Origin of the sequence: Acinetobacter uliginosus (genome assembly GCF_044130295.1) — a bacterium.
In the GTDB taxonomy this organism is placed as follows: domain Bacteria; phylum Pseudomonadota; class Gammaproteobacteria; order Pseudomonadales; family Moraxellaceae; genus Acinetobacter.
In genome coordinates, this window is record NZ_JBIQOC010000014.1 from 1 (window position 1) to 56,079 (window position 56,079).

The 56,079-nt window shown below is 43.5% G+C and carries 64 protein-coding genes, 4 tRNA genes and 1 pseudogene (1 of these 69 only partly in view); 51 read left to right on the top strand and 18 right to left on the bottom strand.

From position 1 onward, the window contains the following. A partial coding sequence (locus tag ACE01T_RS04310; RefSeq protein WP_395518826.1) for an IS3 family transposase occupies positions 1-166 on the top strand: 166 nt, incomplete at its 5' end. A 191-nt stretch (positions 167-357) separates the two neighbouring features. Here ACE01T_RS04310 and ACE01T_RS04315 read toward each other — a convergent pair. Beyond that, on the bottom strand, positions 358-1,371 hold the full coding sequence (locus ACE01T_RS04315) for a CorA family divalent cation transporter (protein ID WP_086195789.1): 1,014 nt from the start codon (positions 1,369-1,371) through the stop codon (positions 358-360). A gap of 149 nt (positions 1,372-1,520) precedes the next feature. Between ACE01T_RS04315 and ACE01T_RS04320 the strand changes: the two genes are divergently transcribed. Together ACE01T_RS04320 and ACE01T_RS04325 are read left to right on the top strand one after the other, a co-directional pair. After that, a complete protein-coding gene (locus ACE01T_RS04320; protein WP_166168693.1) occupies positions 1,521-2,120 on the top strand; it encodes an LOG family protein in 600 nt (199 codons plus the stop codon). Next, entirely contained in the window at positions 2,117-2,524 is a 408-nt protein-coding gene (locus tag ACE01T_RS04325; RefSeq protein WP_180080504.1) for an NUDIX hydrolase, read from the top strand. The genes ACE01T_RS04320 and ACE01T_RS04325 overlap by 4 nt, the downstream gene beginning before the upstream one ends. A gap of 82 nt (positions 2,525-2,606) precedes the next feature. Here the strand turns inward: ACE01T_RS04325 and ACE01T_RS04330 are convergent, their stop codons facing one another. Together ACE01T_RS04330 and recG are read right to left on the bottom strand one after the other, a co-directional pair. Then, positions 2,607-3,239 carry a ComF family protein gene (locus ACE01T_RS04330; protein WP_180080501.1) on the bottom strand — a complete coding sequence of 211 codons (633 nt, stop codon included), beginning with the start codon at positions 3,237-3,239 and terminating at the stop codon, positions 2,607-2,609. A gap of 134 nt (positions 3,240-3,373) precedes the next feature. Beyond that, entirely contained in the window at positions 3,374-5,419 is a 2,046-nt protein-coding gene (recG, locus tag ACE01T_RS04335; protein ID WP_180080498.1) for an ATP-dependent DNA helicase RecG, read from the bottom strand. A gap of 35 nt (positions 5,420-5,454) precedes the next feature. Here recG and ACE01T_RS04340 point away from each other — a divergent pair, with 35 nt between their 5' ends. Then, positions 5,455-6,261 carry an NAD-dependent epimerase/dehydratase family protein gene (locus tag ACE01T_RS04340; RefSeq protein WP_395518816.1) on the top strand — a complete coding sequence of 269 codons (807 nt, stop codon included), beginning with the start codon at positions 5,455-5,457 and terminating at the stop codon, positions 6,259-6,261. Between the two features lie 168 nt (positions 6,262-6,429). Here ACE01T_RS04340 and plsB read toward each other — a convergent pair whose 3' ends face one another. Then, on the bottom strand, positions 6,430-9,006 hold the full coding sequence (plsB, locus tag ACE01T_RS04345) for a glycerol-3-phosphate 1-O-acyltransferase PlsB (RefSeq protein ID WP_395518817.1): 2,577 nt from the start codon (positions 9,004-9,006) through the stop codon (positions 6,430-6,432). Positions 9,007-9,297: 291 nt separating this feature from the next. On the opposite strand from plsB, the gene ACE01T_RS04350 reads away from it, so the two are divergent. Together ACE01T_RS04350 and ACE01T_RS04355 are read left to right on the top strand one after the other, a co-directional pair. Then, positions 9,298-10,170, top strand: coding sequence for an acyl-CoA thioesterase (locus ACE01T_RS04350; RefSeq protein ID WP_086195783.1), 873 nt, complete (start codon positions 9,298-9,300; stop codon positions 10,168-10,170). Between the two features lie 389 nt (positions 10,171-10,559). Then, the gene (locus tag ACE01T_RS04355; RefSeq protein ID WP_180080478.1) at positions 10,560-11,795 is read left to right on the top strand and encodes a dicarboxylate/amino acid:cation symporter; all 1,236 of its coding nucleotides are present in this window, start codon (positions 10,560-10,562) and stop codon (positions 11,793-11,795) included. Here the strand turns inward: ACE01T_RS04355 and ACE01T_RS04360 are convergent. The 5 genes from ACE01T_RS04360 to ACE01T_RS04380 form a co-directional block, all read right to left on the bottom strand. Next, positions 11,792-12,211 carry a VOC family protein gene (locus ACE01T_RS04360; protein WP_180080475.1) on the bottom strand — a complete coding sequence of 140 codons (420 nt, stop codon included), beginning with the start codon at positions 12,209-12,211 and terminating at the stop codon, positions 11,792-11,794. The two genes, ACE01T_RS04355 and ACE01T_RS04360, sit on opposite strands and share 4 nt — an antisense overlap. Before the next feature lie 341 nt (positions 12,212-12,552). After that, a complete protein-coding gene (yihA, locus tag ACE01T_RS04365) occupies positions 12,553-13,416 on the bottom strand; it encodes a ribosome biogenesis GTP-binding protein YihA/YsxC (RefSeq protein WP_086195780.1) in 864 nt (287 codons plus the stop codon). 80 nt (positions 13,417-13,496) lie between these two features. Continuing rightward, positions 13,497-13,940 carry an RrF2 family transcriptional regulator gene (locus ACE01T_RS04370; RefSeq protein WP_180080472.1) on the bottom strand — a complete coding sequence of 148 codons (444 nt, stop codon included), beginning with the start codon at positions 13,938-13,940 and terminating at the stop codon, positions 13,497-13,499. A gap of 92 nt (positions 13,941-14,032) precedes the next feature. Next, complete coding sequence (gene hmpA, locus ACE01T_RS04375; protein ID WP_180080469.1) at positions 14,033-15,241, bottom strand: NO-inducible flavohemoprotein; 1,209 nt, start codon at positions 15,239-15,241, stop codon at positions 14,033-14,035. Positions 15,242-15,987: 746 nt separating this feature from the next. Further along, on the bottom strand, positions 15,988-17,193 hold the full coding sequence (locus ACE01T_RS04380) for a PLP-dependent transferase (RefSeq protein WP_180080466.1): 1,206 nt from the start codon (positions 17,191-17,193) through the stop codon (positions 15,988-15,990). Positions 17,194-17,352: 159 nt separating this feature from the next. On the opposite strand from ACE01T_RS04380, the gene ACE01T_RS04385 reads away from it, so the two are divergent. From ACE01T_RS04385 to ACE01T_RS04530, 30 genes and pseudogenes are all read left to right on the top strand, one after another. Further along, complete coding sequence (locus tag ACE01T_RS04385) at positions 17,353-18,090, top strand: type 1 glutamine amidotransferase (RefSeq protein WP_180080462.1); 738 nt, start codon at positions 17,353-17,355, stop codon at positions 18,088-18,090. 270 nt (positions 18,091-18,360) lie between these two features. Then, positions 18,361-18,672, top strand: a complete 312-nt coding sequence (rpsJ, locus tag ACE01T_RS04390) for a 30S ribosomal protein S10 (RefSeq protein WP_000070912.1) — start codon at positions 18,361-18,363, stop codon at positions 18,670-18,672. A 59-nt stretch (positions 18,673-18,731) separates the two neighbouring features. Continuing rightward, positions 18,732-19,370 (top strand): 50S ribosomal protein L3, encoded by a 639-nt coding sequence (gene rplC / locus ACE01T_RS04395; RefSeq protein WP_086195775.1) that lies wholly within the window; start codon positions 18,732-18,734, stop codon positions 19,368-19,370. Positions 19,371-19,381: 11 nt separating this feature from the next. Next, positions 19,382-19,984 carry a 50S ribosomal protein L4 gene (gene rplD, locus ACE01T_RS04400; protein ID WP_086195774.1) on the top strand — a complete coding sequence of 201 codons (603 nt, stop codon included), beginning with the start codon at positions 19,382-19,384 and terminating at the stop codon, positions 19,982-19,984. Continuing rightward, complete coding sequence (gene rplW, locus ACE01T_RS04405) at positions 19,981-20,301, top strand: 50S ribosomal protein L23 (RefSeq protein ID WP_086195773.1); 321 nt, start codon at positions 19,981-19,983, stop codon at positions 20,299-20,301. The genes rplD and rplW overlap by 4 nt, the downstream gene beginning before the upstream one ends. A gap of 11 nt (positions 20,302-20,312) precedes the next feature. Further along, positions 20,313-21,137 carry a 50S ribosomal protein L2 gene (gene rplB / locus ACE01T_RS04410; RefSeq protein ID WP_086195772.1) on the top strand — a complete coding sequence of 275 codons (825 nt, stop codon included), beginning with the start codon at positions 20,313-20,315 and terminating at the stop codon, positions 21,135-21,137. Positions 21,138-21,156: 19 nt separating this feature from the next. Continuing rightward, positions 21,157-21,432 (top strand): 30S ribosomal protein S19, encoded by a 276-nt coding sequence (gene rpsS / locus ACE01T_RS04415; RefSeq protein ID WP_004869548.1) that lies wholly within the window; start codon positions 21,157-21,159, stop codon positions 21,430-21,432. A 9-nt stretch (positions 21,433-21,441) separates the two neighbouring features. Then, positions 21,442-21,771 carry a 50S ribosomal protein L22 gene (gene rplV, locus ACE01T_RS04420; protein WP_086195771.1) on the top strand — a complete coding sequence of 110 codons (330 nt, stop codon included), beginning with the start codon at positions 21,442-21,444 and terminating at the stop codon, positions 21,769-21,771. A 1-nt stretch (position 21,772) separates the two neighbouring features. Beyond that, positions 21,773-22,589, top strand: a pseudogene (rpsC, locus tag ACE01T_RS04425) (30S ribosomal protein S3). Then, positions 22,529-22,942 (top strand): 50S ribosomal protein L16, encoded by a 414-nt coding sequence (gene rplP, locus ACE01T_RS04430; RefSeq protein WP_067669331.1) that lies wholly within the window; start codon positions 22,529-22,531, stop codon positions 22,940-22,942. The pseudogene rpsC and the gene rplP overlap by 61 nt, the downstream one beginning before the upstream one ends. Continuing rightward, positions 22,942-23,139 carry a 50S ribosomal protein L29 gene (gene rpmC, locus ACE01T_RS04435; RefSeq protein WP_004650482.1) on the top strand — a complete coding sequence of 66 codons (198 nt, stop codon included), beginning with the start codon at positions 22,942-22,944 and terminating at the stop codon, positions 23,137-23,139. Before rplP ends, rpmC begins: the two co-directional genes overlap by 1 nt. Further along, the gene (gene rpsQ / locus ACE01T_RS04440) at positions 23,136-23,393 is read left to right on the top strand and encodes a 30S ribosomal protein S17 (protein ID WP_086195769.1); all 258 of its coding nucleotides are present in this window, start codon (positions 23,136-23,138) and stop codon (positions 23,391-23,393) included. Before rpmC ends, rpsQ begins: the two co-directional genes overlap by 4 nt. Before the next feature lie 91 nt (positions 23,394-23,484). Further along, a complete protein-coding gene (gene rplN, locus ACE01T_RS04445; protein ID WP_004657680.1) occupies positions 23,485-23,853 on the top strand; it encodes a 50S ribosomal protein L14 in 369 nt (122 codons plus the stop codon). 9 nt (positions 23,854-23,862) lie between these two features. Then, a complete protein-coding gene (gene rplX / locus ACE01T_RS04450) occupies positions 23,863-24,180 on the top strand; it encodes a 50S ribosomal protein L24 (RefSeq protein ID WP_086195768.1) in 318 nt (105 codons plus the stop codon). Between the two features lie 16 nt (positions 24,181-24,196). Next, on the top strand, positions 24,197-24,733 hold the full coding sequence (rplE, locus tag ACE01T_RS04455) for a 50S ribosomal protein L5 (protein WP_086195767.1): 537 nt from the start codon (positions 24,197-24,199) through the stop codon (positions 24,731-24,733). Positions 24,734-24,742: 9 nt separating this feature from the next. Then, positions 24,743-25,048, top strand: coding sequence for a 30S ribosomal protein S14 (gene rpsN / locus ACE01T_RS04460; RefSeq protein ID WP_086174452.1), 306 nt, complete (start codon positions 24,743-24,745; stop codon positions 25,046-25,048). Positions 25,049-25,060: 12 nt separating this feature from the next. Beyond that, positions 25,061-25,456, top strand: a complete 396-nt coding sequence (gene rpsH / locus ACE01T_RS04465) for a 30S ribosomal protein S8 (RefSeq protein ID WP_086195766.1) — start codon at positions 25,061-25,063, stop codon at positions 25,454-25,456. Positions 25,457-25,469: 13 nt separating this feature from the next. Continuing rightward, the gene (gene rplF / locus ACE01T_RS04470; protein WP_086195765.1) at positions 25,470-26,003 is read left to right on the top strand and encodes a 50S ribosomal protein L6; all 534 of its coding nucleotides are present in this window, start codon (positions 25,470-25,472) and stop codon (positions 26,001-26,003) included. Positions 26,004-26,017: 14 nt separating this feature from the next. Continuing rightward, positions 26,018-26,368: a 50S ribosomal protein L18 gene (gene rplR / locus ACE01T_RS04475; RefSeq protein WP_086195764.1), complete on the top strand. Its 351-nt coding sequence runs from the start codon at positions 26,018-26,020 to the stop codon at positions 26,366-26,368. Positions 26,369-26,370: 2 nt separating this feature from the next. Beyond that, positions 26,371-26,868 (top strand): 30S ribosomal protein S5, encoded by a 498-nt coding sequence (gene rpsE, locus ACE01T_RS04480; RefSeq protein WP_086195763.1) that lies wholly within the window; start codon positions 26,371-26,373, stop codon positions 26,866-26,868. A gap of 6 nt (positions 26,869-26,874) precedes the next feature. Next, on the top strand, positions 26,875-27,051 hold the full coding sequence (gene rpmD, locus ACE01T_RS04485) for a 50S ribosomal protein L30 (protein WP_067762901.1): 177 nt from the start codon (positions 26,875-26,877) through the stop codon (positions 27,049-27,051). A 3-nt stretch (positions 27,052-27,054) separates the two neighbouring features. Next, positions 27,055-27,495, top strand: a complete 441-nt coding sequence (gene rplO, locus ACE01T_RS04490; protein WP_086195762.1) for a 50S ribosomal protein L15 — start codon at positions 27,055-27,057, stop codon at positions 27,493-27,495. Positions 27,496-27,540: 45 nt separating this feature from the next. Continuing rightward, positions 27,541-28,860 (top strand): preprotein translocase subunit SecY, encoded by a 1,320-nt coding sequence (gene secY / locus ACE01T_RS04495; RefSeq protein WP_171263179.1) that lies wholly within the window; start codon positions 27,541-27,543, stop codon positions 28,858-28,860. Positions 28,861-28,879: 19 nt separating this feature from the next. Next, entirely contained in the window at positions 28,880-28,996 is a 117-nt protein-coding gene (rpmJ, locus tag ACE01T_RS04500; RefSeq protein WP_000867907.1) for a 50S ribosomal protein L36, read from the top strand. A 106-nt stretch (positions 28,997-29,102) separates the two neighbouring features. Beyond that, entirely contained in the window at positions 29,103-29,459 is a 357-nt protein-coding gene (gene rpsM / locus ACE01T_RS04505; RefSeq protein WP_086174447.1) for a 30S ribosomal protein S13, read from the top strand. Between the two features lie 19 nt (positions 29,460-29,478). Continuing rightward, complete coding sequence (gene rpsK, locus ACE01T_RS04510; protein WP_001040166.1) at positions 29,479-29,865, top strand: 30S ribosomal protein S11; 387 nt, start codon at positions 29,479-29,481, stop codon at positions 29,863-29,865. A gap of 12 nt (positions 29,866-29,877) precedes the next feature. Beyond that, positions 29,878-30,504: a 30S ribosomal protein S4 gene (rpsD, locus tag ACE01T_RS04515; protein ID WP_086195760.1), complete on the top strand. Its 627-nt coding sequence runs from the start codon at positions 29,878-29,880 to the stop codon at positions 30,502-30,504. Between the two features lie 17 nt (positions 30,505-30,521). Beyond that, a complete protein-coding gene (locus ACE01T_RS04520; protein WP_004869497.1) occupies positions 30,522-31,529 on the top strand; it encodes a DNA-directed RNA polymerase subunit alpha in 1,008 nt (335 codons plus the stop codon). A gap of 18 nt (positions 31,530-31,547) precedes the next feature. Further along, on the top strand, positions 31,548-31,913 hold the full coding sequence (gene rplQ, locus ACE01T_RS04525) for a 50S ribosomal protein L17 (protein WP_004281488.1): 366 nt from the start codon (positions 31,548-31,550) through the stop codon (positions 31,911-31,913). A 203-nt stretch (positions 31,914-32,116) separates the two neighbouring features. Further along, on the top strand, positions 32,117-33,613 hold the full coding sequence (locus ACE01T_RS04530; protein ID WP_395518818.1) for a flavin-containing monooxygenase: 1,497 nt from the start codon (positions 32,117-32,119) through the stop codon (positions 33,611-33,613). A gap of 149 nt (positions 33,614-33,762) precedes the next feature. On the opposite strand, the gene ACE01T_RS04535 is transcribed toward ACE01T_RS04530, so the two are convergent. Beyond that, the gene (locus ACE01T_RS04535; protein ID WP_395518819.1) at positions 33,763-34,935 is read right to left on the bottom strand and encodes an acyl-CoA dehydrogenase family protein; all 1,173 of its coding nucleotides are present in this window, start codon (positions 34,933-34,935) and stop codon (positions 33,763-33,765) included. A 189-nt stretch (positions 34,936-35,124) separates the two neighbouring features. Here ACE01T_RS04535 and ACE01T_RS04540 point away from each other — a divergent pair, with 189 nt between their 5' ends. From ACE01T_RS04540 to ACE01T_RS04560, 5 genes are all read left to right on the top strand, one after another. Next, positions 35,125-35,382, top strand: coding sequence for an FAD assembly factor SdhE (locus ACE01T_RS04540; protein ID WP_086195757.1), 258 nt, complete (start codon positions 35,125-35,127; stop codon positions 35,380-35,382). Then, the gene (locus ACE01T_RS04545; RefSeq protein WP_200223226.1) at positions 35,375-35,761 is read left to right on the top strand and encodes a hypothetical protein; all 387 of its coding nucleotides are present in this window, start codon (positions 35,375-35,377) and stop codon (positions 35,759-35,761) included. Before ACE01T_RS04540 ends, ACE01T_RS04545 begins: the two co-directional genes overlap by 8 nt. 516 nt (positions 35,762-36,277) lie before the next feature. Then, a complete protein-coding gene (locus ACE01T_RS04550) occupies positions 36,278-37,333 on the top strand; it encodes a hypothetical protein (protein WP_395518820.1) in 1,056 nt (351 codons plus the stop codon). A gap of 90 nt (positions 37,334-37,423) precedes the next feature. After that, positions 37,424-37,993 (top strand): rhombosortase, encoded by a 570-nt coding sequence (rrtA, locus tag ACE01T_RS04555; protein ID WP_086195754.1) that lies wholly within the window; start codon positions 37,424-37,426, stop codon positions 37,991-37,993. A 184-nt stretch (positions 37,994-38,177) separates the two neighbouring features. Then, positions 38,178-40,376, top strand: a complete 2,199-nt coding sequence (locus ACE01T_RS04560) for a TRAP transporter large permease subunit (protein ID WP_200223224.1) — start codon at positions 38,178-38,180, stop codon at positions 40,374-40,376. Positions 40,377-40,440: 64 nt separating this feature from the next. On the opposite strand, the gene ACE01T_RS04565 is transcribed toward ACE01T_RS04560, so the two are convergent. The 5 genes from ACE01T_RS04565 to rnr all read right to left on the bottom strand — a co-directional run bounded on the left by ACE01T_RS04565 (position 40,441) and on the right by rnr (position 46,650). Further along, a complete protein-coding gene (locus ACE01T_RS04565; protein WP_200223223.1) occupies positions 40,441-41,313 on the bottom strand; it encodes a DMT family transporter in 873 nt (290 codons plus the stop codon). Positions 41,314-41,369: 56 nt separating this feature from the next. Next, complete coding sequence (locus tag ACE01T_RS04570) at positions 41,370-41,777, bottom strand: hypothetical protein (protein ID WP_180042089.1); 408 nt, start codon at positions 41,775-41,777, stop codon at positions 41,370-41,372. A 13-nt stretch (positions 41,778-41,790) separates the two neighbouring features. Next, complete coding sequence (locus ACE01T_RS04575) at positions 41,791-42,000, bottom strand: YheV family putative zinc ribbon protein (protein WP_171263178.1); 210 nt, start codon at positions 41,998-42,000, stop codon at positions 41,791-41,793. Between the two features lie 41 nt (positions 42,001-42,041). After that, positions 42,042-44,081 (bottom strand): M3 family metallopeptidase, encoded by a 2,040-nt coding sequence (locus ACE01T_RS04580; RefSeq protein ID WP_200223222.1) that lies wholly within the window; start codon positions 44,079-44,081, stop codon positions 42,042-42,044. A gap of 148 nt (positions 44,082-44,229) precedes the next feature. Beyond that, complete coding sequence (gene rnr, locus ACE01T_RS04585) at positions 44,230-46,650, bottom strand: ribonuclease R (protein ID WP_200224880.1); 2,421 nt, start codon at positions 46,648-46,650, stop codon at positions 44,230-44,232. A 264-nt stretch (positions 46,651-46,914) separates the two neighbouring features. On the opposite strand from rnr, the gene ACE01T_RS04590 reads away from it, so the two are divergent. From ACE01T_RS04590 to ACE01T_RS04615, 6 genes are all read left to right on the top strand, one after another. Then, positions 46,915-47,006: transfer RNA gene (locus tag ACE01T_RS04590), tRNA-Ser, on the top strand. A 15-nt stretch (positions 47,007-47,021) separates the two neighbouring features. Then, positions 47,022-47,098, top strand: a tRNA-Arg gene (locus ACE01T_RS04595). 48 nt (positions 47,099-47,146) lie between these two features. Then, positions 47,147-47,223 (top strand) — tRNA-Arg (locus tag ACE01T_RS04600). A gap of 361 nt (positions 47,224-47,584) precedes the next feature. Next, positions 47,585-47,661: transfer RNA gene (locus ACE01T_RS04605), tRNA-Arg, on the top strand. A gap of 360 nt (positions 47,662-48,021) precedes the next feature. Next, positions 48,022-48,519: a YcxB family protein gene (locus ACE01T_RS04610; RefSeq protein ID WP_200223221.1), complete on the top strand. Its 498-nt coding sequence runs from the start codon at positions 48,022-48,024 to the stop codon at positions 48,517-48,519. Positions 48,520-48,557: 38 nt separating this feature from the next. Further along, complete coding sequence (locus ACE01T_RS04615) at positions 48,558-49,196, top strand: fumarylacetoacetate hydrolase family protein (RefSeq protein WP_200223219.1); 639 nt, start codon at positions 48,558-48,560, stop codon at positions 49,194-49,196. A 459-nt stretch (positions 49,197-49,655) separates the two neighbouring features. Here ACE01T_RS04615 and ACE01T_RS04620 read toward each other — a convergent pair whose 3' ends face one another. Further along, entirely contained in the window at positions 49,656-50,903 is a 1,248-nt protein-coding gene (locus ACE01T_RS04620; protein WP_200223218.1) for a YihY family inner membrane protein, read from the bottom strand. Between the two features lie 114 nt (positions 50,904-51,017). Between ACE01T_RS04620 and wrbA the strand changes: the two genes are divergently transcribed. Further along, positions 51,018-51,614 carry an NAD(P)H:quinone oxidoreductase gene (wrbA, locus tag ACE01T_RS04625; RefSeq protein WP_200223217.1) on the top strand — a complete coding sequence of 199 codons (597 nt, stop codon included), beginning with the start codon at positions 51,018-51,020 and terminating at the stop codon, positions 51,612-51,614. A 109-nt stretch (positions 51,615-51,723) separates the two neighbouring features. On the opposite strand, the gene ACE01T_RS04630 is transcribed toward wrbA, so the two are convergent. Continuing rightward, the gene (locus tag ACE01T_RS04630; RefSeq protein ID WP_086195743.1) at positions 51,724-52,083 is read right to left on the bottom strand and encodes a hypothetical protein; all 360 of its coding nucleotides are present in this window, start codon (positions 52,081-52,083) and stop codon (positions 51,724-51,726) included. A gap of 1,067 nt (positions 52,084-53,150) precedes the next feature. Here ACE01T_RS04630 and ACE01T_RS04635 point away from each other — a divergent pair. From ACE01T_RS04635 to ACE01T_RS04645, 3 genes are all read left to right on the top strand, one after another. Continuing rightward, a complete protein-coding gene (locus ACE01T_RS04635; RefSeq protein WP_086195913.1) occupies positions 53,151-53,531 on the top strand; it encodes a hypothetical protein in 381 nt (126 codons plus the stop codon). Beyond that, entirely contained in the window at positions 53,525-54,700 is a 1,176-nt protein-coding gene (locus ACE01T_RS04640) for a CsgG/HfaB family protein (RefSeq protein WP_395518821.1), read from the top strand. Before ACE01T_RS04635 ends, ACE01T_RS04640 begins: the two co-directional genes overlap by 7 nt. Positions 54,701-54,786: 86 nt before the next feature. Further along, a complete protein-coding gene (locus tag ACE01T_RS04645) occupies positions 54,787-55,398 on the top strand; it encodes a hypothetical protein (protein ID WP_200223215.1) in 612 nt (203 codons plus the stop codon). A 397-nt stretch (positions 55,399-55,795) separates the two neighbouring features. Here ACE01T_RS04645 and ACE01T_RS04650 read toward each other — a convergent pair whose 3' ends face one another. Next, positions 55,796-56,079, bottom strand: partial view of a xanthine phosphoribosyltransferase gene (locus ACE01T_RS04650; protein WP_086195739.1) — the 3' end only. It continues 292 nt past the right edge of the window; the window shows 284 of its 576 coding nt (coding positions 293-576); the start codon falls outside the window, past its right edge; its stop codon occupies positions 55,796-55,798.

Consider the following 56,079-nt stretch of genomic DNA (forward strand, 5'->3'; position numbering starts at 1 on the left):
TGTGTTTGCCACTCGAAAAGAGGCTAATGCTATATTGTTTGACTATATTGAGATTTATTACAATCGGGTCAGAAGGCATTCTGCAAACGGCTGGTTAAGTCCAGAAGCCTTTGAGCAGAAATATTGTAAGAATTTAGAGGGACTTGTTGTCCACGATACTGTCTAGGATCAAGATGAATATTGAGCAGTCCTCTCTCCCTCAGGGAGAGAGTTAGAGAGAGGGGATAAAATTAGAATTCTAGATTTCTTCCTGTAGCTAGATTGGCGAGTAAAGCAGCTTAGATAAGTAATGAAATTGATGGGATTTAAAATACCTCCCTCTAACTCCCTCCTAAAAGGAGGGAGAATATAAACCCATCAAATCCATTTCTTCCAGCGGAAATAGGCCAGCGGTCCAATAAAGAAAGCCGCTAAAATAATACTGACCATAATGAAGCTGGTGGTTCCTCGTGCAAAGGGCAGTACATCAGTATTCATGCCATACACACTGGCAACCAGCATGGGTGGTGCGAGCATGCTTGGCAAGATCGAGAAGCGACGGATGGTATCGTTCTGTTCGGTATTAATGAATCCCGAGGTGGTGTCCAGCAAGAACCGAACCTTCTGGAACAGGAAGGCATCATGTTCGACCAGAGATCGAACATCTTCGCTCAGTTCCCGAATATCGGCATCATAAATATGACTGCCCAACGCACGTGGACGGGACAAGAAAGTCAGGACACGGCGCAAATCGATTAAACACAATTGTGCTTTTCCAAGTATGTCTTCCAATTGTGCCAGACGGGTAATCATGTCATCCAGATCGAGAATCTGTTCACGATGACGGTTGTTGAGCACTTCGGTAGAGTACTTTTCCAGATCCTTGTGGATATCTTCCAGGATATCCGCAAGTTCATCCAGTTTGGCTTCCAGCAAGCCAAGCAAGACCCAGGTCGGGTCTTTATAGTCAATCTCATAGTCATTGCGGCGGGCACGGGCACGGAAAGCGCGAAAGGCCACCAGTTTTTCACCGCGCAGGGTAAACAGGTGTTGTTTATGCAAAATAAAGGCTACCGTTTGCACGGTTGCCAAAATACTCGAGTTGTCATCAGTTTCGCCATCGACCTGAAAATTTTTATTTTTTGTCAAAAAGTAGGTGCTGATATGTAAAATACCATCATCATCACGGTAAAATCGTGCCGATGAAGAAATATCTTCCAAGGATTTTAGCGTCGGTAAATTTTGCTCATAAGCATCTAAGACCCATTGTTGTTCTTCTTGTGATGGGGCAATGAGATCGATCCACACTAAATCCGGGTGGAGATCAAAACCACCATTGATGGTGGCATCTTCCAAACTACCGCGCTCTGTGGCGTAAAAGGCTTCAAGCATGCTGTCTTTTCCCTGCGCAGTATAGGTGAATTGATGGGTGTATTTTAGACAAGGAATTGAATAAAAACACTGATTCAATCGCTTTTTTATTAAAAAATCTCCTGAAAATTTACTTTATTAATATGACATCTGCAAAACAGGCTGAAACAATGACGAAATCGATCGCAATTTTTTGTGGCTCAGCTTTAGGTACCGATTCGATTTTTTTAGATACTGCACAAAAAGTGGGACAAACCCTTGCCCGGCAAGGTAAAACGCTGGTCTATGGCGGTGGCCGTTCTGGCTTGATGGGTATGGTGGCCGATAGTGCTTTACAGGCAGGCGGCAAAGTCATTGGGGTAATTCCAAGGGTGTTGGTGGATCATGAGCTGGCTCATCCGCATTTAACCGAATTGCATGTGGTGGCCAATATGCATGAACGTAAAACCAGGATGTCGGAACTTTCTGATGCCTTTATTGCCTTGCCGGGTGGTGCAGGTACGCTGGAAGAGATTTTTGAGCAATGGACCTGGTCACAGCTCGGTATTCATTTAAAGCCCTGTGCATTTTTAAATGTGGCCGGATTTTACGATGATTTGCTGAAATTTATTCAGTTGACCACAGTAAAAGGTTTTACCCAGCCACGTTTTTCAGACAGTATGATTGCTTCGGATTCCATTGAAGAGATTTTGCAACAATTTGATGCTTTTCGAGCGCCACAACCGAAATGGGGTATGGCTGATCAAGAAATTTTGGTGAAACATGCATGAATATCATTACTGTGGCGGCGGCCATTATTTTAAATGATCAACAGCAACTGTTAGTGGTGCGTAAACGTAACACGTCCTGCTTTATGCAGGTGGGTGGCAAGCTTGAACCCCATGAGCCACCCGAAATCACAATGCTGCGTGAAATTCAGGAAGAAATAGGCTGTCGGGCCTCGATTGAGCAATTCATCGGTCGTTTTGAAACTGCCACTGCCAACGAGCCGGATCATCAGCTGGTGAGTTATTTGTATTATGTGACTTTAGATCACGCACCGAAAATTGCCGCAGAAATTGCCGAAATGAAGTGGGTCGATCTGGAGGCTCAAACTACCCCATTAGCACCTTTAACCCGTGAAATTGTCATGCCGTGGGTGAAGCGGTTTTTAACAGAAAGCATGATGTCCTGACTGGTAAAAGGATTTTTCCCTCAAGGATGAGCCGACACTTCTCAAGGAGATAAGGGGGAAATCAGTATGTCCTTTCCAAAGATTAAATCTCTGCACTGGCAATACAGGCTGCATAAACTTTTTGACAGCCTAATGCTTCAAGTTTCTGTTTTAAAGCATGTAGCGAACTGCCGGTCGTGACTACATCATCCAGCATCAGCACTTTGCGGTAACGCACACGGGTCTTTGTGGCAATCACAAACTGCTGGTCAATCTGATCCAGCCGTTCGATCCGGCTCAAGCCTTTTTGCGAATGTTGGGCCAGTCGTGCAACCGGTTGCCAGACTGGAATATTCAGCTGTTTTGCCAGGAGTTTCGCAAGCACCAAAGACTGGTTATACCCCCGTTCTGCCAAACGCTGATGGGAAATGGGCATCGGGACAATGGCTTGGATTTTGGGAAGTTTGAGACCGATAAGTGAGCCAGTAAGCAGATTTTGAAAGTGCAGCTGTTGTTCATATTTGAATTTTTGAATAATACGGTCCATCGGATAGGCATAATGACAGGCCACCTGAATCTCCATTTCCTGTCGTCGGATGGTCTGTTTCAACCAGGGCAATTGTTGCCAGCAATCTGTACAGACTGAATGATGACGTTGCTGGTCTATGCCACAAAGTACACAGGGGAAAAGGCTCTGCATGGCTTTGTGCAGTAAGGGGTGAATCAATTGCAGCATGTTTTCTTCTTCTTTTTATTTAACTTTATTTTGCACAGTTTATTGGTGGTTTCAAGATCGGCAGCATCCATGCCACTTATACGATAATAAATAACCGATTCAGCCGGTTATTTTATAGGTGTCTTACATTATTTTTATACATAGGCATAGCGAGGGGCTTCAGGTAACCAGCGTTTTAACAGGGCTTCTGCATTGTCTGGATAGTCTTTTAAGATTTGCTGCGCGACATAATGTGCCTGATTCAGCAAATGATCATCACGTTCTAACTTGGCGACCCGAAAGCCCATGTCCCCGGTTTGTTTTGTGCCGAGCAATTCACCCGGCCCGCGAATTTCCAGATCCTTTTCGGCAATGATAAAACCGTCATTGGTTTCACGCATAATGCGCAGCCGTTCCTGTCCATTTTGCGAAAGCGGATTTTTATATAGCAAGGCACAGAAACTGGCAGTCGCACCACGACCGACCCGACCGCGTAACTGATGTAACTGTGAAAGTCCCAAACGTTCGGCATTTTCAATTACCATGATGGAGGCGTTTGGTACATCCACGCCAACCTCAATGACCGTAGTGGCAATCAAGAGTTGCAGCTGATTGTCTTTAAACTGTTGCATTACGGATTGTTTTTCATCGGCTTTCATTTTGCCATGCACCAGACCAATGTTGAGCTGAGGAAAACGTTCCTTAATTTCCTGATAAGTCGCTTCAGCAGCCTGTGCATCCAGCGTTTCCGACTGTTCTACCAACGTGCAGACCCAGTAAGCCTGTTTGCCTTCAGCACAATTGCTAGCAATACGCTGTAGCACTTCTTCACGGCGGTCTAAAGGAATGGTGACGGTCTGAATCGGGGTACGGCCGGGCGGCAGTTCGTCAATCACCGAGGTATCCAGGTCACCATAAGCAGACATGGCGAGTGTGCGGGGAATCGGGGTGGCGGTCATCACCAGTTGATGCGGGGTTGTATTGTTGACGCCTTTATTACGAAGAGCCAGTCGCTGATCGACCCCAAAGCGATGCTGCTCATCAATAATTACCAGGCCGAGTTTGGCAAATTCGACATTTTCCTGAAACAGGGCATGAGTACCTACCACCAGATTGGCCGTGCCTTGTTTAATGGTTTGCTCAGCTGCTGCACGAGCTTTGCCTTTCTGTTTGCCTGAAAGCCAGGATACATTCAGACCTAAAGGCTCAAACCATTTTTTAAAGTTCAGATAATGCTGTTCCGCCAGGATTTCCGTTGGTGCCATCAGTGCCACTTGCCAGCCTTCTTCCAGCGCATGACAGGCAGCAACGCCAGCCACCAGTGTTTTACCAGCACCCACATCACCCTGAACCAGACGTAGCATCGGCTTGTTTTGTTTTAAGTCCTGCATAATTTCTTTGGAGACCCGTTTTTGTGCACCGGTCATTTCAAAAGGCAAGCCAGCCAATAACTGCTTGGCAAAATTTTTACTTGGGCTAAAAGAGGGGGCGGCAATCTGCTGGATATAGGCACGCCGTGAGAGCAGACTGATCTGATGGGCCACCAGCTCTTCAAAAATCAGCCGCTGCTGGGCCGGATGAGAACCTTGCGCCAGCTGTAGCATATTGGCATCCAGTGGCGGTTCATGAATATATTGCAGTGCCTGTTTTAGCGCATAACCATTGGTGAATTTTTCCGGCAATAATTCGGGCAGCTCATCACTATGCTGTTTTAGTGCCTGTTTAACATATTCACGCAGCTTGGGCTGGGTTAAACCTTCTGTTGCTGGATAAATGGCAGTAAGCTGGGTTTTCGGTAGGGGCGTATGTTCGGTAATCAGCTGAATTTCAGGATGATACAGTTCCAGACCACGTGCACCGACACGAACTTCACCAAAAATGCGCAAGCGGTTGCCGACTTTGGCCCGATCGGTCAGGGCTTTATAGACATGGTAAAAACGCAAGGTGACTTTGCCAAAGTCATCCTGGAGCTGTATGGCCATGGATTTACGTTTTCCGGGTGGAAAATCAACCCCTTTCACAATACCTTCCAGCAAATAACTGCGCCCCACGACCAATTGGTTCATGGAGATGATCGTGCTACGATCTTCATAATCACGCGGTAGATGAAACAGCAAATCATCTGTCGTAAAAATATTCAGTTTTTCCAGTAGTGCAGCAGAGGCAGTTCCTACCCCTTGCAATTGATGGACTGCAGCCATTCGCCCTCAACTTGAGTTAAATCATCAGGTGCTTAATGCATATATTATTTATAGGTTATGGTCAAACATCTACCCGGGTTGCTAAACAATTATTTCAGCAAGGGCACCAAATTACCACAATCAGCCAAAGTCCGAAAACTGATGTTTATGCAAATCATCTAATTCAGGATGTGCATCAGCTTGATTTGACTCATCTTGAACCTGTGGATTGGGTCTATGTTTTATTGTCGCCGTCACAAAGTTCTGTGGAAGGCTATCAGCAGACTTATGTCGATTCAGTGGCTCCGATTGTTCAAGCCTTAAAGTCCCATCCAGTGCAAAAAATTGTGGTGGTGTCGTCAACTCGGGTTTATGGTGAAAATGCGGGCGAGCGGATTGATGATGAATCTGCTCTTCAGCCTGTGGATGAGCAGGGCAAGTTACTCTGGAAAATGGAGCAACTCTATCAACAGGCATTCACTGAACGCTGTGTGGTGATCCGTCCTACAGGAATTTATGGCACGTCCGTGGCAAGGATGATCAAGCTGGCTGCAACGACCCAAAACTATCCTCAAATTCACTGGTCTAACCGGATTCATATCGATGATCTGGCGCGATTCCTGGCGCAACTGATTCACGTGGAACATCCAGAACCGTCCTATATTGTCACCAATAATCAGCCTGTACCTTTACATGAAGTGATTCAGTGGTTTCAATGGCAATTGGATTTAGCTGAACTGGCCTTAGAAAGTCAAAAAGAAACGGGGAAACGGATTTATGCGATGCGCATGGTGGAAACTGGATTTCAGCTAGAGCATGAGGATTGTTTTGGGGATTATGCAGAATTATTAAAGACGGAGTGAATGTCACCTTGATATTTGAAATTCCTCCTCCCTATGGGAGGAGTTTAGGAGGAGTGTTCTTTAATTAACCTCTCCCTAGCCCTCACTTACGCTTTATAATAGCTTAGAAGTGTATTAATAGACCTCTCCCTAACCCTCTCCTTTCAGGAGAGGGAATACTTAAGACTCTTATTTCTTCTTCCGTTTCAAACGGCGTTTCGCTTGCTGCGCCGCAACGGCATCCAAAGCTTCTTTTAACTCTTCATCGCTGAAGGCAGTAATGTGCTGAAGCATCTGCAAGGTCACATCATCCAGTACCAGATTGGCGTACTGAGCCACGTTTTGGAAGTTCTCGTCAAACACAATGGCGTTATCTTCATTGTTACGGATATAGCCCTGCTGAGTCAGCACTTTAATGAAACTCTGGAACAGCGATTTATCAAAGAACTCCGGTGAGTTGAATTCATACAATACCGACAGACGTTGACCAACCAGATGACTGAGCTCTTCCACCTGACGGGTAGAGATGTTGCCTGAACCACGCTGGGTGATTAAAGTCAGGGTCATATAGTAACGCTCCAGACTTTGCATCACAGGTGCAGCAAGCACTACCAGCTGATTGTGATCTTCTGAATTTGGTGCAGGGGAAAGCAGGTTGCCCTCGCTATCTTCAGCAATCAGTTTCGCCTGAATCAGCGCTTCTGCATAAGCACAGATCTGATCTTTCAGCTCTTCATCTTGCCATTTCAGGAACAGTTCCGCTTTTAGGAATGGATAAAGGGTGCGGATGACATTGATCAAATCGCCACGGCGAATCGAACCATTATGTTCAACCAGCGCAGCAATCAGTGACGGCAACACGAAGGCATGCAGAATGTTGTTACGGAAATAAGTCAGCAATACTGCCTGATTGTCTTCAATGGCAATGATATCACCTAGGACATGCTTCACACGTTTAATCAGTTTCAATTTTAAACCGTATGCAATAATTTCCTTGCCTGAAAGCGGTGTTACCTGAGTACGTGCATCATAAGGCAATGCAGTCAATAGCTTACGGTAGGCATCCAGTTGCTTGATGCAGATTTCTTCATCCAGCGTATGTTTAGGCGTAGCCAATAGAATTAGCGAAAGCAGCGATACCGGATTGATCACCACAGCACGGTTAATGTTTTCCAGAATCGCATGCGCAGCACTGTTTACTGTATCAGACACTTCTTGCGGAATCGGATCATCATTCTTGGCAATTTTAATATTTTCCGCACCATGCTGTTTCAGCATGTCATCGAGGAATACCGGCTCACCAAAGTTCACATGCACCTGGCCAAAGATACGTTCGATTTTGCGCAGGGTTTTTAAAATGCCCATGATTGATTCGGATTCTTTGTCTTTACCATTCATTTCGCCGACATAGGTGGTACCTTCCATCAGGCGTTCGTAGCCAATATAGGTCGGTACAAACACGATCGGTTTGGAACGGCCACGCAAATGCCCGTGAACCGTCATGGCCAGCATACCGGTTTTTGCTGGCAGCAAACGTCCCGTGCGTGAACGACCGCCTTCAATAAAGTATTCCAGTGGGGTGTTACGGGAAAGAATGTTGAATAGATATTCTTTAAATACTGTGGTGTACAGACCATTACCACGGAAAGTACGGCGAATAAAGAAGGCACCGCCACCACGCAATAATTGTCCGACAAAAGGCATGTTCAAGTTATCGCCGGCAGCAATGTAGGGCACCATCATGCCGCGTTTATAAATCACATAAGACAGTAATAAATAGTCAATATGACTGCGGTGACAAGGGGTATAAATAATCTCGTAGTCTTTGGCCAGTTCCCGCACGGTACTGAAATTATGCACTTCAACGCCATCATAGAGCTGGGTCCATAAACGGGTTAGCGCCATATCGGCAAAACGTACGGCCGAATGTGAATAGTCCGATACAATCTCGTTTAAATAGCCAATAGCACGACGTTCAGCTTCAATCATGCTGATTTTGCCACGGATGCTTTCACGACGGATGGCATCCTGCACATCAGTAGATTTGATCAGTGAATGCATCACATTGCGGCGATCTGAAAGATCCGGGCCGAGCACGACTTCACGCTGACCATCTAAATAGTTGTTTAGTTTGTTAAGAATATACGTTGCAGGTGACAGGTTTGGATGGGTCTGTTTGGCAAATTCGATCAGCTGGCGTAAAGACTGGCCCTGATGGAATTCCAGATAGGATTGGCGACCATGCAGGCCAATATTCACCAGCTGTTTAACGGTACCTGGTGTTGCCCAGGTGTCGGTAAATAGCAGTTTCAGCCAGGAATCTTCTTTGTCTGGTGAACGTCCCCATAATACGGTAACCGGAATCAGTTCAATATCAACCTGAGGATGATGTTCCAGAATGTCGATCAGGCGCAATAAGCGTGGCGGAAAGGCATGCAGTGGCGGATTGAGTAAATTGTTTTCATCATGATGCTGCAAGAACAGTACTGATGCTTTTTCTTTATGATCACCCACCACCAGCGGATCTAATGCCGGTGACAGTTTCAGACGGCGGGTTTCGCCATCGACAATCAGTGCATTGCTACGTGAATAATTTTGTAATACATAGCACACCACTTTTTGTTGAACGGGTTGCTCTGTCCGGGAATTTACTTCTGTAGTTGTCGGTTCAGTAGGAACCTCACCAAGAACATGTGGGGTTACCACCAGGTCAAGCAGCTTACTGGAAAGCTGACGATAGATTTGACCAAAGCCACTCTTGGACATACATACTCCTACTTAAATGACCGAAACCACAGATTTCTGAGGGGAAATAGTTTTGTAGTATTGTAATTGAAAACAATATGTCATTTTCTGACAAAATGCATATTGAGTGTTAAATTTTATCGTTAAAAATCGTATTTTTAGCGAATATTCAGCACAAATCGCGTGACAGACCAGTCAGTTGAACTGTAGGGCTTTAGTCGGGATTTGTGGCAGAATAGCAATTATAGCTTAGCTGATTGATTGAAATTTTTCGCCTAGATTTTAGGTATCCCACATTAAAACAGGTTGCTTATGAATGCCTTAACCCAAGAGCTGGTTGAATTACTAAGTCTTGAAAAAATTGAAGAAAATATTTACCGGGGGCAAAGCCGTAATCTGGTCGGTAAGCGGGTCTTTGGTGGGCAGGTGTTGGGGCAGGCCTTACGCGCGGCATCCTATACCGCAGATCGTCCGGCACATTCATTACATGCCTATTTTTTATATGGCGGAGATGTCAACGCACCGATTATTTATGAAGTGGACCGATTGCGTGATGGCAAGAGTTTTGTCAGTCGTCAGGTGCGTGCCATTCAGCATGGGCGGACGATTTTTACCGCCATGATTTCATTTGCCAGCCCGGAAGAAGGCTTGAATTATCAAATCTCCGAGCCGGAATATCCTGCGGTTGAAGACCTGAAAAGTGAAGCAGAGCTCAAAGCACAGCTGGTCGAATTTGTGCCGGAAAATGTGCGTGCCAGTTTTATGCGTGACCGTCATGTGGACATTCGTCCGGTCAATCCACAAAATCCATTCCAGCCACAGCCTGAAGCCCCATCATACGCTCACTATATCCGCACCCATGGTCAGATTTCCCAGAAGGTCGATGAAATTTCATTGCATCAGGCTATTGCGGCTTTCTACTCGGACTTTACCTTAATGACTACGGCTTTACGTCCACATGGTTTAAGTTATATTTCTCCGAGTCTGCAATGTGCCAGCATTGACCATGCCATGTACTTCCATAAGCCATTTCGTGTTGATGAGTGGATGCTCTATGATATGGAGGCCACCATTAGTGCCAGTTCGCGCGGACTGAATTTTGGCCGTATGTGGCAAAATGGCGAGCTAGTGTGCAGCACCACTCAGGAAGGTTTGATCCGCTTGCGTGAAATTGAAACCCAATAAGGCTCAAAATGGCATAAAAAACCGGAGCTGCTGTCCGGTTTTTTATGCTTGTCTTGATCATTGTGATTTAGTGGCAGCGAGGGATATCCTCGGAGATGTCTTTATGGCAGCCATGGTTTGGATGGGCAAATGCCAAGGGAATATGCAGAAGTAGCACGGTCATAAGCATGATTTTTTTCATATTGATTCTCTTTTAATTATTGGCTGAATGCGTATTTATTCATAAGCAGATTTTATGCCATCAGTTTAACGAAGTGTTGATGATTCAGACTAAGTGAGCCGCTGGCTTTTATTCATTTATGCTGAGCTTGTGACAAAAAATTCCTCGATTCTAAAAATAGGCCATGGCATAGTGCCTGACAGGACTTAATGATAAAAAGCATGTCGTGATGAGCTTAAATACACAAATATTGATTGCTGCGATTTTAGGGGTGGCATTCGGGTTTCTGTTAAACCTGTTTCCAAATACCCAGTTTTTCGATATCAGTCTCTATGGTTTGGGGCTGGCCAGCAGCATTTTTATTGGTTTATTAAAAATGCTGCTGATTCCCCTGATTTTCAGTTCGATTGTGGTCGGCGTTTCGAACTTGCAGGCCGGTGGACAGTTGGGGCGAGTCTGGAAAATCACTCTACTGTGCTGTGTGACCACCACCACCTTGGCGCTCATTTTAGGCTTAAGCTGTGCCCATTTGTTTAATGTGGGCAAGGGTGTGGATATCGTGATGTTTCAGGATGCCATGAACAGTCATCAAACGCCCGATACCTTAACGCCATCGTCCTTCTTCACCAATTTTATTCAAAATACCCTGATTAATCCCTTTAAAGCCTTTGCTGAAGGCAATGTGCTGGCGGTAGTAGTATTTGCCCTGTTTATTGGCGTGGCTCTGGTCAAAGGCGGAGATAATTTCCGCAGTGTACGCAAGTTAAGCCTGCAATTTTTTGACATCATGATGCTGATGATTAGCTGGGTGATGAAGCTGGCACCGCTTGGTATTTTTGCCTTACTGGCAAAACTGATTTCAACTGAAGACATTTCCGTATTAAGCCGTCTGGCCGAGTTTGCTGCCGTGGTGACCGGAACGACCATTTTCCATGGTGCAGTAGTATTGCCTTTGTTGCTATGGATTTTTGGCAAGATGAGTCCGATCACTTTCTTTAAAGGTACACGCGCTGCGCTGATTACCGCATTTGCCACCAGTTCCAGTTCGGCTACCATGCCACTGTCGATGAAATGCGCGCAGGAAAATTTAAAGGTACGTCCACAAACCGCAGGCTTTGTCATTCCTTTGGGCACTCAGCTGAACATGGATGGCACGGCGCTGTATGAAGCTGCGGCAGCACTTTTTATTGCCAACCTGATGGGGCTGGACTTAAGTTTGGGCCAGCAACTGGTGGTCTGTGCAACCGCCATGATTGCCTCGCTGGGTGCGCCGGGTATTCCAAGTGCCGGTATGGTGACCATGATTATGGTGCTGCAATCAGTCGGTTTACCGGCAGAAGCCATTGCCATCTTACTGCCGATTGACCGTTTGCTGGATACCGTGCGTACCGTGGTCAATGTTCAGGGCGACATGATGATCAGTGTCGTGGTCGATCGTTATAGCCGTGAAGCGCAAGTTGATTAGTCTAGTTCCAAGCTGGGATTAAATACAATTTCCCAGACATGACCATCGGGATCTTGGAAATAACCCGCATAGCCGCCGTAAAAGGTAGCTTGTGCGGGTTTAATGATTCTGGCACCGGCATGTGCTGCTTGAGCCATGACCTGATCAACTTCCAGTGGGCTATAGACATTTTGCCCTAAGGTCATTTGCGTGGCACACATCGGCGTCAGTTCCAGTCCGGTATCCTGTTGAATGCTGCTTTGTGGCCATAAAGCGAGTTTCAGGCCTGACTGTAGTTCAATAAAGGCCACCGCACCATATTCAAATTCCTGACCCGTGATTCCTTCACAGTGTAGACCCAAACCTTCACGATAAAACTGTAATGATTTTTCCAGATCGCGTACCCCAAGAGTAATGACTGAAATCCGTGCTTGCATAGGGTTGTCCTTATTGTTGTTTTCCTGGACTTTTATCTTAGAACAAATCAAAAGCAGGACATAAAGCCCGACTGTGTGGAAATTGTATACAGAAATTTTAGTGTTATATGGATGATAAAAAGGACTAGGTCACTTTGGGCAGATGAATAGGATTGCTCATGAATCAGCTGAGTTTGATGTTCCTTAAACGGGAGAGAAGTTTCATCATACTGTCCTTATTATTTTTCTGTGCAGTACTGTACTTGAGCTTAAGGTCAGTATGAAAAAATGTCCCGCATTGTGATGAGCAATACAGGACACTGCAATATCAATGGATGAGGATTTTTGTCAGACAGACCCGATCAATCCGCTTGTCGGCTCTGATCAGTGGCATCTTCGGCAATTTCAGTCTCGCATTCTTCCTCTGCCAGTTCTAAAGATTCGAGTGGTTCATCCAGATCATCAAGACTGGCTGCAGGGATGCTGTCTAGATCAAATTGGCTTGATTGCTCAAGGGTGAAGTTCAAACGGCCACCCATCACACTGGCCAGCTCTTCGAGGCCTTGCTTGTTGAGAGATGAAAACAATTGAATGGAGAAATCCAGCTTCATTTTTTTCAATGCCGCTTTCACTTCTTGCAATGCTTTGGATGCCGGTCCACGATTCAGTTTGTCTGATTTGGTCAGCAAGACATGCACGAACAATTTACGTGAGTAGGCCCATTCCAGCATCATCACGTCAAAATGTTGCAGCGGATGACGGATATCCATCAGCAGCACCAGACCTTGCAAACTCTGACGATGAATCAGGTAGTTTTCCAATTCTTTTTGCCAGACAATTTTCATTGCTTCAGGTACAGCTGCATAGCCATAACCCGGCAAATCGACCAGACGCTGCTCTGGATTGCCAAGGCTGAAGAAGTTAATCATTTGGGTACGGCCCGGCTTTTTAGAGGCACGTGCCAGCTGTTTCTGGTTGGTTAAGGCATTAATCGCACTTGACTTGCCGGCATTGGAACGTCCGGCAAAAGCAACTTCATAACCGGTATCTTCAACGCAAAGGCTCAGCTTTGGCGCGCTCATCAAAAATTCGGCTTTACGCAACCAGTTCAATGCGCGAACAGAGTACTCAGTAATGGCAGGATCAACTTTTTTCTCATAGCTGATCTTTTGCTTGGGCGCATGGGCTGTCTTACTGTTTTTCGATTTTCCTCTGCTGTGATGCATAACTCAACTTCAATAAATGATCTACAAGCGAACATTATAAAGGAAGTCGTTCGGGCAAGCGAACTTTGCAAGCGCAGGAATTAGAGATTGATCATCTGGATTGGAGATTGAGTGGTGTATTTGGCTGCCGGAGAGTTATTTAAAACCTGAGCCAGGGTGTATTGATCTAGGCTTAGATAAAACTGTTCCACTGCCTGATCGAGAAAGCCTTTTAGTCCGCACTGAGAACGCAGTACGCAGGGTGGGGTATTGCATTCGACAATCTGGTTTTCACCTTGCAGGATGCGTACGACTTGACCCAGGTTCAATTCAAGAGCCTCAGGGTTGAGTCCAATCCCGCCGCCTTTGCCTCGCGTGGTAATCAGCCAGTTCTGTTTGCTCATAAAATGCACAATTTTCACTAAATGGTTTTTAGACACATGCAAGTCTTGGGCAATTTCTGCAATGGTATAAGGCATATCCCGTGGCTGGGCAATATACATTAAGATACGCAAAGCATAGTCGGTGAATTTATTTAATTGCATGATCGTGCTGATATTTTTCAAAAAATGAATAGATAAGGGCTAGTCTAGCATAACTAGACCAGCCCCTCTTTATTTTATGCTGACCCAGCAGGCTAGTGTTTTACGCCACCTGTGCCAAAGGCTTCACTGTGAATGTTTTCAGCAGGGATGCCGCGAGCAACCAGCACCTTTTGCTGTTCAGCCATAAATGGCATTGGACCACACAGATAGTAGTCGGCATTGACAGGTAACAATGCGCTATCTAGGGTGCTTAAGTCCAGGCGACCGGCAACATCATAATCTTCACCTAATTTATCGCCTGAATGTGGGAACTCATAAGCGGTAAATGTGCTAAGACGAGGATATTTTGCTTTCAACTCCTGAATATGTTGATGCATTGCATGCACTTGTTTGCTACGGCAGGCATGGATAAAGGTCACAGGCTGTGGCATATCCAGAGTCACCAGCTGATTCAGCATGGCAATCATTGGCGTTAAACCTACACCGCCACTGATGAACACATTACGTTTATTTGGGTCGATCAGGTAGAAATTACCTGTTGGTGCAGAAACTTCAATTTCTGAACCTTCTGGCAAGCTATGTAGGGTGTTCGACACCCAACCTGGAACCATATCGCCTTTTTGATCTTCACGTTTTACCGAGATACGTAAATAATCCGCTTGTGGGCAAGTGGAAAGCGTATATTGACGAGGCTGTTTCAAGCCAAGTTCTTCAACGAAAACACGTACTGAAATATATTGGCCGGCTTCGTATTTCGGCAATGCGCCGCCATCGACAGGTTGAAGATAGAAAGAGGTGATTTCATCGCTTTCAACGACTTTATTGGCAATCTTGAAGTTACGCCAGCCTAACCAACTACCTTTGGTTTGTTGATGCTGATCGTAAATGGCTTTTTCAGTGCTGATGAACAGGTCTGCCAGTTGACCATAAGCTGCTGCCCAAGCGCCAATGAGTGGATCGTCCATTGAAATGCTTAGAACTTCACTGATGGAATGAAGCAGGTTTTCACCAACAATATTATAGTCAGGGGCTTGAATGTTCAGGCTAACGTGTTTGTGTGCGATTAACTCAACTACAGGCAAAAGCACAGAAGGATCTTCAATGTTTTCAGCATAAGCCAACACGGCGCCTGCAAGAGCTTGTGCCTGTGCACCACTGCGCTGGTGCCCCATATTAAATGTTTCTTTTAGATCTGGATTATTGCCCAACATACGGTTATAAAAATAACCAGTTAATGCTACGCCATTTTCACGGAGTACAGGAACAGTGGCTTTTACTAGGTCAATTTGCTGCGGAGTCATGTTTGATCTCTCATGGCTGTTATTTATAAGATGTACTCAAAATACATGTTATAAAATCTTTTTACAACACCTATTTTTGGTTAAACCATAAAAAAATTATGGAATATAAGAATATCCGATGGTTTGATTGCTTTTGATTTGTAAACCAGATTATTTTCTGCCATTAGTAAATCTTCTAAATAGCGGACTATTTTGCCCGGTCGAGCCTCCTAAGTTGCTTGTAGCACGGGTGGCAAAAGTATAGGCAGTATCTTGAATCAGCTTTTTATACTGTTGTGCGGGGCGTGCAGCATGTTTTTTCTGCTCTAGTGTTAGGTGCTGTTATTGGCGCAGCTGTTGTGTGGACAGAACTTCTGCTTCGCTGGGTTACTGTTTTCTAAAGCGGTTTTTCTTTTTTGTTTGATGCACTTGCTGCTACTTGGTTTTGTAACTTTTCAATAGACATTCAAAATCCAGACTTTGTTTATCCATGCTGGTAATTACGCTATGGCTGATCAGTAGGTTACATTTTTCAGGCTGCATTGAATTAATTGGATTAAAGGAAGAGTAGGCGGGTATTCGGCCGCAGCCAAAAATACCAGCCTCCCCATAGGTAAATTTTTCTGTCAAACACGAGGATCATCTTTTTACCAGTTCCGACTGCCCCGGCAATCAAACCGTGGTGCCGGAAAAAATTGTGAATGTAAAACAATTTTTGGGTGTGTACTGGTAGCATTTTCCTGACGCTGATGATAGGTAGATCCTTTTTATTCTTTAATTTTTTGCTGGTTTAACTGCTGTAATGCCTGTTTGATATCCTGGATTAAATCTTGAGAATGTTCGAGTCCGATACAAAAACGGACTAAAAGTCCTTCTTTTAAGTGGGAATGTTCCAGTACACGCATATCTTTCAGGTTGTACAGCATGACCAGACTGATCGGTCCGCCCCAGCTAAAGCCCAGTTTAAACAGTTCTAGTGCATCGCAGAAGCGACGGATATCTTCTAGGGTATATTCGGGCTTAAAAATCACACTGACCAGACCGGCACTGTGTTCTTCCTTACAAATTTCTTTCCAGTATTGATGTCCTGCTGATTCGGTATTGGCAGGATGTAGCACTTGGACAAATTCTGATTGCTGTTTGAGCCAGTCCAGTAGTGTTAGACAGCTTTCAGACTGGTGTTGATAGCGCACCTGCATTGAAGCCAGACTACGTTGTACCTGTGCTACATCATCACCCGACACACTAATCCCCTGAATGGCATGCATCCGGAATAATTGATGATGCAGTTTCTGGTCACAGGTCACTACTGAACCCATCAAGATGTCACCGCCACCACTTGGATATTTGGTCAATGCATGTACAGTCACATCTACACTTAAATGCTCATCGCCAAAATCGAAGGCATTAAAAGCCAGCCCTGCACCCCAGGTATTATCCAGTGCTGTCAGTATGTTATGCGCTTTGGCTTTTTTCACCAGATTGATCAGGTCGGGAAATTCCAGGGTCACGGAACCTGCTGCTTCTAACCAGATGAGTTTGGCTTTATCGGTAGGCTGGAAAGCCTCTGCATCAATCGGATTATATACTTTAATGCTAATACCATAACGCGTTTGCAGGTTACGCAGGTGTTCCATGTTTGGGCCATAAATGTTGTCTGCCACCCAGACTTCATCCCCCTGGGTAAGAAAACATGAATTCACTAAATTAATAGCCGACAAGCCACTTGGTGCCAGCAGGCAATATTTTCCGCCTTCGATCTGGGCAATGTTGTCGCCTAAAGTAAAGGTTGTAGGTGTGCCGTGGGTGCCATAACTATAATCATAATCATCGCTCCAGTGGCGATTAAACAGTGCATCGGTGTTCTCAAAAATAATCGTCGATGCACGAAACACGGGAGGTTGAACGGTAGAAATATATTGTGGGGCTTTTCGTGGTGCGTGAATGAGGGCTGTTTGTGAGTTTTTTTTCAAGGTGATGCTCTAAGTCGTACCAAAATTAGTCTTAGCTTAAGAGAAACACGCGGATTAGGCTATATAAATGCCGAAATGTATAGAAACCTTAATTTACGCCTAAAGTTGGCTTCATTCTTGCTAAAACTATGGCAGAGCTAAAACAATAGGCGGAGGCGCATGAAGTCGCATTTAAGAGTACATTATTTTCAGCATATTGCTGGTGAAGGGTTCGGCAGTTGTTATCAATTCTTAAAACAGCATCACGCTAAAATTACCGCAACGGAATTTTTTGCCTTACCTGTAGATCGACCACTTGATATCGAGGCTTTGCCGCAAGTGGAAGATGTAGATTTGCTCATCATTATGGGTGGAGCAATGAGTGTTAATGATGAAGCAAATTATCCCTGGTTAAAAGTAGAAAAGCGCTGGATCAGGCGTTATTTATCTATGGGTAAACCGGCCCTTGGTTTGTGTCTGGGCGGGCAATTGATTGCCAATGCTTTGGGGGCGGCGGTCAGGCGCAATGAACAGCAGGAGTTAGGTTTGACAGAGGTACGTAGGGTGAAGCATGTGTCTGAAGAGTGTTTTGAGTTGCCAGAACAGTTTAAGGTCATGCAATGGCACAGTGAAACCTTTGAAATCCCGAAAGGCGCTATTCATCTGGCGGAAAATGATGCCTGCCGCAATCAAATGTATCAAATTGGAAAAAATGTCTTGGGATTTCAATTTCATCCTGAAATAACCCCGGAGGTACTGCAACTGTTTTTAGAAAATGATGAAGAGTTAGAGAGCTTTTCCGGTCAATATGTGCAAACGGAACGTCAATTAAAAAGTATGTCAAAAAGTGACTTTATTAAAGGAAATCAAATACTAAACCAGGCAATAGAGTACGTTTTACAAAAAACAGCATGCTGAGTTATTTTTAAACAAAATACTAAAAGGATAAACAGAAAAAAAGAGGAAAAAGTTAAAAAGGGATTTGCTTAAGCGTTAAACAATCGCTATAATGGGCGACCCTTTGATGAAAGGGGGTTGGCTACGAATAAAGTAGTTAACATCGTGACAGTCGTGGCATCGATCATGACCTTAGTGATAATTCACTGCTCTTGACACTTGCCCACATAAAGTGGGGTGAGATGCGTCAAGAGTGATTCTTTATATATATTTGGCTTGGAGTTAACTGGTATGTCTAACCAGAGAATTCGTATCCGTCTTAAGTCTTTTGATCACCGTTTAATTGATCAATCAGCTCAAGAGATCGTAGAAACAGCAAAACGTACTGGCGCACAAGTGTGTGGTCCAATCCCGATGCCTACTCGCATCGAACGTTTCAACGTTTTAACATCACCACACGTTAACAAAGATGCGCGTGACCAATACGAGATCCGCACTTACAAACGTTTGATCGACATCGTTCAACCTACAGATAAAACTGTTGATGCATTGATGAAGTTGGATCTTGCAGCTGGTGTTGATGTTCAGATCGCTTTGGGTTAAGGCTTTCGGTTAATTAACGCTCTAAGTTAATTAGGCCGCTTTTTTAGAGGTTTATGCACATGGCTATTGGTTTAGTCGGTCGCAAGTGCGGTATGACTCGTATCTTTACAGATGCTGGTGTTTCTGTACCTGTAACAGTGATTGAGGTTGATCCTAACCGCATCACTCAAATCAAAACGCTTGAAACTGATGGTTATCAAGCGATTCAAATCACTACTGGTGAACGTCGCGAATCTCGCGTAACTAACGCTCAGAAAGGTCACTTCGCTAAAGCGGGTGTTGCTGCTGGTCGTCTGGTTCAAGAATTCCGCGTATCAGAAGCTGAGCTTGAAGGTCGTGAAGTTGGCGCTACTATCGGTGTAGATCTGTTCACAGTAGGTCAAATTGTTGACGTAACTGGCCAGTCTAAAGGTAAAGGCTTCCAAGGTGGTGTTAAGCGTTGGAACTTCCGTACTCAAGACGCTACTCACGGTAACTCTGTTTCTCACCGTGTTCTGGGTTCTACAGGTCAAAACCAGACTCCTGGTCGCGTGTTCAAAGGCAAAAAAATGGCTGGCCATTTAGGTGCTGAACGCGTAACTACACAGGGTCTTGAAATCGTTGCTATCGACGCTGAACGTTCAGTTCTGGTTGTTAAAGGCGCGGTTCCTGGTGCTACTGGTGGCGACGTAACTGTTCGTCCTACGATCAAGGCCTGAGGGGAAATAACGTGAATTTAAATACTGTTTCCGGCTCTGCTGTTGAATTATCTGAAGTTGCTTTCGGTCGTGAATTTAACGAAGCTCTTGTACACCAAGTTGTTACAGCTTACTTAGCTGGTGGTCGTCAAGGTTCGAAAGCTCAGAAATCACGTGCTGACGTATCTGGCGGTGGTAAAAAGCCATTCCGTCAAAAAGGTACTGGCCGTGCGCGTGCTGGTTCTATTCGTAGCCCGATCTGGGTAGGTGGTGGTAAAACTTTTGCTGCTCGTCCACAAGATTGGTCTCAAAAAGTTAACCGTAAAATGTACCGCGGTGCTATGCAATGCATCCTGGCTGAACTTGTTCGTCAAGATCGCTTGGTTTTAGTTGAAGAGTTTGCTGTTGCTGCTCCAAAAACTAAAGAGTTGCTTGCAAAACTTAACGACTTGAATGCTACTCGTGCATTAATCGTTACTGATGCTGTTGATGAGAACTTGTATCTTGCTGCACGTAACATTCCACACGTTGATGTGGTTGATGCTGCTGCAATTGATCCTGTTAGCTTGATCGCGTTCGACAAAGTTGTTATGTCTGTAGCTGCTGCTAAGAAAATTGAGGTAGAACTCGGATGAACAACGAACGTATCTATCAAGTCCTGCAAGGACCTGTATTCTCAGAAAAAGCACAAGTTTTAGGTGAAACTGCTGGTGTTCAAGTTTTTAAAGTTGCATTAAATGCAAACAAACTTGAAATCAAAAAAGCAGTGGAACAACTCTTTGGTGTTCAAGTTGTTAAAGTTAACACAACGATCACTAAAGGTAAGACTAAACGCTTTGGTAAAACATTAGGACGTCGTTCTGATGTTAAAAAAGCATACGTCACCCTGAAAGCTGGCCAAGATGTTGAAATGGCTGACTTGGGCGATACCGCTGAAAGCGCAGCGGAATAAGGACGAGAATTATGCCTATTCAAAAATGTAAGCCAACGTCACCAGGACGTCGCTTTGTAGAGAAAGTCGTTCACGACCATCTTCACAAAGGCGCGCCTTATGCTCCGTTGGTTGAAGCTAAAAAACGTACTGGTGGTCGTAATAACAACGGTCACATTACAACTCGTCACGTTGGTGGTGGTCATAAACAACACTACCGTATCGTTGACTTCAAACGTAACAAAGACGGCATTCCAGCTGTAGTTGAACGTATTGAATACGATCCTAACCGTACAGCTCATATTGCTTTATTAAAATATGCTGACGGTGAACGTCGTTACATCATTGCGCCTAAAGGTTTGCGTGCTGGTGATAAAGTACAATCTGGTAACGATGCTCCAATTCGTCCAGGTAACTGCTTGCCACTTCGCAACATGCCTATCGGTTCTACTCTTCACAACATCGAACTTAAAATCGGTAAAGGCGCGCAATTAGCTCGTTCAGCTGGTACTTCTGTTCAGTTGTTGGGTCGTGACGGTTCTTACGCTATCGTTCGTTTACGTTCTGGTGAAATGCGTAAAATTCACGTTGAATGCCGTGCTGTTTTGGGTGAAGTTTCTAACTCAGAAAGCAACCTTCGTTCACTAGGTAAAGCTGGTGCATCACGCTGGCGTGGTGTTCGTCCTACCGTTCGTGGTATGGCGATGAACCCAGTTGACCATCCACACGGTGGTGGTGAAGGGCGTAACAAAGGTATTCAACCTGTAAGCCCATGGGGTCAAAAAGCTAAAGGGTACAAGACACGTACCAACAAGCGTACGACTAAGATGATTATTCGCGACCGTCGCGTTAAGTAACAAGTAAAGGAATCTGACAATGCCTCGTTCTCTGAAAAAAGGCCCATTCGTCGATGCGCACTTGTTCGCTAAGGTTGAAGCGGCTGTAGCGAGTAACTCTCGCAAGCCGATCAAAACTTGGTCGCGTCGTTCGATGATTCTCCCAGATTTTGTTGGTCTAACAATTTCTGTTCATAATGGTCGTAACCATGTTCCAGTGATTGTATCTGAACACATGGTTGGTCATAAACTCGGTGAATTCGCGCCAACTCGTACCTATCGTGGTCACGGTGTTGACAAGAAATCTAAACGTTAAGGTGCGATGATGGAAGTTACTGCTAAATTACGCGGTGCCGCTATCTCGGCACAAAAAGCACGTTTGGTTGCAGATCTGATCCGTGGCAAATCTGTTGCTCACGCTTTAAATATCTTGAACTTCAGCAACAAAAAAGCTGCAGTTTTAGTTAAAAAAGCGTTGGAATCTGCGATTGCAAACGCTGAACATAATAACAGTTTAGATGTAGACGACCTTACAGTATCTACGATTTACGTTGACGAAGGCATCAGCCTTAAACGTATTATGCCACGTGCTAAAGGCCGTGCAGATCGTATTACTAAGCGTACTTGTCACATCACCGTTAAGGTAGGGGTTTGATATGGGTCAGAAGGTTCATCCAATCGGTATCCGCCTAGGTGTTGTGAAACGTCATAACGCTAACTGGTATGCGAATCCGAAACAATACGCTGAATACTTGCTTAAAGATTTGCAAGTTCGTGAGTTTTTAATTAAAAAACTTAAGAATGCAATGATCAGCAATATTCTTATCGAACGTCCTACAGGCGCTGCTAAAATTACTATTAGCACTGCTCGTCCTGGTATCGTTATCGGTAAAAAAGGCGAAGACATTGAAAAATTACAACGCGAATTAACATCTATTATGGGTGTTCCTGCGCAAGTAAGCATCAACGAAATCGATCGCCCAGACTTAGACGCTCGTTTAGTTGCTGAAGCGATCGCTTCTCAATTAGAGAAACGTGTAATGTTCCGTCGTGCTATGAAGCGTGCGGTTCAGAACACGATGCGTGCTGGTGCTAAAGGTATCAAAGTTGAAGTTTCTGGTCGTTTAGGTGGTGCTGAGATTGCTCGTACTGAGTGGTATCGTGAAGGTCGTGTACCTTTGCATACGCTTCGTGCAGACATCGACTACGCTACTATGCGTGCTGAAACGACTTACGGTACGATTGGTGTTAAAGTTTGGATTTTCCGTGGTGAGATTTTAGGTGGCATGAAACAAGTCATGAACCCTGCTCCTGCTGAAGAACGTCCAGCTAAACGCGGTCGCGGTCGTGGTGAAGGTCAAGAGCGTCGTGGTCGTCGCAATGATCGTTCTGCTGAAAAAGGAGAATAATCCATGTTGCAACCTAAACGTACTAAATTCCGCAAAGTGCAAAAAGGCCGTAACACTGGTCTAGCACACCGTGGTAGCACAGTATCTTTCGGTACTATCGCACTTAAATCTATTGAACGTGGTCAAATGACTGCGCGTCAAATTGAAGCTGCGCGTCGTACAATTAGCCGTCGTATTAAACGTGGTGGTAAGATCTTTATCCGTGTTTTCCCGGACAAGCCAATTACTGAAAAACCATTAGAAGTTCGTATGGGTAAAGGTAAAGGTTCTGTGGAATACTGGGTTTGCCAAATCAAACCAGGTAAAGTCTTGTACGAAATTGATGGTGTTAACGAAGAATTGGCTCGTGAAGCATTTACGCTTGCAGCTGCTAAACTTCCGTTTAAAACCACTATCGTGACTCGGACGGTAATGTAATGAAAACTAAAGATCTACGTGAAAAATCGGTAGAAGAGTTGACAGCTTTGCTTGATGAGCAACAGCTTAACCAATTCCGTCTTCGTATGGCTAAGGCAACTGGTCAATTGGGTAAATCGCATGAAGTTGCGCTTACTCGTAAGACTATTGCTCGTATCAAGACACTCCTTACCGAAAAACAGGGGAACGGACAATGAGTGAACAAACAGTTCGCACGTTAACCGGTAAAGTTGTAAGCGACAAAATGGACAAGTCTATTGTTGTGCTTATTGAACGCCGCGTTCAACACCCGTTGTATGGCAAATCAATCCGCCGTTCAACTAAATTACACGCTCATGATGAGAACAATGTTGCTAAAACTGGCGACGTAGTGACCATTAAAGAAAGCCGCCCAATTTCTAAAACTAAGTCTTGGACTTTAGTTGAAGTGATTGAAGCAGCTGCTGAGTAATTAGACGTTCTTGTTGCATCATCGGTTAATTTCGAGTACTCTTTGAGCCTTTCGAAATGTGACCGGTGATGCTCGGTTTTGGAGTAGGGCAATGATTCAAACCGAAAGTATGCTCGACGTAGCAGACAACAGTGGTGCTCGCCGCGTACAATGTATTAAAGTACTTGGTGGTTCACATCGTCGTTATGCTTCTGTTGGCGACATTATTAAAGTTACTGTAAAAGAAGCTATTCCACGCGCACGTGTTAAAAAAGGTGACGTGATGAATGCTGTAGTTGTACGTACAAAATTTGGTATCCGTCGTCCAGACGGTTCAGTGATTCGTTTCGACGATAACGCTGCTGTAATTTTGAACAACAACAAAGCGCCGATTGCAACTCGTATTTTCGGACCAGTGACTCGTGAACTTCGTACTGAACAGTTCATGAAAATCATTTCATTGGCTCCTGAAGTTCTATAAGAGGCACTCATGGCTAAGATTAAAAAAGGCGATCAAGTAATTGTGATCGCAGGTAAAGAAAAAGGCAAACAGGGTACTGTGTTGTCAGTTTCTAATGACCGCGTTAAGGTTGAAGGCCTTAACTTGGTGAAGAAGCATCAAAAGCCTAACCGAGCTACTGGCGCTGAAGGCGGCATCGTAACTCAAGAAGCTGAGCTTCATATCTCAAACGTGGCAATTTTTAATGCTACAACCCAAAAGGCTGACCGTGTTGGTTACCAAACGATTGAAGGCGTGAAAACTCGCGTTTATAAATCTAACGGTGAATCAGTGGCGGTAGCGAAGTAATAGGTTGAAATAGGCAATGGCCAGACTTAAAACACGTTACAACGACGTACTTAAAGCTCAGTTACAAGAGCAATTGGGCGTTAAAAATGTGATGGAGATTCCTCGCATCACTAAAATCACCATTAATATGGGTGTTGGTGCAGCATCAGCTGACAAGAAATTGTTAGATGGCGCTCTTTCTGATATGCAAGCGATTGCTGGTCAAAAACCAGTTCTTACTCTAGCTCGCAAATCAATCGCTGGTTTCAAAATCCGTGATGGTTGGCCGATTGGTTGTAAAGTTACTTTACGCGGCGAACAAATGTACGAATTCTTAGACCGTTTGATCTCTATCGCGATCCCTCGTATTCGTGACTTCCGCGGTTTTTCTGCGAAATCATTTGATGGTCGTGGTAACTATTCGATGGGTTTGAAGGAACAAATCATGTTCCCTGAAATCGATTTCGATAAGATTGATCGTATTCGTGGTATGGATATTACCATTACTACGACTGCTCGCACCGATGACGAAGGCCGTGCGCTTATGCGTGCATTCGGCTTCCCGTTCAAATAAGAGGTCGATATGGCTAAGAAAGGTATGATTAATCGCGAATTGAAACGCGAAAAAACAGTTGCTAAATTTGCTGCAAAACGTGCTGAATTAAAGGCTACGATTGCAAATGTAAATGCGAGCGACGAAGAACGTTTCGATGCGATGATGAAGTTACAGGCATTACCACGTAATGCGTCTCCAGTACGTCTACGTAACCGTTGTGGTTTAACTGGTCGTCCTCATGGTTACTTCCGTAAGTTCGGTTTAAGCCGTAACAAATTACGCGATACAGTAATGCAAGGTGATGTACCGGGCGTTGTTAAGGCAAGCTGGTAAGGAGCACTATAAATGAGTATGCAAGATACCGTTGCCGACATGTTAACCCGTGTTCGTAACGCACAAATGGCAAAGAAACAAACTGTTTCTATGCCAAATTCTAAGTTGAAGGTTGCAATTGCAAACGTACTTCAACAAGAAGGTTATATTTCAAACGTAGAAGTTGCAGATGCTGAAGGCAAACCAACTTTAACACTTACGTTAAAATATTTTGAAGGCAAACCAGTTATCGAAACTGTGAAACGTGTAAGCCGTCCAGGTCTACGTCAGTATCGCGGTAAAGATGCACTTCCTAGCGTTAAGCAAGGTTTGGGTATTGCAATTGTTTCTACAAGCAAAGGCATCATGACTGATCGCGCTGCACGTGCTGCGGGCATCGGTGGTGAAGTTATTGCTTTTGTTTCTTAATAGGTGATTCCTCATGTCTCGTGTGGCTAAAGCCCCAGTAACTGTACCTAACGGTGTAACAGTTACTCAGAACGGCCGGCAGGTCGAAGTGAAAGGCAGCAAAGGTACATTGTCTTTCAACCTGCATGCGCTGGTCGAGCTAAAACAGGAAGAAGGTCAACTTCAAATTGCTCCTAAAGCTGAGTCGAAAGACGCTTGGATGCAAGCTGGTACTGCTCGCGCTGTGTTAAACAACCTTGTAAAAGGTGTTAGCGAAGGTTTCGAACGCAAGTTACAACTTATCGGTGTTGGTTATAAAGCTGCGGTTAAAGGTAACGTTGTTAACCTTAACCTTGGTTTCTCTCACCCGATTGATTACAACCTTCCAGAAGGTGTAACTGCTGAAACTCCTACAGCGACTGAAATCATTCTTAAATCTGCTGATAAAGCAGCTTTAGGTCAAGTTGCTGCAGATATCCGTGGTTACCGTCCACCAGAGCCTTATAAAGGTAAAGGTGTTCGTTATTCTGACGAAGTTGTACTTCGTAAAGAAGCTAAGAAGAAATAAGGCGCGAGGTTCTTATGAACGAAAAGAAACAATCCCGTTTGCGTCGTGCGAAAAGCACACGCTTGCACATTCGTGCATTGGGTGCGACTCGCTTGTGTGTAAACCGCACACCGCGTCACATCTATGCTCAAGTTATCTCAGCAGATGGTGGCAAAGTTTTAGCTCAAGCTTCAACTTTAGATGCTACTTTACGTGCTGGTACAACTGGTAACGTTGATGCGGCTCAAAAAGTGGGTGCTTTAATTGCAGAACGTGCGAAAGCAGCTGGCGTAACTAAAGTTGCATTTGACCGTTCTGGTTTCAAATATCATGGTCGTATCAAAGCCTTGGCTGATGCTGCTCGTGAAAACGGCTTGGAGTTCTAATCATGGCTAAAGTTGAACAAAACGAAGGTCTTGTTGAAAAGCTGGTTGCCGTTGATCGTGTAGCCAAAGTTGTTAAGGGTGGTCGTATCTTCTCTTTCACAGCACTAACTGTTGTGGGTGATGGTAATGGTCGCGTAGGTTTTGGTCGTGGTAAAGCACGTGAAGTTCCAGCTGCTATTTCTAAAGCACTTGAAGCTGCACGTCGTAACATGATTACTGTTGAGCTTGTTAACGGTACTGTACAACACCCTATTAATGCTCGTCATGGTGCAAGCCGCGTTTACATGCAACCTGCTTCTGAAGGTACTGGTGTAATTGCTGGTGGTGCTATGCGTGCAGTTCTAGAAGCTGTTGGCGTACATAACGTATTGACAAAATGCTATGGTTCTACAAACGCTGCTAACGTAGTGAACGCAACTTTTAAAGGTTTGCGTGACATGACTTCTCCTGAGAAAGTCGCTGCGAAACGTGGTCTTTCAGTAGAACAAATTCAAGGGTAATCAATCATGAAAACGATTAAAGTTACCCAGACTAAATCTTCTGCGCACCGCTTGAAAAATCACAAGCTTAGCCTTAAAGGTTTAGGTCTGCGTCGTATTGGTCATACTGTAGAAGTGCAAGATACGCCTTCTAACCGCGGTATGATCAACCAAGTCTACTATATGGTTAGTGTAGAGGAATAAGCCATGACTCTGCGTTTAAATACTATTGCACCTGCAGAAGGTGCTAAACGTGAAAACCTTCGTTTAGGCCGTGGTATCGGTTCTGGCGTTGGTAAGACTGGTGGCCGTGGTGTCAAAGGTCAAAAATCACGTAAGAGCGGTGGCGTACGTCCAGGTTTCGAAGGTGGTCAAACTGCGTTATATCGTCGTTTACCTAAATTCGGCTTCACTAGCCAACTTGCTTTAAAAACTGCTGAAGTACGTTTATCAGAGCTTGCTAAAGTTGAAGGTGATATCATTTCACTTGAAACTTTAAAAGCTGCCAATGTTGTACGTAAAGATATGACTCGTGCTCGTATCGTACTTTCTGGTGATATTACTCGTGCATTCACTGTACAAGGTGTTGCTTTGACTAAAGGCGCTAAAGCTGCTGTTGAAGCTGCTGGCGGTAAAGTCGAGGAGTAATCGCTAGTGTCTATGTCTCCTAGTTCTTCAGGTCATGTCAACATGATGAAAGGCCAGCCATTTCATGTGAAATATCGTGAAATTATTCGTCGATTAATGTTTTTGATTGGCGCATTACTGGTCTTTCGACTAGGAGCACATATTCCGCTGCCGGGTATTGATAATGTCGCTTTAGAACGTTTTTTCAAAGCTAATGAAGGTACTTTCTTAGGTTTGTTTAATATGTTCTCTGGCGGAGCATTAGAGCGAATGTCAATTCTTGCGTTGGGAATCATGCCATATATCTCTGCATCGATTATCGTGCAGTTGATGTCAACAGTCGTTCCTTCGCTGGAAGCGTTAAAGAAAGAAGGCGAGCAGGGTAAGCGTAAGATTAATCAATATACGCGTTACGGCACGTTATTACTTGCATTGGTACAAGGTGTGGGTATGTGTGCTGGTCTGATTAGCCAAGGAATTACCTTGACCTCAGGACTGGCTTTTTACATTCCTGCTGTAACTTCATTGGTTGCAGGCACTATGTTCTTAATGTGGTTGGGAGAGCAAATTACCGAACGTGGTGTTGGTAATGGGATCTCTATGATCATTTTTGCAGGTATCGTTGCTGGTTTGCCAAATATTGTAATTCAAGCATTCACTTCGGTGGATAATGGTCAATCGAGCTTAATTGGTCTGGCTGTATTTGCATTACTTTCAGTTGCGGTTCTTGCTGCGATTGTATTTATTGAAAAGGCACAACGTCGTATACCGGTTAACTATGCTCAAAAGCAACAAGGGCGTCGCGTATTTACTGCACAGCAGACACATTTGCCATTGAAATTGAATATGGCGGGGGTTATTCCAGCAATTTTTGCGAGTTCATTATTGCTGTTCCCTGCAAGTTTAGGTCAATGGTTGGGTAGTTCTGATCCAAATGCAGGAATCGTAAAGCGTAGCCTACAAGATTTGGCATTGGTATTATCGCCTGGACAACCTTTGTATTTGGTGCTCTTCGGTGCGTTAATTATCTTTTTCTGTTATTTCTATACTGCACTTGTGTTCAGTCCTAAAGAAGTATCAGAGAACTTGAAACGCAGCGGAGCTTATGTACCTGGTATTCGCCCAGGTGAGCAAACTGCTCGTTACTTAGATCATATTCTTAATCGTTTGACATTCATTGGTGCAATTTATATTACGGTCATCTGTTTGATGCCAATGATTCTGCAAAGTTCTTTTGGTATTCCATTCCATTTGGGTGGTACATCTTTGCTGATCGTAGTGGTTGTTGTGATGGACTTTATGGCTCAGCTACAAGCCCATCTCACTTCGCACCAATATGACAATCAAACGTTAATGAGAAAAACGACTGCTCATCCTAAAGGATAAGCGCACTTGAGGTTTCATCATGAAAGTACAAGCTTCTGTTAAAAAAATTTGTGGTAGCTGTAAAGTTATCCGTCGTAATGGGGTTATCCGCGTGATTTGTAGCGCTGAACCTCGTCATAAGCAGCGTCAAGGTTAATCTGATCAAGACCTGTTGATTTCAGTAGGCTAATTAGGTTATTATCCGCCCCTCAAGATATTTGTGGGGCGGTTGATTATCTCTACTGCCTTTTTGGAGAAAGTGAATGGCTCGTATTGCCGGTGTAAACATTCCGGATAACAAGCATGCTGTTATCTCCCTCACGTATATTTTTGGTATCGGTCGCCACACTGCTAAGAACATCTTAGCTGCTGCTGGTATTGCACCAACTACTAAGATCCGTGAATTGGATGATGCTCAGCTTGATGCGATTCGTGCAGAAATTACCAAGGTTCCAACCGAAGGTGATTTACGTCGCGAAATTTCCATGAACATTAAACGTTTAATGGATTTAGGCTGCTACCGCGGTCTTCGTCATCGTCGCAGCTTGCCTGTCCGTGGACAACGCACCAAAACTAACGCACGTACCCGTAAAGGTCCGCGCAAACCTATTAAGAAATAAGATTTCTGGAAGCTAAAAGATGGCTAAAGATACTCGCACACGCAAGAAGGTCACTCGTACCGTCTCTGAAGGTGTTGCACACATTCACGCTTCTTTTAATAACACCATTGTGACTATTACCGATCGTCAAGGTAATGCACTGGCTTGGGCCACTTCAGGTGGACAAGGCTTCCGTGGATCACGTAAATCAACTCCGTTTGCTGCTCAGGTAGCTGCTGAAGTTGCTGGTAAAGCAGCTTTGGATTACGGTTTGAAAAACTTGGATGTCCTTGTAAAAGGTCCTGGTCCTGGTCGTGAGTCTGCGGTTCGTGCTTTAGGTGCAGTGGGTTATAAAATTAACAGCATTACCGATGTGACGCCAATCCCGCACAACGGTTGTCGTCCACCTAAAAAACGTCGTGTGTAAGGAGAATCATTCATGGCTCGTTATATTGGTCCAAAATGCAAACTCTCTCGCCGCGAAGGGACAGACCTGCAATTAAAATCTGGCGTTAAACCATTTGACGTTAAGACAAAAAAACATGCTAAAGCACCTGGCCAACATGGCGGGGCTCGTGGCAGCAAACAATCTGAGTACTCACTACAATTACGTGAAAAACAAAAAGTACGTCGTATGTACGGTGTGTTAGAACGTCAATTTAGTAACTACTATAAAGAAGCTGCTCGTGTTAAAGGCGCAACAGGTGAAAACTTGTTGAAACTGCTTGAAAGCCGCCTTGATAACGTAGTTTATCGCATGGGTTTTGGTTCTACACGTGCAGAAGCTCGTCAGCTTGTATCTCACCGTAGCATTACTTTGAATGGTCGTCGTGTTAACATCGCGTCTATCCAAGTTAAAGCTGGCGATGTAATCGCAGTTCACGAAGGTGCTAAACAACAATTGCGTATTAAAGGCGCAATTGAATTGGCTGCTCAACGTGGTATTCCTTCTTGGATGGAAGTTGACCATTCAAAACTAGAAGGTACGTTTAAAGCTGCACCGGATCGTTCTGATTTACCTGCTGAAATCAACGAAAGCTTGATTGTAGAATTGTATTCTAAATAATCCTTGAGGTAGCAATAATGACGCGTACTGCAAATGAGTTTCTAACTCCGCAAGCGATCAAGGTCGAAGCGGCTAGCGGGACCTCGGCAAAAGTGATTCTGGAACCATTAGAGCGTGGCTTTGGTCATACTCTTGGTAATGCTTTACGTCGTATCCTTCTTTCTTCTTTACCTGGCGCTGCTGTGGTTGAAGTTGAAATAGAAGGGGTTGAGCACGAGTACAGTACCTTGGAAGGCTTGCAGCAGGACATCGTCGAGCTCTTGCTGAACCTAAAAGGATTGTCGATTAAGCTGTTCGATCAAAACGAAGCATATTTGACATTAGAAAAACAAGGTCCAGGCGATGTAACAGCCGCTGATCTTCGTTTACCTCATAATGTTGAAGTGGTAAACCCTGAGCATTTGATCGGCACTTTAAGTGCTTCAGGCAATTTAAAAATGCGCCTGAAAGTTTCTCAAGGTCGTGGTTATGAAACTTCTGACTCACGTTTCCCAGAAGGCGAGACTCGCCCTGTGGGTCGCTTACAGTTAGATGCTTCTTATAGCCCAATCAAACGTGTGTCTTATACAGTAGAAAATGCTCGTGTAGAACAACGTACTGACCTTGATAAACTGATCATTGATCTTGAAACAAACGGTACAGTTGATCCTGAAGAAGCAATCCGTAAAGCGGCAACAATCTTGCAACAACAAATTGCAATTTTTGTTGATCTTCAGAAAGATCAAGCTCCTGTTGCTCAAGAGCCTCGCGAAGAAGTGGATCCAATCTTGCTTCGTCCAGTAGATGATCTAGAGCTTACTGTTCGTTCTGCTAACTGTTTGAAAGCAGAAAATATTTACTACATCGGTGATTTGGTTCAACGTACTGAAGTGGAGTTGTTAAAAACTCCTAACCTCGGTAAAAAATCGTTAACTGAAATCAAAGATGTTCTGGCTTCTAAAGGCTTACAACTCGGCATGCGTTTAGAGAACTGGCCACCAGCTAGTCTCCGTATGGACGACCGTTTTGCCTATCGTAGCCGTTAATTAAGTAGGACTATCACCATGCGTCATCGTAATAGTGGTGTGAAATTAGGCCGTACAAGCAGTCATCGTAAAGCGATGTTCCAAAACATGGCTAACTCTTTGTTCGAGCACGAGTTGATTAAAACAACTGTGCCTAAAGCTAAAGAGTTACGTCGTGTAGCTGAGCCTTTAATCACTTTAGCTAAAAACGATACTGTTGCAAACCGTCGTTTGGCGTTTGCTCGTACTCGTTCAGCAGCAACTGTTGGTAAATTATTTACCGTTCTTGGCCCTCGTTACAAAGAACGTAACGGCGGTTATCTACGTGTTCTTAAAGCGGGCTTCCGTGCAGGTGATGCTGCACCGATGGCTTACGTTGAGCTAGTAGATCGCGAAGTTAACTAATTTCGCAAGAAGAGCTTCAGTTGTTTTAAAAAAGACCGGTGTTTCACCGGTCTTTTTTATGCCTGATGATTTTTAATTCTCTGATAATTTAAACTTTTGTCCTGAACTGACATATTTTTTATGACTTTCATACAAACTTGACATTGAGTATTGTCAATTTTATGGTTTAATAAAATAAAGCTTAAACAGGTTATAAAAAGAACATGGAAAAACATATTGATGTGTTGATTGTCGGTGCCGGTATTTCGGGTATTGGTCTAGCTGTTCATCTTTCGAAAAATTGCCCACAACGCCAGTTTGAAATTATTGAGCGTCGTGAAAGTTTTGGCGGAACTTGGGATTTATTCAAATATCCGGGAATCCGCTCCGATTCAGATATGTCGACCTTTGGTTTTAATTTTAAGCCGTGGCAAAAAGACAGCGTCTTGGCGGATGGTCCATCCATCAAAAATTATTTATCTGAAGTGATTGACGAGTATCAGCTTAAAAATAAAATCCATTTTCAGCATCGGGTTTTGGCGGCGAATTATAATTCGGCTACTAAAAAGTGGGTGGTTGAAATTGAAGATGCAGCTCAAAAAAAGCAAACCTGGGTGACCAATTTTGTTTTAGGTTGCACAGGTTATTATAATTACGATCAGGGGTTCCAACCTGAATTTCCAAATCAGTCTGCATTTAAAGGCGAGTTTATTCATCCGCAACATTGGCCTGAGCAGCTAGATTATTCTGGTAAAAAGGTCGTAATTATTGGTAGTGGAGCCACAGCGATTACCTTAGTGCCAGCCATGGCGAAAGGTGGTGCAGCGCATGTCACCATGCTGCAACGCTCCCCAACCTATATTGCCTCTGTGCCGTCAATTGATCTGGTCTATGACAAAATGCGTAAGATCTTACCGGAAGATCTGGCCTATAAATTAACGCGTGCACGTAATATTGGTATGCAACGCGGTATTTATGCTCTGGCACAGAAACAGCCGAAACTGCTGAAAACACTGTTGCTGAAGTCAGTGCAGTTTCAGCTTAAAGGTAAGGTGGATATGAAACACTTTACCCCGAACTATGAACCTTGGGATCAGCGTTTATGTGTGGTACCGGATGGTGATCTGTTTAAAATTCTGCGTGAAGGCCGTGCTTCAGTTGAAACGGATCAAATTGAAAAATTTACTGAAATGGGTATTCAGTTAAAGTCTGGTAAACATTTGGATGCGGAAATTATTGTTTCTGCAACAGGTTTGAATATTCAAATTTTAGGTGGGATTCAGGCCACGATTGATGGCAAGCCGATGAATACCTCTCAACATATGCTGTATCAGGGCATCATGGTCAGTGATGTGCCGAACATGGCGATGATTATTGGCTATATCAATGCATCCTGGACGCTGAAAGTCGATATTGCAGCAGATTATATCTGTCGTATGATCAATTATATGGACAAAAATGGCTATGATGAAGTGATCCCAAAAGGCGATGCGACCGAGTTGATGGAAGATACGGTGATGGGTAGTCTGACTTCAGGTTATATTGCCCGTGCTGCTGATGTGATGCCGAAGCAGGGCAAGCATGTACCTTGGAGTGTATCCAATAATTATCTGGCTGACCGTAAACAATTAAAGCATGCACGCTTTGATGATGGTGTGCTTAAATTTCATAAACGTGAGCAACAAGATAAGAAAAGTGCGACACCGCGTTTAGTCTCATAATTGAATTTCATTATTTTTTGAAGAGGGAGCAGTAATGCTCCCTCTTTTATACCTATTGAATTATGGGTTCAAGTTGTCAGCTTTTATTCTGCTGCAAGCTGCTACAGATAGAGCACCAAGCATTGAACCGGCATAGAAATAAATGTTGATTATAGCGAACGTGAAATCAATTCTTTCATGATTTCATTGGTACCAGCGTAAATGCGATTGGCACGGTTATCAATATAGGCGCGTGCAATCGGGTATTCCATCATGTAGCCATAACCGCCATGCAGCTGTAGGCATTCATCCACGACTTTAGAAAACATTTCGGAAATTTTGTACTTCGCAGCAGCAGCTGCATCAATACCCAATTTTTCTTCAAGCTGTAATTCCATACAACGGTCTAAATAAGCACGACAGAAATCAATTTCAGTGCGTAATTCTGCCAGTTTAAAGCGGGTATTTTGAAAAGCACTGATCGGCTTGCCGAAAGCTTGTCGCTGTTTGGTGTATTGCACGGTATGCGCGAATGCTACTTCGGCTCCCGCCTGACAAATGATGGCGACCAACATGCGCTCCCATGCCAGTTCTTTCATCAGCATTATAAATCCCATACCTTCCATACCGAGTAAATTTTCTTTGGGCACGCGGACATTATCAAAGAACAATTCACAGGTATCTTGTCCTTTCATGCCGATTTTATTTAAAGGTTTGCCTTTACTGAAACCGGCACGATCTGCCTCAACCATGATTAAGGACAGGTTGGCTGAACCTTTATCACTGCTGCCCGTTTTGCAGACCACAATCACCATGTCACACAGGTAACCATTGGTGATAAAAATTTTGGAACCATTGATGACATAATCACTGCTATCTAAAATAGCAGAGGTACGTACTGCTTGCAGGTTAGATCCAGTTCCGGGTTCGGTCATGGCAATTGCAGTCACTGTTTCACCCGAAGCCATTTTGGGGAGCCAATTTGACTTCTGCTTCTCATTGCCAAAATTGCAGATGTAATTGGCCACAATATCCGAATGTAGCGAAAAGCCTGTGGATGAATCCATGGTATAAGCCTGTTCTTCAATCAGGATCATACTGTAAAGACGGTCTACACCCGAACCTCCGTATTGTTCCGGCATGGTGGCACAAAGTAAGCCCAGTGCACCGGCCTTGTTCCACAAATCCCGGTCGACATGCTGTTGCTGTTCATATCTGGCAGTATTGGGAACCACTTCCTTTTCATAAAATTTGCGTACCGTTTCACGGAAAGCTTCATGTTCTGCATTAAACAAATGACGGGGCAGCATATTGGCTAAAGGTCGGATCGCAGCTGATTGCATTATTATTGTGTCCATCTAGAAATATGTTGTTTGATAAAAATTAAAAGATTGAGGCATAAGCGACAATGAGATGAATGCTCAAATGTACAGATAAAATGATGAATTTGGTCAATTCGGGCAAATGGCTCGAAATAGAGGGGATGGATAGGGTAAACTAGCAAAAAATTTCACACTGTTGGGGAGCTAGCTATGAGCGAAGAAATCAGCTTGGAAGAACGCAAAGTCATTTATCGTGCTCGTCGCGGTTTAAAAGAGATTGATGTTTATTTTGACCCTTATGTAAAAAATTATTATCTACAGGCAGATGCAGCAGAGAAAGAAACTTTTGCTGAGTTGGTCGCGCAAGAGGACCCAGATCTGTTAGATTGGTTTATGGAAGTGTCTGAACCGCCACGTCCGGAAATGAGAGCCTTGATTGCCAAGTTGAAACATTACGTTCATGGCTAACCGTTGTTTTCAGCTGAAACGCAGCCGTCTGGCATTTGTATTTCAGCTGACTGTTTTTACTTTACTCATTGTACTTTTGCAGCAGCTCTTGCCAGCATGGTTATGGTTGCTGTGTATTTTGTTGGGTGTGCTGACCTATGCCTATGGCTTGAAAGTCCCTCAACCGATCTGTCTGGAACATTTGCATGCACGTGAATGGTCACTGTCGCATTTAAAATCGCAACAGGTTAAACGTGTGTCGGTTAGTCATTTGATTGATCATCAGCTTTATATTGTGGTGTATTTCCAGCATTTTCAGGAGAAGCCACTCTTGATTTGGGTTGATCAATTGCCTTTTAAGCAATGGAAAGCACTGAAAAAACTGGCTAAATTAAGCTAATTGTTAGACAGTTGTATAAAATTTATTTTAATTAAATTATTTATAATCAAATATATAGTTATATTTTTTGTTCTTTGTAAGACAGTTGGATGAGAAAAATCACAAATGTTGCAATTGTCAGACAATTTTTCCAGTGAATTATTTCAGCTAAATGTAAATTAAAACTACCAACAGCAACTGAGGAAATCATCATGGTGATTCCAACTTGGATGTTTCTGGTGATAGCAATTGTTTTGGCGATTGTTATTGGACGACTAGGAACAGTGCTGAAGGATCGATTTGCACAACATGAAAGCCGTTAGGCTTTGACCCCTTGATAAGTAGCATGTGCCGAACCGTCGCAATGCTACTTTTTTTTGCCCAAAATTTTTAACTTGATGGAATACAGTCAATTTTCCGTACGTCATTTCGTGGCACAGTAGCAAACCAAATTAGAGTGAATACTCTTTTATTCAAATTTTGCATCTGCTATGTTTAGGTGCTATGGACATAAACACAATTATAGAGGACAGGAAAATGTCGCAAGTCCAAAAAATATGCCAGGGTATGGCAGTCATTATCGTTACAGGTTCTTTATTATCAGGTTGTTCTCAAGTGGTTAAATCAGGGGCAAACATTGCCCTGGGTTTTAGTGAGAAACATATTGTACCGCCTATCTTGGCCATGGATGATGCCGATATGGCGTGCAATTCAGGCAATGCCTTAACGCCTGCTATTATGTCCACCAAAGATATGGGTGCAGACCCAACCCGTATTGCGGTTCTTTTATATGCTTCATCAGGAATTTGTGCTGAAAATCAGGCATTGGAAGCAGAATTGCATTATTTACGCGCCTCTAAAGCGGGGCAAGTTTCAGAAGCACAAGATGCCCGTATCCAGCAAAAACGCTGGGCTGCCATTGCCGCACAGCGTCAGTATGCAGGCTACCAGCTATTAGAAAAGCGTTGGGCAACAAAATATAACAAGGCCCTAGGTGATGGGTGCCCAAGAATGAAAAGTGACCTCGATCAAACGGTATATTTAATGGGAATGATCAGTGGCTTACAGGCCATGACCAATGACATTAATTCTGGCGGTGCCGTCAATGTGCCGAAAGATATTGCTGCCGTTGTAGAACGTGGCATGGTGTGCCTGGATAATGCAAAATTCTGGGGTGCGCCAGAAGCTGCACGTGCAGTCATTTGGACCTTGTTGCCAGGTGCGGGAGATGGTAAGCCCGATCCTTATCAGACTTTAAAACAGTCGGTGCAACTGGGTGAACAAAAAGGTGTACGCTTGTCACATGCCCTGTATGCGGTCGCAGCTCAAGCCAGTGGCGATGATGCCAGGATTCGTGATGCACTGAAAGCATTTGCCACAGCCCGCTCTGAAGAAAAACCGGTTAATCCACAGTTCAGACTGGTAGACAGTATGGCGCAAAATATGGTGCAGGGGATTTCAGACCGTTACTGGACTGAACATACTGGCATCCGCTCCAGTGATGATGGTATGCAACGTTTCTGGGATGATCAGGATAGTTCTGCAGAACTGGATGATTTATTTACTGAAAATGAGACTGCTGCATCCTCTTAAATTGGACGGTATGAAAGAGAATATAAGACAAGATGGGTTGGAGTGATGTTTTATTTTTAATCCGTTATTTCTAAACTGGGGGGCATGCCAATGAAAAACCCGTTTCTGATGCAAAAGATTATTTTTATTGCATTTGTAATGTCTTTTTCGGCATGCCTTCAAGTTTTTGCAGACTCATTTATTTATTGGCAAGCTGATTTATTTAAAGAATTCTGGCGTTTATGGACTGCCCATTGGGTACATGTGGGATGGATTCATTATCTGCTCAATATGCTGGCTTTTGCCTGTTTACCTTTCATCTTTCCACGCGTCAAAATCTGGCATTTCGTTGCTTTACTTTTATTACTTCCGCCATTTATCAGTCTGTGTTTTTATTATTTTTTTCCGGATATAGAAGCTTATGCCGGCCTGTCTGGAGTCTTGCACGGGGCGTATGTCACCGTTGCCTGTGTACATCTGTTGTATAGAAAAGAGCGCAATTTTGCTGCCTTGGTGTTGTGCCTGATTCTGGGAAAATTGCTTTGGGAAAATACGGTAGGCAGTGTCGGTACAGCGGAACTGATTGGTAGTCCAGTCTTGGTTGAAGCACATTTATTGGGGGTGATTGGAGGAGTCGTCATCGCTTTGGCTTATGTTTTATGGGAATATTTTGTTGAATAGTGGCAAGATTGACATTTAAAACAGAAAAGAAAATACATATTGTCATTTTCATTGATATCGAGTTAATGCAAATTTGTTGATAAGAATAAATAGATTGAATAGAGAAAGGATGTTTTCTATTCAGAAAAGGAAAGTAGCATTGCTGAAGTTGTAGCAATGATTAAAAGAAAAAATAGGAATGCACATGCAAAATGATGAAAACAGCAGATCAGGACTAGGTCTGTTACGTTATATATGGACAGAGTGGATCTCGACTTTTGTCATTCTATTACTACTTTTACTCACACTCATCATCGGTACTGGTGAGATGATTCATGGTCAGCTATTACGTGTGGGTGAACGTTTGTATGGCAATGAAGACATTGGCATGCAATATTCTTTTTTACGTGCAGAACCTGCCAAGCCAAGCTGTGACTTACATCCGGATATTGATGCGCAAGTACAAAAACAAATGAAAGCCAATGCCAATGATGAGTTCGCCGATATTTTCGGGACTACATCGGAAGCAGATGTACGGGCTTCGGTTCTGGCAGGGCAGCAACAGTGCCAGGAAAAGTATCAGTTCTATGACAAAGCCATTCAATATATGGATGATCATCCAACGATAAGAACTTACCGTACCCTAGAAACCTCATTCTTTGGTATTTTTAAATTTGGTACTGAAAATCGTGTCATTATTTTATTGCTGATGGTTGTGGTTGCCGCAATCACTGCTTCAGTCAAGTTTCATCATATTGGCTTACGTGCTCCAACCACCAAGCTGGATTATCGTGTTTATGCCCTGTTTATGGCATTGGGTAATGGTCTGCTGACAGCATCGGTACTCAGCCAATACCATTCCATTATCAACTCAGGTGTGACTTCGACTTATGAAACACTGACGGTTTACTGGCTGTGGATTTTCCTATTTATTAGCTTAACTCTGATCAGTCTGTTACAACTCTTTAAACCTCCCGTGGCCAAACAGGAAGCTAAGGGCAATCTGGGGCTGGCTTTACTGAGTGTACCTTTATATGCCTACATGGCATTAGTGACCGGGATTGTTTTTACCTTTGTCATGGATTATCCAATGGGGCAAGGGATTTACCTCGGAATTCTGGTGGAATTCTCTGGCATTTTCTTAAACCTGGCACTGTTTATCTGGGCGGGTATGCTATTGACCCAAACTCGGGTGATGGATTTATTCCTCGGTATTTTACGTCCGTGGAATTTGGCCCCTGAAACCCTGACCTGGCTGATTTTGATTGCCGCTGCGATTCCAACGGCCTATACCGGTGCTTCCGGGATTTTTGTTGTGGCAGCAGGTGCGATCATTTATAAGGAAGTATGGAATTCGGGTTCACGCCGTCAATATGCCCTGGCTGTTTCCGCCATGTCTGGCTCGCTGGGGGTGGTGATTCGTCCCTGCTTGCTGGTGATTCTGATTTCCATGCTCGATAGCCGACATGTAACTTCAGATGAGCTGTTTGATCATGGTATTTATGTCTTCTGGTTGACCGCTTTGATTTTCCTGGGGGTATCACTTTATCTTGCGGAAACACGTTTCCGTGTGAACTCGCCTAAAGTGGCGGTACCGGGCATGTTAAAAGCCATTGTGCCGGTGATTCCTTATATCGTGATTACTGTTGTTGTCATTTTAATGTATACGATGGGTCTGGATACTCAAATGGATGAATTCACTGCTCCGGTGATTCTGCCGATAATCCTGATTGCTTACATTATGTTTGATAAATGGTGGGGTGACCGTTTTGTGACACCACCAGACCGTCATGCAGCTTTAACCCTGGAACATGAAAAACAGTCGACCTTTATGCGCGAACATACACCGCATGGGGGAGAAAAATCACGCGGCTTTGCCCATTCCATGTGGTTTGCTTCAGCAGAAACCGTTGGACATATTGGTGCACTGATTATCCTGATGGCTTTGTCTGCAAGTGTAGGCGGTCTGATTGAACGTAGTGAAGTGGTTGAATTATTGCCAACGCATCTTGGCAATATCTATATTTCACTGGCCTTTATTGCACTGTTGCTGGCAATTGTCGGTATGACGACAGATCCGTTTGGCGCGGTCATTCTGGTGGCTGCCACCATTGCACCGGTAGCTTATGAAAATGGTATTCATCCCATCCATTTCTGGATGATTGTACTGGTTGCATTTGAATTGGGCTATGTCTCTCCGCCTGTGGCGCTGAATCATCTGCTGACCCGAATGTCGGTAGGTGATGATGAGGTTCGTGCTGCCGATGCGGAAGCAAAGGTCAAATACACCAAGTTTTATTACCGTTATGAACGTTGGTTGCTACCGATTATGGTGCTGTTCCCGTCTTTACTGATTGTGACCTATGCGCCGTATATTTTTAAACTGTTCGGTTGGTATCATTAATTGATCATGCTAAAAAAAGCACCTTCGGGTGCTTTTTTTATGATTGGAAAAACTGGCTGAATGATTAGATTGAACGTTTTTTCACCAAGGGACTACACAGGATAATGGCAGTTAAAATGAGTCCGAAACCCATTAAACTATAATAATCCGGTATTTCTTGCCAGAATATAAAGCCCCAGATTCCGGCAAAAATAATGGCAATATAATTTACCGGGCCAATTTGTCCGGCAGGTGCTAGTTTATAGGCATTGGACATGAAAATCTGGCTGATATTGGCCAGCAGTCCCGCGCCAATTAAGAAACCTAGTTCAGTCCAGGTATAAGGACGCCATAGCCAGAACATCGGAATCATGGAAATGAGGGTGCCGATAAAACAGAAATAAAAAACGATTTTTTCTGGCGATTCGGTACTGGTAAGCGCACGAACCGTCACAAATGCCATGGCAGCCAGGAAGCTTGCCCCTAGTCCAATGATCGACATCTGGTTAAACATGCCGGCATCCGGCTTGGCGACAAAGATCACACCGATTAAACCAATCGCTGCAGCAAGAAACATGGCGTTGGTGATTTTTTCTTTCAGAAATAGCCAGGCAATCAGGGGAATAAAAATCGGGGAAGAATAGGTAAACACCATGGCATTGGACAGCTTTAAATGGGCAATCGCATAAAAGAAGCCATACATGGCGACCAGCCCGATCACGGCACGCCAGCTATGCATCCAGATTTTTTCGGTTTTAAAAAATCCAATTCCTTTACGGTAAATAAACGGCAGAAAAATAAACAAGCCGACAAAGTTGCGAAAAAATACAATAGTGGGATTATCTAGCGTGTGTGAGGCATAGCGAATACAGACGCCCATCAGAGAAAATAAAAAGGCAGAGCAGGTCAGTAAGGCAAGTGCTGTAAACAGGTTCCGATTGCTGGTCGGTAGGGACATGAAAGAAATCAGCTAAAACATGTGCTGATATTTTAGCTGAATATTCAACTATAAAATTATTGTTTTTGAGCCAATTGAGCTTCGAGTAATTTAATCTGTTCTTCTTTCAGGGCAATCAGCTCATCTGCATCGGCGTGTTGGGCTTTTAGCATGGTTTCCTGTTCATTTAACTGGCTTTGAATATCATCCAGTTTAGCCACTTCTTCTTTGGCGAGTGATTCATTTTCTGGAACAGCTTGTTTCAGAATTTTTTCATCCACCAGCTGAATGGTTTTCTGCTCGGCTTGAGCAAGCGGTTCAGCTGGTTTTGCAGGAGCCGTTAAACTAGCTCCTTCATGTTCAGGCAATGTTTCGTTTGAAGTTGCAAAAAACCATTGATAGGCTAAAAAAAGCGCAATGATTGCAACCAATCCCCCCATAATGCCCAATAAAAGTTTTGGGCTATTTCTTTGATCTAATGTCATATTGAACCTGTTTTTATTTAGGCTGACGTGGTTTGAACTGAATGACACCAATCTCATCCGGAAGTTCCGGCATTTGTGGTTCTTCGACATGTGTTGGCCGGTTTTCGCTATAGCCACAGTCAATACATTCAATCCATTCATCGTCGCCAGAAGTTAGCATGACAACCCGATCCAGTGCTTCACATTTTGGACATTTAGCACCTGCAATGAAACGACGTTTGATAGTCATCATCCTAACCTTCCGAACAATCTTAGACAGTTAGTTTAAGCGTTTTTAGAGGGCTTCGTCCAACCTTGATGACGTAATAATGCATCTATTTTTGGCTCGCGTCCGCGGAAATTGATAAACGCGTCAAGTGCTGTATCTTTTCCGCCAACTGCTAGAATAAATTGACGAAATTCTTTTCCGGTCTGCACATTAAAGATTCCTTCTTTTTCGAAACGGTCGAAGGCATCACTGGCCAAAACTTCGGCCCACTTATAAGAGTAATAACCCGCAGCATAGCCTCCGGCAAAAATATGGCTAAAGCTATGCTGGAAACGGTTATAACTGGCTGTCGGTGCGACCGCATATTTTTGGCGAATTTCGTCCAGCGTCGCTTGTACCTGTTCGGCATTTAAAGCAGAACTGTGTTTGTGAATCGACAGGTCAAACAGGGCAAATTCGATTTGACGCAAGGTTTGCATACCAGACTGGAAGAAACGGGCATCCAGCAAGGATTTAAGCAAATCTTCTGGCAAATGCTGCCGGGTTTCGATGTGTTCGCTGAGCAGGTCGAGGCTGTCAGTATCCCAGGTCCAGAACTCCATAAACTGGCTTGGTAGCTCGACTGCATCCCAATCTACGCCGTGTGTACCTGCCACGGCAATATGGTCGACTTCGGTCAATAGATGATGCAGCCCATGGCCAAATTCGTGGAACAGGGTATTCACTTCATCGTGAGTGAGCAGCGCAGGTTGATCGCCTACAGCAGGGGTGAAGTTGCAGACCATGTAGCAAATCGGTTTTTGCAGGCCTTGTCGGGTTTGCATGCGCGAGCGGAAACCACTCATCCAGGCACCACCGCGTTTGCCGCTACGTGCATACAGATCGAAATAAAAACCGCCGACTACCTTGCCTTGATCTTCCAGTTCAAAATAGCGCGCATCTGGATGCCAGACTGGTGCTTCACGTTCCACAATGTTAATGCCGTAAAGACGATTCACAATGCTAAACAGACCTTGCAAAATCTTGGGTGCAGGAAAATACGGTTTTAGTGATTCCTGCGATAAGTTGAATTGTTGCTGTTTCAGTTTTTCCGAATAATAACCGGTATCCCACGGCTGTAATTCGAGAATGCCATCCTGAATGGCGATGGTTTTTAATTCTGCAATTTCTTTACTTGCAGGGGTTCGTGCATGCTCAGCCAGATCAACCAGGAACTTGTCTACAGTTTCGACATCCGGCGCCATTTTGCTGGCCAGCGATAACTCGGCATAGTTGTTGAAACCTAATAACTGTGCCATTTCATGACGTAGACTCAGGATTTCTTCCATCACCTGGGTATTGTCAAATTCAGGATGCTCAGACAGGTCAGAAGCACGCGTGGTATAGGCTTTGTATAACTCTTCACGTAAGCCACGGTCATCGGCATAGGTCATGATGGCCAGATAAGCCGGAATATCTAAAGTTGCGACTGACTGATCCAGTTCACGTTGCTGACCATATTGTTTAAGTAAATCTACGCTGCTTTGTGGTAAGCCTTTGAGTTGTTCTTCAGTTAGAGGCTTGAAGTAGATTTGTGTGGCATCGAGGACATGGTTAGAAAAGTCAGATGACAGCTGTGACAAACGTGCAGAAATTTCTGCATAGCGTTTTTTCGCTTCACCTTCTAAAGCCACGCCTGACAGTTTGAAATCGCGCAGTGCCAGTTTAATGGCACTTTGATGGGCTGCAGGGAGGGTACTGAATATGGACGAGTCATGTACATGTTGATAGCTTTGATAGAGTACCGTGTGTTGACCCAGCTGTGTGTAGTATTCACTTAATGCTGGAAGCAGGGATTGATAAAGTTCACGCGTTTCTGTGTTATTCATCACGGCATTGAGATGTGACAGCACACCCCAAGCTTCGCTCATGTTGTTTTCCAACGTATCGACCTGCTCTAACACATTGAGCTGTGCCTGAGCGTTCTCCGGAACTGCAGTTAAATCTTTTAAAAAACTTTGTCCTTGTTGAATGGCTTGTTCAATCTGTTGTTTTAAATCAGCCAGTTGAATCTGGTCAAATTGTGGAACGGGCAAGGTCGCCTTTTCTAAAGTCATTTCTAATACGCCATATCATTTATAAAGTTAATAGTAGATGTAAGGCTTAGAGAAGGTTAAATCAAGGGCTATTATTTTTCAGTCGGTAAATACTTTCTAGATGAGACTCAATAAAAAGCCCTACTAAAGTAGGGCTTTTATCAGAAAATTAGTCTAGCTTAGTTTTCGCATTCGACTTTTTCTTTTTCGGTTTGGATTTTTTCTTCAGCTTGTCTTTGGCTTTTGCATCCGATTTGGCTGAAGATTTTTTATCTGACTTTTTAGCTGGTGCAGCAGATTTGGTTTTAGGCTTTTTCTTGCGAATCGGTTGTTCACCATCTTCACTGACCACGGCTTTCGCACGTGGGCTAAATACTTCTTCTGTTGTTGTCTTGGCCACACGTGGCGCGCGGCTACGAATAGCACGGCCGGCATGGGTTATTTGTTGCAACAGTTCAAAGTCAATTTTGCGATCGTCCAGATTTACCGCAGCCACCTTAATTTTGACTTCATCGCCCAGACTAAAGGTTTGACCACGTGCCTGACCGATTAAGCTTTGGCTTGGCTGGTCATAGACAAAATAGTCATCGCCCAGTTGGCTGACGTGGATCATGCCATCGACATAGAGATCTTTTAAGGTTACAAAGAGGCCAAATTCAGCTACGGCACTGATCACACCGACAAATTCTTCACCTAAATGCTGCTTCATATAATGACATTTCAACCAGGTGGTGACGGAACGGGAAGCTTCATCGGCACGGCGTTCGGTTTGCGAGAAATGTTCACCGGCATCATCCAGAGCTGCACCGGAAAGCAGGAACGGCTTTTGTTTTAAATGGGCTTTGATGGCACGGTGCAATAACAGGTCCGGGTAACGGCGGATCGGGGAGGTAAAGTGCGTATAGGCTTCATACGCCAAACCAAAATGCCCGGCATTATTTGCACCGTAATAGGCTTGCATCATCGAGCGTAACAGCACCGCATGAATGCTTGGCGCATCAATACGGTCTTTGGTGGCTTCAATCACCGCCTGATAATCTTTTTGCGTTGGTTGTTCCGGGAAAGGCAGGCCGAGCAATTTCACATATTCACGCACTTTCTGGATACGTGAAAATTCAGGTGGCTCATGCACACGGTATAACATCGGAATGTCATTTTCCAAGGCATATTCTGCGGCTGCGACGTTTGCCAATAACATACATTCTTCAATCAGCTTATGTGCTTCGTTACGTGTACGTGGCAGAATTTCATTAATGCCACCTAACTCATCAAAGGTCATGTAGGTTTCGACTGTTTCGAATTCCATGGCATGACGCTCTGCACGTAAACCTTTCAGGATCTGATACAGCTGGAACAAGGTATTCAGCGATTTGCGTACATCCCGATCTTCAGGAACAGCTTTGCTGTCGCCATCAAAATACTGTGCCACCTGAGTATAGGTGAGACGCGCTTTGGAATGCATGACTGATGGGTAGAATTCAAAACCAGTGACGCGACCGGCACGTGACAGTTTTAAATCACAAACCATACAGAGACGATCGACATGCGGATTCAGCGAGCACAGACCATTGGAGAGGGCTTCCGGCAACATCGGCAGCACAAAATGCGGGAAATAGACTGAAGTGCCACGTTCTTTGGCTTCGTCATCCAGCGGTTTGTCGTTGCGGACATAATGGCTTACGTCAGCGATGGCTACGACCACACGGTAGCCGCCACCTGGACGTTTTTCGGCATATACGGCATCGTCAAAGTCGCGGGCGTCTTCGCCGTCAATCGTCACCAGCGCTAAATCACGTAAATCGATTCGACCTTCACGGTCTTGTGCAGAAGGTTCCTTAAAGTGTTCGGCATCGCGAAGCACTTCTTCCGGGAATTCATAAGGCAAGCCAAATTCCAGAATGGTTTGCGGAATAATGATTTCGGTATCGGCCTTGTCTGCCATTGATTGCACGATATGACCGGTCGCAAGTTCTTCACGCGTTGGATAGTCATCAATCGCCACACGAACCGAATCACCCACTTTGACCTGGGCATGCTCAATCAGTTCTTTTTCCAGGGTAATTGGCTGATGGGCATTCGGATTGGCCGGCTGAATAAAGTATTCGCCATCGTGAATGGCCACTTTACCAATAATCTGTTTTACCCGATGTTGCACCACTTCGGTAATAAAGCCCCAAGGCTTGCCTTTGCGGTCGACCGAGGTTTGACGAACCTTGACGCGGTCGCCATTAAAGACCAGACGCAGCTCGCGTTCAGGCAGTAAAAGGTCTTCATGATCGGCAATCGAGGCACTGCCTAGACCTTTGGAATTGATATAGACCGTGGCTTCATGCGTCGGCTGGCTGGCGGCAAGCTGGAACTTATAGCCATCTTTCATCAACTGGCCATCGCGAACCATGGCGATCAGGCGATGACTGAGTGCATCAATACTTTTTTGATCTGCAATTTCAAAATGTTCTACTAAATCTGCATGAGATTGTGGTGCTTGTAATTTTTCAATCGTTTCAGAAATCAGAATACGGCTAGGAATAGGATTTTCATAGCGTTCAGCTTCAGCTTTAGCTTCAGGATCGACCCAATTTTTCATAATGTCTTTGGCTTCATGTCAGAAGATAGGATTAGCATAAGTCATGCTGCAACAGACTGCACGTAAATGATTGCAATAATGTGTTTTTCAGTTCAAATTTTGGGGTGAAGTTGAATATTTCAGCTTCACCAGCCATAAAAAACAGCAAAAAGAGCAGGTCAAGCCCGAAAATTGTTTAAAAAATAGATGATTGATTAAAAATATCAGAATTTTTTGAAATCTGACTTGAAGAAATGAAGTTTAATTTGTATTATGGCGGCTCGTTACGGTGAGGTGGCCGAGTGGCTGAAGGTACTCCCCTGCTAAGGGAGCGTGGGTCTTAAAGCCCACCGAGGGTTCGAATCCCTCTCTCACCGCCACGAATAACTTGAAATGCGCTCATAGCTCAGCTGGATAGAGCACTTGGCTACGAACTAAGGGGTCGGGAGTTCGAATCTCTCTGAGCGCACCAATCAAGTTAAACGTAAATGTAACGAATGCTGCAAGGCAACTCAAGTACGCGCTCATAGCTCAGCTGGATAGAGCACTTGGCTACGAACTAAGGGGTCGGGAGTTCGAATCTCTCTGAGCGCACCAACTTGAACACATCGACAGATGTAAAACTGGAAGAAACCGCATATGTTGCGGTTTTTTTGTCTCTGAAATTTGGTGTAACTTAATCTTGTCAATTTTTCCATGAGTTGGGAAGTTTTTAAAAAGCATCTCATCTTCAATATTTACTTCAGATATCTGAAGTAAACCTGAAATAAAAATACGCTTATAAAATTGATGATTTCTTATTTCAAATCAATCTGTGCAATCATCAAAAAACAAATTTTGTTTAAAAAATAGATGAAAAATCTAATTCTGCCCAATAACTGTTCATTTGATTGCAGATTTGTGAAAAAGCACTTAACAGAATGTTAAAAACGCGTATAATGCACCACATCAAGACATCGCGCTCATAGCTCAGCTGGATAGAGCACTTGGCTACGAACTAAGGGGTCGGGAGTTCGAATCTCTCTGAGCGCACCAAATTGATCACATCGACAGATGTGAAATTGAAAAAAACCGCTTAATTGCGGTTTTTTTGTGCCTAGAATAAATTAAATGTCTTTAATACCATTACGGTATTGCCATCTATTGTTCTAACATGTCGTGATAAGGCACATTTCGCGTCGCTCTGCACTAACAGCATCAAACAGATTTCCCAGGCTGTTGAGATGATCGGAACGCAGCTTAAAATAGAATGGAAGATTGATCACTCCCAATCCGGCTAAAACTTTATATTCTGCATTGCTGCCTGATGTAATTTAGGTGGGTAAAAACAATAAGGAAATGACGGAATCTGGTGTAATATCTAGCACAATTGTTCGAATAATTTGATGATGAATTATGTCAGAGACCAAGCCTGCTGTATCGGTACGTTATTTCCTAAACCTGGAAGAATCGCAAGACGGTTTTGCCCTGGCGACTTTTGGTAAAAAGCAGATTACCCGTTTTATTACCCCATTGGTCAGTATCGGGATTATTATCTGGGGATTTTATCTCGGCTTTAATGGCGTTGGTCGTTATTATGTTGCGCTTGGCGCTTTCTTTTTGATTTTGCAGCTGATTATGCGTTACTGGTTTTTACCGATGATGTTTAAGCGTCAATTTGTAAAATACCAGTTTGGTAAAAGTGAACAAGGCATCGAGTTGTTTCAGGATCATGCCGAAATTTATGCTAATGGTCGTAAACAGATTTTTAACTATAGTGAAGTGCAAAACTTTGCTATGGGCAAGCAGACCTATATGATTGAGTTGAAGAATCGTACCGTGGTGATTGTACCGAAACGTGCCTTCGAGCAACCGGCCGATCAAACCGTATTTGAAAACACATTTAAAAAGTAAGCTTGAAATAAAGTAAAAGTGCAATAAAAGGGAAGATCATGAGTACACGTCCATCTAAAATTGTCTGTGTCGGTCGTAGCTATGCAGATCATGCCAAAGAATTAGGCAATGCCATTCCTGATCGTCCGGTTTTATTTATCAAGCCGCCAAGCAGTTTGATAACTTTAGAGCAGGGTATTTCATGGAACCCGGCTTGGGGAAATTGTCACTATGAATGTGAACTCAGCCTGCGGATTGACCGTACTTTGAAAGCAGAAACTGATCCTGCCAAAGCCTTGCAAGCTGTCGGTGCAGTGACTTTAGGTCTGGATTTAACCTTGCGTGACTTGCAGGATGACTTGAAAAAGAAAGGTCAGCCTTGGGAGCGTGCTAAGGCTTTTGACGGTTCATGTGTCCTGGCAAACTGGGTAGACGTTGCTGAAATTACAGACTGGAAAGAGGTACATTATACTTTTCAGGTTAATGATGAGCTGCGTCAAAAAGGCGATACGTCTTTGCTGATTTTTGATATTGTAACCTTGCTGGCTGATATCAGTCAGGTGTTTACTTTAGAGCCGGGTGATGTGGTGATGACCGGAACACCTGCAGGTGTGGCTGCATTACAATCAGGCGATCAACTGAAAATGACGTTGCAAGGTCAAAGCCAGGATTTTGTCTGGAAAACCTTTGTTCAATAAGTGGAAAAGCTGAGTAAAAAGGCTGTTTGATACTACTGCTGTCTCATAGTTGAATCTCAGTGTTAGATTTGTGAGTGTGGCAAGGATGCCACACATTCCCCATCACGACAGGAAGTCGTGTATGGGGAATAAAGACTTTTGCCTACTTTTGGTCTGTCAAAAGTAGGGTTTAGCCTACACAAAGTCGCTTCAACTTTTAAAGTAAAGATAAGGCTGTGAAAAATTAAATATCAAATACTTAAATTTAAAATATCATCATATTGATTCCATACTGAAATAAAATTCAAATTATGGGACAGTAGTGTGTTTGATACAGCCTTTTTTTAGTTCTGAATTTTTACATGATGGTCAGTTTGCATGGTTGGATCAGACATTTTTGTCTGCTAATACCTCTGTGTAGTCATTGAAAAAGCCTTCGAAAAAGAAGGCTTTTTACAACCTGATCAAAGTCAGTCAAAACTATTTCTTTTCAAAAATAGCGGACAGCGGAATGGAAAGTTTTGCCGCCAGATAATCATCAGATTCAACCAGAGCGGGACCAAGTCTTTGTATCCATTCATCATCCGGACGAATATTGGCGACATCTTTGCTACGTGGAAGTGGATAAGGCAACTGTTTATAAAAACTCCAAAAATCGACCTGAGCCAGATTGCGCGCGAGAATGTATTCATCATTATCGGTGCGTTTTACCAGATTTTGTTTTTCCAGCATCACTACATACGTCGGCCAGCGTCCGATTTCATCACGGCCTAAGACTTCCAGTGCTTCTTCATCAGAAACGCTTTCGCCACTTTGCTGTTTTTTATAAAACAGCTCCATCAAATCCAGCAGCATAATCACGGGATGGCGTTTGGGTTCTTTGCCTGAATTAAACGCAGTGAGGGCATAACTGATTTCGACCCCCAGCAAAACAATGTTCCAGGACAGGAAAATCCATAACAGGAAAATCGGAATGGCAGCAAAAGCGCCATAGACAATTTCATAACTGGTGAAATTTGACATGATGATGCCAAACAAATTTTTCAGCAATTCAAAGACGACGGTACTAAATGTACCGGCAATCAAGGCAGCTTTAATCGGAACACTGCGATTGGGAATGGTCCAGTTTAAAATAAAGAAGCCTAAAATGGTCAGGACAAAGGAAATGCCCCACAAGATAAATTCGCCGTCGACCTCATAACCGGCGAAATTATTACTCAGTACATTTAATGAGGCTACAGTGGATGAAATCGCAAAAGCACTGCCTAGCAGAATAGGGCCGAGTGAAATAATGGTCCAGTAACGCATAAAGCCGATAATCCCGCCTCGCGTTTCTTTTACTCGCCAAATACGGTTAAATACGGTCTCGATACTGGAAAGCATCATGACTGTAGTCACGAACAGAAATAAAATACCAATCACTGTCAGGTTGCTGGATTTATCGGTAAAGGCAGTAAAGGCCTTATCAAAGGCGATTGTGGTTCGAGGTAAAAAATGACTGTAAATCAGTTGTTGTAATTGCTGCCTTGCAGGTTCCAGTGCTTTAATCGAAGAAATAATTACCAGAAAAACCGTCAGCATGGGGACCACTGCAAACAGCGTGGTATAGGTCAGAGATGCAGCTTGATCTCTACAGCGATCGGCTTCAAAACGTCTTACGACAAATAAAACAAACTGAAACCAGGTTTCATTATAAAAAGGAAGTTTTTTTAAATACTTTTCTAGCATCGTGATGAAGTCTCAATTTTTTTAGTCATCTTTATGAATTTTCAATACCAAGCTTAACCAAAAAATGGGAAAAATACCGTATAGTTTTCTCTTTTAGCTTCGTTTATAAAAAATATGCAGTCTTATGTCTTGGTTTTATATTACAGCAAATATGGCTCAACCAAAGAAATGGCACATTTAATTGCCAATGGTGTTGAATCTGCAGGTATGACGGTAAAAATTCGTACGGTACCCAACCTATCCACTGTGGTGAAACAGGCTGAGCCAAGTATTCCAGAGGAAGGGGATATTTATTGTACCCTGGATGATTTGGCCAATTGTTCAGGTCTGGCTTTGGGTTCACCTACACGCTTTGGCAATATGGCCTCCGAGATGAAGTATTTCTGGGATCAGACCACCAGTCTTTGGCTGAATGGGGCTTTACATCAAAAACCGGCCTGTGTCTTTACTTCATCGGGTTCGATGCATGGCGGACAGGAAAGTACATTACTGACTATGCTTCCACCTCTGTTTCATCATGGTATGATGATTATGGGCCTGCCGAATGCCAACCCGGCATTATCCAATACCAAGTCGGGTGGCACGCCCTATGGTGCCAGTCATGTCAGCGGTCCGCGCCATGATCTGGGTTTAAGCCAGGACGAAAAAGTCTTGTGTGAAGAGCAGGGGAAACGCCTGGGCGAAGTGGTTAAAAAATTGCAGGCAAACTGATTTTTATTAAGAACTTGAGTTTCACTCACTCTATTTGTAAGGTATGTATCTATAAAAAAACCCTTCTAAAAAAGAAGGGTCTTTTTATTGCAATTTAAAGTTTAAGTGCTTATTCAGGTTGTTTAAATCTATGATTGCATTGCAAACATTTATAATCCAGAAACACATTCTTATCGATAATGACACCGGCTTTTTTACCGAAAATATTCCCTAAAACCCCGCCTGTCACTCCTACGGCAATGGCTCCTACAAATGTTCCTACTGTGCCACCGAAAATCACGCCTAATGGTCCGGCTACTGCACCAATCGCTGCGCCTGTCGATGCACCTGTTGCAGCACCACCGACTGTTCCTGCCGTTGCCCCGGCGGAGGTCATTAAAATTCCACCAATGGTCTTTAAGTTCTTTTCGTGATCGCGTTTTTCAACTTCGGTCGATCCACATTTAGGACATTGCATAAGTTTTTCCATCAACAATTTATATTGACCGATCTTGAACTATAGGAAATAGAGAAGGTTTCAAGGTCAGCAGGTATTTATGACATGTTGCTACAGTATGTCGTTTCTGCAACTGGATGTCAGGAGCATTTCATACCAACTTGATTTTAGTTGAAATAAAGTCGAAACAGTTTATCTGAGTTGTAAATCCATTCTTCATCGAGTGTTGGTTATGGCTGCTTTTTTAATAATCATCAATCATACAGCCATGAAAATGACTGTATCTTGCATATACTGCAACTTAAAACAGGCTAGGCTGAGGCTGTACGGCTCCTCTTTTTAAGTCCAATTCCATGTGTCTTTGGTTTAATTCTGCGATTTTGCGACGGAGAATAATGTCTATTAGGTGGTCTATGGCCAAAAGTTGTCTTTATCTCGGGGGCATTTATCAATGCAGTAAAAGGAAGAACAATTATGAAGAAGACTGTTAAAAATAATCTTCTTATCTGTCGCCTTCCTGACCGGTGTCGGTATGGCAAATGCTCAAAACACTGAAGTGGTCGTAGATATAGGGCTGCAAATAGCCTTATCGCTAAAGTTAGAGTGTTTTTTTTGAACGGATACTCATACTTTTAAAAAATTAACTTTACTGCTGAAATTACTTTATAAATACGCTTAACTGTGATTGGTTAATTGTATTTTCATAAATAATAGATGTTCATCACATTTGAATGAGCATTCTAATAAAGTCAAATTTTACAACTCCCTAAAGCTGAACTGTTTTGACAAGGTGAATATTCGCTTATGAAATCAGGATGATTTCTTATATAAAAAAAATATTAATTTTATTAAATTTTTTATGTAAATTTTAATTTTAAAGATTTATTACATAATAATTTCTTACAATTCAAAAATAAACAACAATTAACAAATCAATAATTATAACAACAAGATAGTTTGTTATCTTAAACCTAAGATATGTAAAACCTGATAAATTTTGCCTTTTGTTTTATTTATGTGATTTAATATTTTTAATATAAATTAAACCTTAATAAATAGAAAATAAATAAACATCCTGGAACGAAGGACGGGTAATGATTATGAAAATATCAGTGATCAATGTGAGTTTATTTTGTTGCTGTATTTTGGGCAATGCTTATGCCACATCGGATGAATGGAGCCAGCGCTGGAAATCGTCAAGTACTCGTTCCAGTGAAAATCTGGTGCAGGCCAATCTGATCGAGCTCAAGGATTCCGATTATTATTCTGGCTTGGGAAAGACCACTATAAATAGCACCTCGACCAGCTCTATCGGTACGGTGAATTCAGCTACGAGCAATGTGAATATCAATGGTTCAAATAACGGCGTGGACATTTCGAATGATACTTCGAATGAAGGCACCTTAAATTCCACGACCACTCAAAACAATCAGCAATGCCCCAACTTAAGCACCCAACCGGGGGGGGACTCACTATGCTGAATTTTCCGTTAAATAGAAGAAAAATATCTTCTGTGACTGTGTTGATCCTTTTAAGCCAGCTGATGAGCGGGTGCACGGGTATGGCGGTCTCAAACAAGAAACCGGTCAGTCTGGTACAGGGTCCCCCAATTACCGATATTTTCACCCCCTTTGATATGGCTTTATCCTGCCTGAAAGGGCAACTGCGCAGTGATGTCAGCTTTTCCGTTGGAGCGATTCTGGACCAGACCGGCAAAGATGTAGTGACCAATGGCGGTAGTGGCAAAATGGTGACCCAAGGCGCGGGAGATATGGTGCAGTCCGCCCTGTTTCAGGCTGGGGTCAGTTTATTGAACCGGCGTGATCCGAGGATTATCGAAAGCGAAGCCAAGTGGGGCATTCGCGACCCACGGCAAATCCAGGCATCCGATTATTATGTCACTGGCAGCATCAACAGTCTGGATTTTATTCCAGGGGGCGGTGTGGATATGCAGATTGGTGGAGTCGGGCCGAATTATAGTCAAACCCGCATTATGGTCGGGCTGGATTTATCCCTGACTGATACCCGTAGCAGTAAAGTAGTGGCTAATGTTTCGCTGCAAAAACAGATTGCTGCGCAGGATTATGGTCTGAGTGCAGGCAGGTTTGCCGGACATACTTTATTGAATATTCAGCTTGGCAAAGGGGAACGAGAAGCAACTAATTTTGCTTTACGCCAAATGCTGAATCTAGGCACTTTTGAATTGCTCAGTCAGGTGATTCCGCCTGCAACCTTTGAAAGTTGCCGCGCGCAAATACCACCTGAATTTGGCCAATTGAGTTTAACCCGAAGTTCGGTTGCGCTGTATAAGTATAAGCAGAGTCAGCAGCAAAGTACCGCAAACTTACCGAGTACTGTTCTGGAATCATCCTCATATAAAACAAGTTCACCGAATGAGAAAAATAAATCGACCAACTCACCCAACAAGGATACACAGCCACCCAAGAAAAAAGAGTCTGAGTTGATTGAAAATCCTGAAGGTGAGTCTGAACCGAGCAAACAGGATTTGATTAAATATATCAGTATGAAAAAGCCTTCATCTTTTTTTAAAAAAATGAATGAAGAAAAAGACAATGAAAAGACTTCGATGCTGTGGGATGTTAATCCGGAAGTGGTCGAAAACTACTGGTCAAGCACGCAGCGTGATTAAAAATATATAAAAATGGGCTCGCTCCCATTATAAAAAAGAAGTGCTTAGCGAGAAGTACTTCAAAATTAGAAAAAAGGAAAATAACCATGAATAAGACTATCAAAACAATCGCCTTATCTGTTGCCTTCTTGTCCGGTGCAGGCATGGCTAATGCTCAAGAGGTCACTGTAGATACTGGGTTAAATGGTGCCTTAAATCTTTTATCTCAACATACCCAGCCAAATGGTACTGCGCTTAACCTTGCCATTAATACCGCTACTGTTGATGCAACGGTCAATGTAGATGGGCGGTATAACTCACTGAATAATGTGGGAGACAAAATTGCAGTAGAAACTTCAGCAATTGGTGCGGTAAACACCGGTAGTATCAATTTGCAGCAAGGCAATTTGAGCGCAGTGAATACGGGAACATTAGAGACAACTCTTGATGCTGAAAGAAGTGCGGCGCGTAATTTGGAAGAATGGCGTACTGAACGGTCATCAGAGTTTGAAAGTTCCATTAGTACATCGTTAAATACGGATACTTATGACCAATTCTCTGAAACTCTGAGTAATTACACTGCAGCGAATTTAGCTTTCAATTCAGCAGCTATTGATGCATCTGTAAATGTAGATGGAAAAGTGAATCATATTGATGGTATCAAAACTTCAGCTATTGGTGCTGTGAACACCGGTAGCATTACTGTGACCGTAAAGTAAATCCACCGTTCAATATGATCCAGGGTCTAACTATTTGCGGATAGTTAGACTTTTTTATTTTAGAGCAAAAAATGTTCAGTGAATATTGCTTTGTAGTTAAATTAATCTTTAACAAGTCCTATTTGGTGTGAAAGTTCGGTTGTTATGAGATGTAAAACCACGCTATTGACTAGAGTTGATTCGAATTATTGGACAAAAAAAGTGCAACGAATTTATTTTTTTCTTGTATTTCATTTTGCAGCAGGGGCCAGCAAGCTGAATTCACCTGGAGCAGGTGAGTAAGCACCGATTTTGTTAACATTATTCTGGATAGTTGTTTCACATAAAATATGCATTCTAAAAACAAACACCTATAAAAAAGAACGCCTGAGCGTTCTTTTTAAATTCAGTTGAAATTCTAGTCACGGACAAATTCAACAGTACCATTTTCTAAAGATTTAACACGTGCCAAAGATTCAACACGGTAACCTTTATCAAGTAACAATTGGCGCCCTGGCTGGAAAGATTTTTCAATTACAATGCCAATACCCACAACTTCTGCATTTGCTTGATGAATTAAATCGGCAAGACCTAAAGCAGCCTGACCATTTGCCAGGAAGTCATCAATCACTAAAGCTTTATCGCTAGAGTTGATGTGCTTGTTGGAAATGGCAATGGTACTTTCAATTTGTTTAGTGAACG

Coding starts and splice junctions, on each gene's coding strand:
- ACE01T_RS04315 (WP_086195789.1), bottom strand. CDS start 1,371: ATGCTTGAAGCCTTTTACGCCACAGAGCGCGGTAGTTTGGAAGATGCC.
- ACE01T_RS04320 (WP_166168693.1), top strand. CDS start 1,521: ATGACGAAATCGATCGCAATTTTTTGTGGCTCAGCTTTAGGTACCGAT.
- ACE01T_RS04325 (WP_180080504.1), top strand. CDS start 2,117: ATGAATATCATTACTGTGGCGGCGGCCATTATTTTAAATGATCAACAG.
- ACE01T_RS04330 (WP_180080501.1), bottom strand. CDS start 3,239: ATGCTGCAATTGATTCACCCCTTACTGCACAAAGCCATGCAGAGCCTT.
- recG (WP_180080498.1), bottom strand. CDS start 5,419: ATGGCTGCAGTCCATCAATTGCAAGGGGTAGGAACTGCCTCTGCTGCA.
- ACE01T_RS04340 (WP_395518816.1), top strand. CDS start 5,455: ATGCATATATTATTTATAGGTTATGGTCAAACATCTACCCGGGTTGCT.
- plsB (WP_395518817.1), bottom strand. CDS start 9,006: ATGTCCAAGAGTGGCTTTGGTCAAATCTATCGTCAGCTTTCCAGTAAG.
- ACE01T_RS04350 (WP_086195783.1), top strand. CDS start 9,298: ATGAATGCCTTAACCCAAGAGCTGGTTGAATTACTAAGTCTTGAAAAA.
- ACE01T_RS04355 (WP_180080478.1), top strand. CDS start 10,560: ATGAGCTTAAATACACAAATATTGATTGCTGCGATTTTAGGGGTGGCA.
- ACE01T_RS04360 (WP_180080475.1), bottom strand. CDS start 12,211: ATGCAAGCACGGATTTCAGTCATTACTCTTGGGGTACGCGATCTGGAA.
- yihA (WP_086195780.1), bottom strand. CDS start 13,416: ATGCATCACAGCAGAGGAAAATCGAAAAACAGTAAGACAGCCCATGCG.
- ACE01T_RS04370 (WP_180080472.1), bottom strand. CDS start 13,940: ATGCAATTAAATAAATTCACCGACTATGCTTTGCGTATCTTAATGTAT.
- hmpA (WP_180080469.1), bottom strand. CDS start 15,241: ATGACTCCGCAGCAAATTGACCTAGTAAAAGCCACTGTTCCTGTACTC.
- ACE01T_RS04385 (WP_180080462.1), top strand. CDS start 17,353: ATGAAGTCGCATTTAAGAGTACATTATTTTCAGCATATTGCTGGTGAA.
- rpsJ (WP_000070912.1), top strand. CDS start 18,361: ATGTCTAACCAGAGAATTCGTATCCGTCTTAAGTCTTTTGATCACCGT.
- rplC (WP_086195775.1), top strand. CDS start 18,732: ATGGCTATTGGTTTAGTCGGTCGCAAGTGCGGTATGACTCGTATCTTT.
- rplW (WP_086195773.1), top strand. CDS start 19,981: ATGAACAACGAACGTATCTATCAAGTCCTGCAAGGACCTGTATTCTCA.
- rplB (WP_086195772.1), top strand. CDS start 20,313: ATGCCTATTCAAAAATGTAAGCCAACGTCACCAGGACGTCGCTTTGTA.
- rpsS (WP_004869548.1), top strand. CDS start 21,157: ATGCCTCGTTCTCTGAAAAAAGGCCCATTCGTCGATGCGCACTTGTTC.
- rplV (WP_086195771.1), top strand. CDS start 21,442: ATGGAAGTTACTGCTAAATTACGCGGTGCCGCTATCTCGGCACAAAAA.
- rplP (WP_067669331.1), top strand. CDS start 22,529: ATGTTGCAACCTAAACGTACTAAATTCCGCAAAGTGCAAAAAGGCCGT.
- rpmC (WP_004650482.1), top strand. CDS start 22,942: ATGAAAACTAAAGATCTACGTGAAAAATCGGTAGAAGAGTTGACAGCT.
- rpsQ (WP_086195769.1), top strand. CDS start 23,136: ATGAGTGAACAAACAGTTCGCACGTTAACCGGTAAAGTTGTAAGCGAC.
- rplN (WP_004657680.1), top strand. CDS start 23,485: ATGATTCAAACCGAAAGTATGCTCGACGTAGCAGACAACAGTGGTGCT.
- rplX (WP_086195768.1), top strand. CDS start 23,863: ATGGCTAAGATTAAAAAAGGCGATCAAGTAATTGTGATCGCAGGTAAA.
- rplE (WP_086195767.1), top strand. CDS start 24,197: ATGGCCAGACTTAAAACACGTTACAACGACGTACTTAAAGCTCAGTTA.
- rpsN (WP_086174452.1), top strand. CDS start 24,743: ATGGCTAAGAAAGGTATGATTAATCGCGAATTGAAACGCGAAAAAACA.
- rpsH (WP_086195766.1), top strand. CDS start 25,061: ATGAGTATGCAAGATACCGTTGCCGACATGTTAACCCGTGTTCGTAAC.
- rplF (WP_086195765.1), top strand. CDS start 25,470: ATGTCTCGTGTGGCTAAAGCCCCAGTAACTGTACCTAACGGTGTAACA.
- rplR (WP_086195764.1), top strand. CDS start 26,018: ATGAACGAAAAGAAACAATCCCGTTTGCGTCGTGCGAAAAGCACACGC.
- rpsE (WP_086195763.1), top strand. CDS start 26,371: ATGGCTAAAGTTGAACAAAACGAAGGTCTTGTTGAAAAGCTGGTTGCC.
- rpmD (WP_067762901.1), top strand. CDS start 26,875: ATGAAAACGATTAAAGTTACCCAGACTAAATCTTCTGCGCACCGCTTG.
- rplO (WP_086195762.1), top strand. CDS start 27,055: ATGACTCTGCGTTTAAATACTATTGCACCTGCAGAAGGTGCTAAACGT.
- secY (WP_171263179.1), top strand. CDS start 27,541: ATGAAAGGCCAGCCATTTCATGTGAAATATCGTGAAATTATTCGTCGA.
- rpmJ (WP_000867907.1), top strand. CDS start 28,880: ATGAAAGTACAAGCTTCTGTTAAAAAAATTTGTGGTAGCTGTAAAGTT.
- rpsM (WP_086174447.1), top strand. CDS start 29,103: ATGGCTCGTATTGCCGGTGTAAACATTCCGGATAACAAGCATGCTGTT.
- rpsK (WP_001040166.1), top strand. CDS start 29,479: ATGGCTAAAGATACTCGCACACGCAAGAAGGTCACTCGTACCGTCTCT.
- rpsD (WP_086195760.1), top strand. CDS start 29,878: ATGGCTCGTTATATTGGTCCAAAATGCAAACTCTCTCGCCGCGAAGGG.
- ACE01T_RS04520 (WP_004869497.1), top strand. CDS start 30,522: ATGACGCGTACTGCAAATGAGTTTCTAACTCCGCAAGCGATCAAGGTC.
- rplQ (WP_004281488.1), top strand. CDS start 31,548: ATGCGTCATCGTAATAGTGGTGTGAAATTAGGCCGTACAAGCAGTCAT.
- ACE01T_RS04530 (WP_395518818.1), top strand. CDS start 32,117: ATGGAAAAACATATTGATGTGTTGATTGTCGGTGCCGGTATTTCGGGT.
- ACE01T_RS04535 (WP_395518819.1), bottom strand. CDS start 34,935: ATGCAATCAGCTGCGATCCGACCTTTAGCCAATATGCTGCCCCGTCAT.
- ACE01T_RS04540 (WP_086195757.1), top strand. CDS start 35,125: ATGAGCGAAGAAATCAGCTTGGAAGAACGCAAAGTCATTTATCGTGCT.
- ACE01T_RS04545 (WP_200223226.1), top strand. CDS start 35,375: ATGGCTAACCGTTGTTTTCAGCTGAAACGCAGCCGTCTGGCATTTGTA.
- ACE01T_RS04550 (WP_395518820.1), top strand. CDS start 36,278: ATGTCGCAAGTCCAAAAAATATGCCAGGGTATGGCAGTCATTATCGTT.
- rrtA (WP_086195754.1), top strand. CDS start 37,424: ATGAAAAACCCGTTTCTGATGCAAAAGATTATTTTTATTGCATTTGTA.
- ACE01T_RS04560 (WP_200223224.1), top strand. CDS start 38,178: ATGCAAAATGATGAAAACAGCAGATCAGGACTAGGTCTGTTACGTTAT.
- ACE01T_RS04565 (WP_200223223.1), bottom strand. CDS start 41,313: ATGTCCCTACCGACCAGCAATCGGAACCTGTTTACAGCACTTGCCTTA.
- ACE01T_RS04570 (WP_180042089.1), bottom strand. CDS start 41,777: ATGACATTAGATCAAAGAAATAGCCCAAAACTTTTATTGGGCATTATG.
- ACE01T_RS04580 (WP_200223222.1), bottom strand. CDS start 44,081: ATGACTTTAGAAAAGGCGACCTTGCCCGTTCCACAATTTGACCAGATT.
- ACE01T_RS04610 (WP_200223221.1), top strand. CDS start 48,022: ATGTCAGAGACCAAGCCTGCTGTATCGGTACGTTATTTCCTAAACCTG.
- ACE01T_RS04615 (WP_200223219.1), top strand. CDS start 48,558: ATGAGTACACGTCCATCTAAAATTGTCTGTGTCGGTCGTAGCTATGCA.
- ACE01T_RS04620 (WP_200223218.1), bottom strand. CDS start 50,903: ATGCTAGAAAAGTATTTAAAAAAACTTCCTTTTTATAATGAAACCTGG.
- wrbA (WP_200223217.1), top strand. CDS start 51,018: ATGCAGTCTTATGTCTTGGTTTTATATTACAGCAAATATGGCTCAACC.
- ACE01T_RS04630 (WP_086195743.1), bottom strand. CDS start 52,083: ATGGAAAAACTTATGCAATGTCCTAAATGTGGATCGACCGAAGTTGAA.
- ACE01T_RS04635 (WP_086195913.1), top strand. CDS start 53,151: ATGAAAATATCAGTGATCAATGTGAGTTTATTTTGTTGCTGTATTTTG.
- ACE01T_RS04640 (WP_395518821.1), top strand. CDS start 53,525: ATGCTGAATTTTCCGTTAAATAGAAGAAAAATATCTTCTGTGACTGTG.
- ACE01T_RS04645 (WP_200223215.1), top strand. CDS start 54,787: ATGAATAAGACTATCAAAACAATCGCCTTATCTGTTGCCTTCTTGTCC.